The organism is Streptomyces sp. NPDC058326 (assembly GCF_042879855.1).
Taxonomy (GTDB): domain Bacteria; phylum Actinomycetota; class Actinomycetes; order Streptomycetales; family Streptomycetaceae; genus Streptomyces.
In genome coordinates this window covers 258,085-313,622 of the sequence record NZ_JBHVZO010000004.1, presented here as the reverse complement: position 1 = coordinate 313,622, position 55,538 = coordinate 258,085, and the positions used below count along the sequence as shown (strand labels likewise).

Genomic DNA, 55,538 nt, shown 5'->3' with positions numbered 1-55,538 from the left:
GAAGGACTCGCCGCCCGGATTCGACCCGACCGCCGCCGCCGACGCCTTTGGCGCCGATGACGACGTGGACGCCGGTTTCGTGGAGACCGAGCAGTACTGAGAACTCGGGCCTCACGGTCCGTACGTGGGTGCGGGTGCGCTGCGCTTGATCGCGCAGCTCCCCGCGTCCCCTCCGAGCGCCCCTTCGGGGCTGCTCGGATCTCCGACGGGTGACCGCCCGCTCGGACACTGACATCGGTACCTCATACGGCCGGTGCAGATCACAAGGAGAAACACCATGCCGCGTCCCGCGAAGGGTGCCCGCCTCGGCGGTTCCGCCGCGCACGAGAAGCTGCTCCTCGCCAACCTGGCGAAGTCGCTCTTCGAGCACGGCCGCATCACCACGACCGAGGCCAAGGCCCGTCGCCTGCGTCCGGTCGCCGAGCGCCTGATCACCAAGGCGAAGAAGGGCGACATCCACAACCGTCGCCTCGTGCTGCAGTCGATCACCGACAAGGGCATCGTCCACACGCTCTTCACCGAGATCGCGCCGCGCTACTCCGAGCGCCCGGGTGGCTACACCCGTATCACCAAGATCGGCAACCGTCGTGGCGACAACGCCCCGATGGCCGTGATCGAGCTGGTCGAGGGCGAGATCGCCAAGAAGGCGACCGTCGCCGAGGCCGAGGCCGCCACCGTGCGCGCCGTCAAGGAGGCCGACACGGCCGCCGAGGCTCCGGCTGAGTCCGCCGAGGACTCGGCCAAGTAAGAAACGTGAAGGACGCGTAAGCGTTTTCCGACGTTTTTCGTGTGCGGGCCCGTACCCCCTGGGGTGCGGGCCCGTTCCCGTGTGTTTGAGAGGATTCACCACGTGAGCGATGACGTGCAGGACGGGTTCGTACGGGTACGCCTCGACCTTTCGTACGACGGCAGGGACTTCTCCGGCTGGGCCAAGCAGAAGCAGGGGCAGCGGACCGTGCAGGGAGACATCGAGGCCGCCCTGCGGACCGTGACCCGGTCCCAGGAGACGTACGAGCTGACCGTGGCCGGCCGGACCGACTCCGGGGTGCACGCGCGCGGCCAGGTCGCCCATGTCGACCTGCCCGTCGAGCTGTGGGCCGAGCACCGCGACAAGCTGCTCCGGCGGCTCGCGGGGCGCCTCTCCCACGACGTACGGGTGTGGAGGGTGGAGGAGGCCCCGGCGGGCTTCAACGCCCGTTTCTCCGCGATCTGGCGCCGGTACGCCTACCGCGTCACCGACAACCCCGGCGGCGTCGACCCGCTGCTGCGCGGGCATGTCCTGTGGCACGACTGGCCCCTCGACATGGACGCCATGAACGAGGCCGCCGCCGCGCTCGTCGGCGAGCACGACTTCGCCGCGTACTGCAAGAGGCGCGAGGGCGCGACGACCATCCGCACCCTGCAGGAGCTGCGCTGGGAGCGGCGCCCCGGCGGTGTGATGGAAGCCACCGTGAAGGCCGACGCCTTCTGCCACAACATGGTCCGCTCGCTGGTCGGCGCCCTGCTGTTCGTCGGCGACGGACACCGGCCGGCGGACTGGCCGGGCAAGGTGCTCGCCGCCGGCGTCCGGGACTCGGCCGTGCACGTCGTACGGCCGCACGGCCTCACCCTCGAAGAGGTCGGCTACCCGGCCGACGAGCTCCTGGCCGCCCGCAATCTGGAGGCCAGGAACAAGCGGTCACTCCCCGGGAGCGTTGGCTGCTGCTGAGGCCTGGGCCTTGCCGCGGGCGTAGATCTGGTTGAAGGCGAAGGTGCCGAGGTCGTCGCTGGCCCGGAAGACCGGCTTGTCGGCGGTGGTGACCTTCTTGCCGTCGAGGAAGCCGGCCTGGGTGAAGTACGCGTACCGGCCGATCGCGTTCGAGCGGCGCAGACAGACCGTGGCGCGGCAGAACTCCTTCACGCCCGCTCCGGCCAGCGGGGCGATGCCGCCGGTGGCCTGGTCCTTCGCCTTGAGGGCCGCCGCCTCGGACGGGAAGACCGCCACGCCGACGGTGATCGCCACGCCGTCCTTCACGTACGTGGCGCGGAGCACCCGCTGGCAGCCGTTCTTCTTCAGGACGGCGCCGAGGCCGCCCTGGGTGACGGCCGCGCAGTTCGTCGTCGCGGAGGTCGCGCCCTTCCGGTACGGGCGCTTGTCCATCGTGAGCTTCTTGCCCGGGAAGAGGCCCTCGGCGCTGAGCGGCGCCTTGTCCTTCTTCGGGTCCGAGATGTAGTCCTTCGGGTTCGGCGGGGGCGGCGGCGCCACCGAGGAGAAGGTCGGCTCGGGGGTGGGGGAGCCCGTGGGGGAGGCCGTGGCGGTCGGTACCCCGCCGTTCTTGGCCTCGTCGTTCTTCTTGCCGCTGGCCACCACGGCCGTCGCCACGATCGCGCCGACCGCCAGCGCGGCCACGACCCCGCCGCCGATCATCAGCCAGCGCCTGCGCCGGTCACGGGAGGCCGAGGCCTCGGCCAGGGCGCCCCAGTCGGGGGTCGGCCCGCCGTCCTGGGCGCCCGGGAAGGGGTCCGGCTGCCCGCCGTAGCCGGGCTGCTGTCCGTATCCCTGCGGACCCTGGGGCTGCTGCCCGTACCCCTGCTGCGGCTGCTGCCCGTACCCCTGCTGTCCCTGCTGCTGCGGCTCGTGCGGCCACTGCGGTCCCCCAAAGCTCATGCCGCGCATCCTAAACCGGTTGGGCAGGGCCGACGCGGGCGGCGACAATGCACCGCATGGGACATGTCGAGGCCGCGCATCTTGAGTACTACCTTCCCGACGGGAGGGTCCTGCTCGGGGACGCCTCCTTCCGGGTCGGGGAGGGCGCCGTCGTCGCCCTCGTCGGGGCCAACGGCGCCGGCAAGACCACACTGCTCCGGCTGATCGCCGGAGAGCTCCAGCCGCACGGCGGCTCCGTCACCGTCAGCGGCGGACTCGGCGTGATGCCGCAGTTCGTCGGCTCCGTACGGGACGAGTCCACCGTCCGTGACCTGCTGGTATCGGTGGCCCAGCCCCGGATCCGGGAGGCCGCGAAGGCCGTCGACGAGGCCGAGCACCTGATCATGACGGTCGACGACGAGGCCGCGCAGATGGCCTACGCACAGGCCCTCAGCGACTGGGCCGAGGTCCAGGGGTACGAGGCCGAGACCGTCTGGGACATCTGCACGATGGCCGCGCTCGGCGTCCCGTACGAGAAGGCGCAGTTCCGGCAGGTCAGGACGCTCTCCGGCGGCGAGCAGAAGCGGCTGGTCCTGGAGTCGCTGCTGCGCGGGCCCGACGAGGTGCTGCTCCTCGACGAGCCGGACAACTATCTCGACGTGCCCGGCAAGCGGTGGCTGGAGGAGCGGCTGCGGGAGACCCGTAAGACCGTGCTCTTCATCTCGCACGACCGGGAGCTGCTGTCCCGGGGCGCGCAGAAGATCGTCGCTGTCGAGCCCGGCCCGGCCGGCTCCGACGTGTGGGTGCACGGTGGCGGCTTCGACACCTTCCACGAGGCGCGGCGGGAGCGGTTCGCCCGGTTCGAGGAGCTGAAGCGGCGCTGGGAGGAGAAGCACGCCCAGCTGAAGAAGCTCGTCGTCAACCTGCGGCAGGCGGCCTCGGTCAGCCACGACATGGCATCCCGGTACGCGGCTGCGCAGACCCGGCTGAGGAAGTTCGAGGAGGCGGGGCCGCCGCCGGAGCCGCCGCGCGAGCAGGACATCCGGATGCGGCTGCGCGGCGGCCGGACCGGGGTGCGGGCCGTGACCTGCGAGAACCTTGAGCTGACCGGTCTGATGAAGCCGTTCTCGCTTGAGATCTTCTACGGGGAGCGGGTCGCCGTCCTCGGTTCGAACGGGTCGGGCAAGTCACACTTCCTGCGGCTCCTCGCGGGGGACCCGTCGGTCGCCCACACCGGGGAGTGGAAGCTGGGCGCGCGTGTGGTGCCCGGGCACTTCGCGCAGACCCACGCCCATCCGGAGCTGACCGGGCGGCCGCTCGTCGACATCCTGTGGACGGAGCACGCCAAGGACCGGGGCGGGGCGATGTCGGTGCTGCGCCGGTACGAGCTGGAGCGCCAGGGCGACCAGCCCTTCGACAAGCTCTCGGGCGGCCAGCAGGCCCGCTTCCAGATCCTGCTCCTGGAACTCGCCGGTACGACGGCGCTGCTGCTCGACGAGCCCACGGACAACCTGGACCTGGAGTCGGCGGAGGCCCTCCAGGACGGGCTCGAGTCGTACGACGGGACGGTGCTCGCCGTCACGCACGACCGGTGGTTCGCGAAGTCGTTCGACCGGTACCTGGTCTTCGGGTCGGACGGGGTCGTACGGGAGACGAGTGAACCCGTGTGGGACGAGCGGCGGGTGGAGCGGGCGCGGTGACCTTGAGCGGTCGAGCGGCAGGTGGAGCGGGCGCGGTGGGGTCCGGCGCGTTTTGACCCGTCCGGGGTGTCGCGAGTACTGTTGCGGTTTGTTATGCGTATCGGCTTCGTCGTTCTCACGCGAAGGGCCCTTACGCAGGTTCCCTGGAGCAGTTACCAGTGGCTCGCATACGGGCGGTGTCCCGGCAGTGCAGGCCCCAGCTGCATGATCGCTTCAGGTGTGTCTGGACTCCATCCACTGAAGAAGCGAAGGCTACGAAGTGCGTACGTACAGCCCCAAGCCCGGCGATGTCACTCGCCAGTGGCACATCATCGACGCGCAGGACGTTGTCCTGGGCCGTCTGGCGACCACGGCTGCGAACCTCCTCCGAGGCAAGCACAAGCCGGTCTACGCCCCCCACATGGACATGGGCGACTTCGTCATCATCATCAACGCTGACAAGGTCCACCTGTCCGGCAACAAGAAGACCCAGAAGCTGGCGTACCGCCACTCCGGCTTCCCGGGTGGTCTGCGCTCCGTCCGTTACGACGAGCTGCTCGCCAAGAACCCCGAGAAGGCCGTCGAGAAGGCCATCAAGGGCATGATCCCCAAGAACACCCTGGGCCGTCAGATGCTCTCGAAGCTGAAGGTCTACGCGGGCGAGAACCACCCGCACGCTGCTCAGCAGCCGGTTCCGTTCGAGATCACCCAGGTCGCGCAGTAGTTCCGGCCACACCCCCTAAGAACGAAAGAAATCTGAGGAGAATCGTGGCCGAGACCACCCCCGAGACCCCCGTCGACGAGTTCGAGGGCGTCGAGGAGTACACCACCGAGACCGAGCTCGTCGAGGGTGAGTACACCTCCGAGTCGCTCGCGTCCCGCTTCGGCGACCCGCAGCCGGCCGCCGGCCTGGGCCGTCGCAAGAACGCCATCGCCCGCGTCCGGATCGTTCCGGGCACCGGCAAGTGGAAGATCAACGGTCGCACCCTTGAGGACTACTTCCCCAACAAGGTGCACCAGCAGGAAGTCAACGAGCCCTTCAAGGTGCTCGAGCTCGACAACCGCTACGACGTCATCGCCCGCATCGCGGGTGGCGGTGTCTCCGGCCAGGCCGGCGCCCTGCGCCTCGGTGTGGCCCGTGCGCTGAACGAGGCGGACGTCGAGAACAACCGCCCGGCGCTGAAGAAGGCCGGCTTCCTCTCCCGCGACGACCGTGCGGTCGAGCGCAAGAAGGCCGGTCTCAAGAAGGCCCGTAAGGCCCCGCAGTACAGCAAGCGTTAATCGCCTGCTCGGTCTGCTTTCGTACGCCCCGGCGGCACTGCCCGTGCCGTCGGGGCGTACGTTTTTTCATAACCTTTTGCACCTTCATCCTCATTTGATCTTCACCTTCATCTTTGATCAGTTCTTTCATCGGCTTGGGCACGCATTTTCGGAGGACAGCTGTGGGACGACTCTTCGGCACGGACGGCGTACGCGGTGTGGCCAACGCGGACCTGACGGCGGAGCTGGCGCTCGGCCTGTCGGTCGCGGCGGCGCACGTGCTCGCCGAGGCGGGCACCTTCGAGGGCCATCGGCCGGTCGCCGTGGTCGGACGTGACCCCCGCGCGTCCGGAGAGTTCCTGGAGGCGGCCGTCGTGGCGGGGCTCGCCAGCGCCGGAGTCGACGTGCTGCGCGTCGGCGTCCTGCCCACCCCGGCCGTGGCCCACCTCACCGGCGTCCTCGGTGCCGACCTCGGCGTGATGCTCTCCGCCAGCCACAACGCCATGCCCGACAACGGCATCAAGTTCTTCGCGCGCGGCGGACACAAGCTCGCCGACGAGCTCGAGGACAAGATCGAGGCCGTCTACGAGGAGCACCGCACCGGCGCCCCCTGGGAGCGCCCGACCGGTGCCGGCGTCGGCCGGGTCCGTGACTACGAGGAGGGCTTCGACACGTACGTCGCCCACCTCATCGCTGTCCTCCCGAACCGTCTCGACGGACTGAAGGTCGTCCTCGACGAGGCCCACGGCGCCGCCGCCCGCGTCTCGCCCGAGGCCTTCTCCCGGGCCGGCGCCGAGGTCATCACCATCGGTGCCGAGCCCGACGGCCTCAACATCAACGACGGCTGCGGCTCCACCCACCTGGGGCTGCTCCGGGCCGCCGTCGTCGAGCACGGCGCCGACCTGGGCATCGCCCACGACGGCGACGCCGACCGCTGCCTCGCCGTGGACGCCGCCGGCAACGAGGTCGACGGCGACCAGATCCTCGCGGTGCTCGCCCTCGCCATGCGCGAGGCCGGGACGCTGCGCGGCGACACCGTCGTCGCGACCGTCATGTCCAACCTGGGCTTCAAGCTCGCCATGGAGCGCGAGGGCCTGAGCCTCGTCCAGACGGCGGTCGGCGACCGCTACGTCCTGGAGGCCATGAAGGAGCACGGCTACGCGCTCGGTGGCGAGCAGTCCGGGCACGTCATCGTCCTCGACCACGCCACCACCGGCGACGGCACCCTCACCGGCCTCATGCTGGCCGCCCGGCTCGCCGCGACCGGCAAGTCGCTCGCGGACCTCGCCGGGGTGATGGAGCGGCTCCCGCAGATCCTCATCAACGTGAAGGACGTCGACAAGTCGCGCGTGACCACCTCCGCCGACCTGGCCGCAGCCGTCGTCGAGGCGGAGCGCGAGCTCGGCTCCACCGGCCGCGTGCTGCTCCGTTCCTCCGGCACCGAGCCGCTGGTCCGCGTCATGGTCGAGGCCGCGGACATCGAGCAGGCCCGCGCGGTGGCGCAGCGGCTGGCGGACGTCGTGAAGTCCGCGCTGGGCTAGGCTTTCTGAGGCACCGTCATGCGAGAAGGGCCCTCACCGGTGCGGTGGGGGCCCTTCGCCGTGGGGGGGGGCCTCGCGGAGCTTGGGACGTGTGAGGCCCTCGCCGCGCGGGCCGGGCGCTCGGGGCTTCGCCGCGCGGGGGCGCTCAGGGCTTCGGTGTGTGCGGGCCGGGTGCTCGGGACTTCGTACGGAGCCATTGGCCGCGCTGGGTGCGCCAGAGCAGTTTCTGGACGTACAGCGTCAGTACCCCGGCCAGCATGATCCCGAGGAGGTTGAGCAGCAGCTGTTCGACCGAGCCCCACATCTGGCCCAGCTCGCCGTAGCTGAGCGCCACCGCCGCGTTCGCCCCCGCCGGGACCGTCGTCACCGAGATCGCCACGCCCACGAGGGCTCCCGACTTGGCGGAGGTCAGCGAGAGCATGCCGGCCGCGCCCGCGAGCAGCGCCACGACGAACGAGAACGGGTCCGGCTGCCAGATGAAGGACGTGTTGGGGCGCTCCGCGTCCAGCCGCTCCCTGCTGAACAGGTCCAGCGCGTCCATCCCCAGGCTGAAGAGCGTCGTCGCCGCGATCGCCACCGCGAAGCCGACGAGCAGCGCCGTCAGCGACCGCGCCGCCAGCCTCGGGGCCCGCTGCACCACCGCCGTACAGGCTCCGGCGACCGGGCCGAACTCCGGGCCGACCGCCATCGCGCCCACGATCAGGATCGCGTTGTCCAGGACGACACCGCAGGCCGCGATCATCGTCGCCAGGACCATGAACGCGCCGTACGTGATCGACAGCGACGACTCCTCGTGGGTCGCCCCCGTCAGCTGCTCCCAGATCACCGCGTCCGCGGGCTCGCCGGGAGCCTCGTCCTCGGCCGCCTCCGCCCGCTTGGACAGGGAGAGGCCGATGTCGTCGACGGCGATCGACCCGTCCTGATCGATCCCCAGTTCGCACAGGCTCTTGAGGAGTTCATCGCCGGCCTCACGGGCCACGTCGCACATCAGGACGTCTCCCGCCGGGTCCCGCGCAGCGCCCGGAAGCACCACCAGGTGCGTGGTGCCGACCGTCGACTCGATGAGGTCGACCGTGGACCGGGTGCGTTCGGGCGGGACGATCATCCGGAGATGCAGCATCCTCAGAGCTTACGGAGACTCAGCCTCTGCACCTTGTGGTCGGGACCCTTGCGGACCACCAGGGTCGCCCGGCCGCGTGTCGGGGCCACGTTCTCGAGGAGGTTCACCTTGTTGATGGTCCGCCACATCGTGCGGGCGTAGTCGAGGGCCTCCTCCTCGGCGACCTGCGTATAGCGCTGGAAGTACGAGGACGGGTTCTGGAACGCGGTGTCGCGCAGCTTGCGGAAGCGGTTGAGGTACCAGCGCTCGATGTCCTCAGGACGCGCGTCCACGTACACCGAGAAGTCGAAGTAGTCGGCCAGACCGACCCGGGTCCTGCCGTCCTTGCCGGGCAGGGCGGGCTGGAGGACGTTCAGCCCCTCCACGATGAGGATGTCCGGGCGGCGGACGACCAGCCGCTCACCGGGCACGCGGTCGTAGATCAGGTGCGAGTAGACCGGGGCCGTGACCTCCTCCTTGCCCGCCTTGATGTCCGCGACGAACCGGGTCAGGGCCCGGCGGTCGTACGACTCCGGGAAACCCTTGCGGGACATGAGCCCGCGCGCCTTCAGCTCCTCCATCGGATAGAGGAAGGCGTCCGTGGTCACCAGCTCCACGCGCGGATGCTCCGGCCAGCGCGCGAGGAGCGCCTGAAGGAGACGGGAGACGGTCGACTTGCCGACGGCGACCGAGCCGGCGACCCCTATCACGAAGGGGGTGCCGCGCTGCTCCGCGCTCTCGCCGAGGAAGGTGTTGAGGGCGCCGCGCAGACCGCTGGTGGCCTGCACGTACAGATTGAGCAGCCGGGAGAGGGGGAGGTAGATGTCCCGTACCTCGTCGAGGTCGATGACGTCCCCGAGCCCGCGGAGCCGCTCGACCTCGTCGGCGCTGAGCGGCAGCGGCGTCTTCTCGCGCAGATCGCTCCACTCCGCCCGGGTGAGATCGACGTAGGGGGTCGCCTCTGAGGGGCGGCGGGGCCCGGAGCCGTTACGGGGGCCGTCTCCCTTGGCGGAGCCGTTCCCGTCGGGGCTTCGTGGCGGCGAAGTGATCACCCCGCCATTGTCGGGGGTCGGGCGGCTCCGTGGGCCGTGGGGTGGGTCACGCGACAAAAACCGTTGTCCGAGCCCTCCTCTAGGGTGATCATGCTGATGCCGCGTGGGCTCCTGTACTTCACGCGGGGGGAGCCGCCGCCGGCGGCACGAAGAGAGAACAGAGAGCCACACCCATGCGTACGCCCTTCAGGACCGCCTCCGTCGCCGTCACCGCCGTCTCGCTCGCCCTGCTCGTCACCGCCTGCGGCGGCGGGAAGAAGAGCGACGACCAGGGCAAGGACGGCAAGGACGCCGCGCCCAGCGCCTCCGCCACCACCAGCGCGCCCCCGGCCGAGGCGCTGTCCGCCGCCGAGCTGGAGAAGCTGATCGTCGAGCAGGCCGATCTCCCGGGCTACCAGGTGAAGAAGGCGCCGGCCGCGGAGATCGTCCCGTCCTCCGCGGTCGCGGCGGACAAGCCGTCCTGCAAGCCGTTCGCGGACGCCATGTCGTACATCGCGACCGGAAACCCGGCCGCGTCCGCGCACCGCAGGGCCATCGAGGTGCCGAAGACCGACGGTGCGACGGCGTCCCCCGAGGACATCATGGGGGCGCTGGGCGCACCGGCGACGGGCGTGACCCTCGGCTCGTACGACGGGAAGGGCGCCCAGGAGGCCTTCGCCTCGCTGAAGAAGGCCGGGGCCGAGTGCGGGGGCGGCTTCACGCTCATCGGCGGCGGCGAGAAGACGAAGATCACGAAGGTCGAGCCGGAGACGGTGTCCGCCGGTGACGAGGCGCTCGCCTGGACGGTGACCACCGACGTGGCCGGGCAGCCGTTCGTCACCAAGCTGGTCGCCTTCCGCAAGGGCGGCACGCTGGCCTCGTTCTCCACCCTCAGCTTCGGCGGCCCGGTCAAGTCTCTGCCGACGGCGATCATCACGGCGCAGGACAAGAAGCTCGGCTGACGCGCGCCCACCGACGCGCGCCCGTCGAACCCCGCCGACTCCGGGCCACCGGGCGCCTTCCCCCCTAGGCTTCCCACATGTGTGGAATCGTGGGATACGTCGGCGGGCAGTCGGCGCTTGATGTGGTGGTCGCGGGTCTGAAGAGGCTCGAATACCGGGGCTACGACTCGGCCGGTGTCGCGGTGCTCTCCGACGGAGGGCTCGCCGCGGCGAAGAAGGCGGGCAAGCTCGTCAATCTGGAGAAGGAGCTCGTGGACCGGCCGCTCGCCGGCGGGTCCGTGGGCATCGGGCACACCCGCTGGGCCACCCACGGCGGGCCGACCGACGCCAACGCGCACCCCCACCTGGACAACGCGGGGCGCGTCGCCGTCGTCCACAACGGCATCATCGAGAACTTCGCCGCCCTGCGCGAGGAGCTCGGCGAACGCGGCCACGACCTGGTCTCCGAGACGGACACCGAGGTCGTCGCCCACCTCCTCGCCGAGGAGTTCTCCTCCGCCTGCGATCTCGCCGAGGCCATGCGGCTCGTGTGCAGGCGGCTCGACGGGGCGTTCACCCTGGTCGCCGTGCACGCCGACCAGCCGGACGTCGTCGTCGGCGCCCGCCGGAACTCGCCGCTCGTCGTCGGCGTCGGCGAGGGCGAGAACTTCCTCGCCTCCGACGTCTCCGCCTTCATCGCCCACACCCGCTCGGCCATCGAACTCGGCCAGGACCAGGTCGTCGAGCTGACCAGGGACGGCGTCACCGTCACCGACTTCGAGGGGGCGCCCGCCGACGTACGGGCCTACCACGTGGACTGGGACGCCTCCGCCGCCGAGAAGGGCGGCTACGACTACTTCATGCTCAAGGAGATCGCCGAGCAGCCCAAGGCCGTCGCCGACACCCTCCTCGGCCGGATCGACGGCGCGGGCCGGCTCACCCTCGACGAGCTGCGCATCCCGGTCCACGTCCTCCGCGAGGCCGACAAGGTCGTCATCATCGCCTGCGGCACCGCCTTCCACGCCGGGCTCATCGCCAAGTACGCCATCGAGCACTGGACCCGGATCCCCTGCGAGGTCGAGCTCGCCAGCGAGTTCCGCTACCGGGACCCGATCCTCGACCGGCGGACCCTCGTCATCGCGATCTCCCAGTCCGGCGAGACCATGGACACCCTGATGGCGCTCCGGCACGCCCGTGAGCAGGGCGCGAAGGTCCTCGCCGTCTGCAACACCAACGGCTCGACGATCCCCCGCGAGTCGGACGCCGTGCTGTACACGCACGCCGGGCCCGAGGTCGCCGTCGCCTCCACCAAGGCCTTCCTCACCCAGCTCGTCGCCTGCTACCTGCTCGCCCTCTACCTGGGGCAGGTCCGCGGTACCAAGTGGGGCGACGAGATCCATGCCGTCGTCCGCGAACTAGCCCGGATGGGCGACGAGGTCGAGCGCGTCCTGGAGACCATGGAGCCGGTACGGGCCCTCGCCCGCTCCCTCGCCCACAAGAACACCGTCCTCTTCCTCGGCCGGCACGTGGGCTACCCCGTCGCCCTCGAAGGCGCCCTCAAGCTCAAGGAACTCGCCTACATGCACGCCGAGGGCTTCGCGGCGGGAGAGCTCAAGCACGGGCCGATCGCGCTCATCGAGGAGGACATGCCCGTCGTCGTCGTGGTGCCCTCGCCGAAGGGCCGGTCCGTCCTTCACGACAAGATCGTCTCCAACATCCAGGAGATCCGGGCGCGCGGGGCACGGACCATCGTGATCGCGGAGGAGGGCGACGAGGCCGTCGTCCCGTACGCCGACCACCTCGTCCGGATCCCGGCCACGCCTACGCTGCTCCAGCCGCTGGTCTCCACGGTGCCGCTCCAGGTCTTCGCCTGCGAGCTCGCCACCGCGCGGGGCAACGAGGTGGACCAGCCGCGCAACCTGGCCAAATCCGTGACCGTGGAGTGAGTGGGAAATGATCATTGGGGTGGGGATCGACGTGGCGGAGATCGACCGATTCGCCGCGTCCATCGAGCGGACACCGGGGCTGCTCCAGCGCCTCTTCGTCGAGCGGGAGCTGCTGCTGCCCAGCGGCGACCGGCGCGGGCCGGCCTCCCTGGCCGTGCGGTTCGCCGCGAAGGAGGCCCTCGCGAAGGCGCTCGGCGCGCCGGGCGGGCTGCACTGGACGGACGCGGAGGTGTACGTCGAGGGCACCGGCCAGCCGCGGCTGCGGGTGCGCGGGACGGTGGCGGCGCGGGCGGCGGAGCTGGGCGTGAAGCACTGGCACGTCTCGCTCAGCCATGACGCCGGAGTGGCCTCGGCGGTGGTGATCGCGGAGGCGTGAGGGGCCCTTCGTGTACGGGCAGGGCCTGGCCGTTCGGGAACGGCCAGGCCCTGCTGCTGTCCGGCGCGCGACTGCCAGGGCGGGCGCCGGTGGGAGCGCCGCGACTGCCGGGGAAGGCGCCGGTGGGAGTGCCGCGACTGCCACGGCGGGTGCCGGTGGGAGCTCCGCGCGCCTCCACGTCAACCCGTCGCTTCGCGCGGGGGCTTGAGGACTGCGGCAGACTGCTGACCATGCGTACCGCTCACCGTGTGGAGACCGTACGGGCCGCCGAGGCCGCCCTCATGGACCGGCTGCCCCCGGGCGCCCTCATGGCACGCGCCGCAGCGGGCCTCGCGGCCGCCTGCTTCTCCCTCCTCGGCAAGGGCCGGGTGTACGGGGCGAGAGTCGTCCTCCTCGTCGGCAGCGGCGACAACGGCGGCGACGCCCTGTACGCCGGCGTCCGGCTCGCCCGGCGCGGCGCCGCGGTCACCGCCGTCCTGCTCGGCAGCCGCGCCCACGAGGGCGGACTCGCGGCCTTCCGGGCGGCGGGAGGCCGGGTCGCCGACGACCCGTTCGCCCCCCTCGCCACCGCCGACCTCGTCCTCGACGGCATCACCGGCATCGGCGGCCACGGCGGGCTCCGGCCTCACGCGGTGCCCGTCGCCCGGGCCGCCCGCGGCTCCGACGCCGTCGTCGTCGCGGTCGACCTGCCCAGCGGCGTCGACGCGGACACCGGGGAGGTGACGGGGGAGGCACTGCGGGCGGATGTGACGGTGACCTTCGGGGCGTACAAGCCGGGGCTCCTCGTCGACCCCGCCCGGGAGTACGCGGGCGCGCTGCGGCTCGTCGACATCGGACTCGGCGGCGAACTGCCCGGCGTGCCCGACCTGGAGGCGCTCCAGCACGAGGACGTGGCGCGGCTGCTGCCCGTACCGGGCGCCGAGAGCGACAAGTACCGGCGCGGAGTCCTCGGCGTCGTCGCCGGATCCTCCCGCTACCCGGGAGCGGCCGTCCTCACCGTCGAGGGGGCGCTCCGGGGCGGGGCGGGAGCCGTGCGATACGTCGGGCCCGCCGCCGACGCGGTGATCGCCCGGCACCCCGAGACCCTCGTCCACGCGGGACCGCCCTCCGCGGCGGGACGCGTCCAGGCCTGGGTGATCGGGCCCGGGCTCGGCGACGAACCGGGCGTCGGGGACGTCCTCGCCTCGGACGTACCGGTCCTCGTGGACGCGGACGGACTCCGCGGCCTGGACCCGGCCCTCGTACGGGCCCGCAGGGCCCCGACGCTCCTCACCCCGCACGCGGGCGAGGCGGCGGCGCTGCTCGGCGTGGCCCGCGAGGAGGTGGAGGCGGGGCGGCTCGCGGCGGTACGCGAACTGGTGGGGCGGTTCGGGGCGACGGTGCTGCTCAAGGGCTCGACGACGCTGGTCCACGGGCCGGGCGGCGGCCCCGTACGGGTGAACCCCACCGGGACCGGCTGGCTGGCCACGGCCGGCAGCGGCGACGTCCTCTCCGGCCTGGCCGGCTCCCTCCTGGCGGCGGGCCTCCCGGCGGTCGACGCGGCGTCGTGCGCCGCGTACCTGCACGGCCTGGCGGCCCGACGGGCGTCGCAGGGCCGGGGGCCGGTGACGGCGGGAGAGGTGGCGGGGGCGCTGGGGGCGGCGTGGCGGGATGTGACGGCCGGCTCGTAGAGCGCCGCGCCTGGCCGGCGCGTGATCGATGGTGCGCCCCGGTGTCGGGACGTGGAGACCTCGGGGCCACCCGGTCGAAGAAGCGTCGGCCACCCACTCGGCGCCGATGTCCTGAGGCGGGAAGCCGCTCCGTTCCCGGGGCGGAGGATGTCACATCCGGGGAAAGCGGCTCCGGCAGCTGCCACCTGAGAGACTGGGCGCGATGACTGAGACACCGCCGCCCCGCAGAGCCCGCGCCGAGATCGACCTCGGCGCGCTGCGTGCGAACGTCCGCACGCTGCGCGCCCGCGTCGCCCCCCACGTCCGCGTCATGGCCGTGGTCAAGGCCGACGCGTACGGCCACGGCGCCGTCCGTTGTGCCCGCGCCGCCCTCGACGCGGGAGCCGACTGGCTCGGGACGGCCACGCCGCACGAGGCGCTCGCGCTGCGGGCCGCCGGGATCGTCGACGTGCCGGTCATGTGCTGGCTCTGGACGCCGGGGGACCCCTGGGACCAGGGCATCGAGGCCGGTCTCGACATGTCCGTCAGCGGGATGTGGGCCCTGGAGGAGGTGCGGGAGGCGGCCGGCAGGACCGGGCGGACCGCCCGTATCCAGCTCAAGGCCGACACCGGGCTCGGGCGCAACGGCTGCCAGCCCGCCGACTGGCCCGAGCTCGTGGAGGCGGCGCTGAAGGCGGAGGCCGACGGCCTCGTCGAGGTCACCGGGCTGTGGTCGCACTTCGCGTGCGCCGACGAACCCCACCATCCCTCCATCGCCGCCCAGCTCGACGTCTTCCGCTCGATGCTCGGCCACGCGGAGAAGGCCGGCGTCCGGCCCGAGGTCCGGCACATCGCCAACTCGCCCGCCACCCTCACCCTCCCCGAGGCCCACTTCGACCTCGTCCGGCCCGGCATCGCGATGTACGGCGTCTCGCCGAGCCCCGAGCTCGGCACCTCCGCCGAGCTGGGACTGCGGCCCGTCATGTCGCTGAAGGGGAGCGTCGCGCTCGTCAAGCGGGTGCCGGGCGGGCACGGGGTGAGCTACGGCCATCACTACGTCACCGAGGGCGAGACCACCCTCGGGCTCGTGCCCCTCGGGTACGCCGACGGAGTCCCCCGGCACGCCTCCGGCCGCGGGCCCGTCCTCGTCGACGGCACGGTCCGTACGGTCGCCGGGCGGGTCGCCATGGACCAGTTCGTCGTCGACCTCGGCGGGGACGAGCCCGCCCCCGGTACCGAGGCCGTGCTCTTCGGTTCCGGCGACCGGGGCGAGCCGACGGCCGAGGACTGGGCGGTGGCCGCCGACACCATCGCGTACGAGATCGTCACCCGGATCGGCGCGCGCGTCCCGCGCGTGTACCTGGGCGAGTAGGAGAGAGACGACGTGGGCGAGGCGGCCGGTACGGGTACCACCAGCTGGCGGCGTGCCGGGTTCGCCGGCGCCGCGATAGGCGTCCTCGCCGCGGGCGCGGCCGCCGGGGTCGCCGTCGAGCGGCTCACCGTCGGCCGTTCCGTGCGCCAGAAGGCGCGGCTCGCCCTCGACTCCACCGGCCCGTACGGCGGACTGCGCGGGACCCCCGGCCGGGCCCTCGCCGACGACTCGACCGTCCTGTACTACGAGGTCGACGAGGTGGAGGCGGCCGCCCCGCCCGCCCGTCGGCGGCGGCTCTTCGGGCGCAAGGAGCCCGCCCCCGTCACCGTCGTCTTCAGCCACGGCTACTGCCTCAACCAGGACTCCTGGCACTTCCAGCGGGCCGCGCTGCGCGGTCTCGTCCGCACCGTCCACTGGGACCAGCGCAGCCACGGCCGCTCCGGCCCCGGTCTCTCCCAGGCCGGTCCCGACGCGGTGCCCGTGACCATCGACCAGCTGGGCCGTGACCTGAAGGCCGTCCTCGACGTCGCCGCGCCCGAGGGCCCGCTCGTCCTCGTCGGGCACTCGATGGGCGGCATGACGATCATGGCGCTCGCCGACCGCTATCCGGAGTTCGTCCGCGACCGGGTCGTCGGCGCCGCCTTCGTCGGCACCTCGGCCGGGAAGCTGGCGGAGGTGTCGTACGGGCTGCCGATCGCCGGCGTCAACGCCGTCCGCAGGGTCCTGCCGGGGGTGCTGCGGGCGCTCGGCTCCCAGGCGGAGCTGGTCGAGCGGGGCCGCAGGGCGACCGCGGACCTGTTCGCGGGGCTGATCAAGAAGTACTCGTTCGCGTCGAGGGACGTGGACCCGGCGGTGGCCCGCTTCGCGGAGCGGATGATCGAGTCGACCCCCATCGACGTCGTCGCCGCCTTCTACCCGGCCTTCGCCGAGCACGACAAGGCCGCTGCCCTGCCCGTTCTCCGTGAGGTGCCGGTGCTCGCGCTCGCCGGGGACAACGACCTGGTGACGCCGAGTTCCCACACCGAGGCCATCGCCGATCTGCTGCCGGAGGCGGAACTCGTCATCGTCCCCGACGGCGGCCATCTGGTGATGCTGGAGCACCCGGAGGCGGTCACCGACCGCCTCGTCGACCTGCTGGTACGCGCGGGCGCCGGGCCGGAGACGGAGACGGCGGCGGCGACGGTCGCTGCGGAACCGGACACCCGCAACGGATAGGTTGGCGGGTATGGAAGCAGCGCACCCGCCCGTCTCCGGCGCCACCCTCTCCGTCGACTCCCCCCAGCAGATGCAGGAGCTCGGCCGCCGCCTCGCGAAGATCCTCCGCCCCGGTGACCTCGTCATGCTCACCGGCGAGCTCGGTGCCGGGAAGACCACCCTGACCCGGGGCCTCGGCGAAGGGCTCGGGGTGCGGGGGGCCGTCACCTCCCCGACCTTCGTCATCGCCCGCGTCCACCCGTCCCTGAGCGGCGGCCCCGCCCTGGTGCACGTGGACGCGTACCGCCTCGGCGGCGGTCTCGACGAGATGGAGGACCTCGACCTCGACGTCTCGCTGCCCGAGTCGGTCGTCGTCGTCGAATGGGGTGACGGCAAGGTCGAGGAGCTGACCGACGACCGGCTGCACCTGCTGATTCACCGGGTGACCGGCGACACCGACGACGACCGGCGCACGGTCGTGCTGCGCGGGATCGGCCCGCGCTGGGCCGGCGAGGACCTGGGCGTGCTCTGAACGGCCGGGTCATGGGTACGTAGATTCCGACAACGTGTCGGGAAGGTGTTGCGTCGTTCGTACGTGCCGTGGTGACATGGATGCACGAGCCTGGTTAGGTCTACCTAACCTACAGGAGGCATGCATGGCGACGCCGAAGCGCGCGGAACACACCCGGGACCACGTCTCGATGAGTGAGCTGCTGGCGTCCTGCGTGGCCGCCCACACGCTCTCGACCCCACCCCGGACCGGGCAGGAGCAGGACGGGGACGGGTCGGACGCGTGCCTCGGCGGGCTGCGGGACGTCCGGGACGAGGCCGCGTAGGCCCGTGGGCCGGGCAGGACACGCGCTCGGGCGACGACCTTCGCGCCGATCACCGCGAACGGCGACGCTCAGGCGACGACGACGACCTTCGCGCCGATCACCGCGAACATCCACAGCGCGTCACCGTCGGCCCGCTTCATACGGATGCCGCCCGTCTTCTTCGACGGGTCCGGGCTCGGTGTCGAGCCGTCGACCGCCGCGCTGAAGCCGATCGCCACGTCCTCGGCCGTCGCGAACCGCACCACGTGCTCGATCTGCACGCCGTCCGAACCGCGGACCGAGCCCGAACGGGAGGTCACGCTGTACGCCCCGGGCGCCGGGTGCACCGTGCTCGGCATCACCGTGAACGTACGCGTCGCCTTCCCCTTCCCGTCGACCAGCCACACCCGGCGGTCGGCGAGCGCGTACACGACCCGCTCACCGCTGCCCGAGTTCGCCGGGACGGCGAGGGGGTTCGCGGCCGGCTGCTTCGGGCCGCCGCTCGGCGAGACCGAGGGGACGGCGGTGCTCGGCGTCCGCGGCGGCTGCGTCAGATCGGCGGGGACGTTGGCCGAGGCCTGGTACGCGAGGAAGGCGACCGCGGCGACCGCCGCCGCCGTGAGCCCGGCCACGAATCCCGAGCTGCTCCGTGCCACCGTGCCCACCTCTCGTACGAACGTATCGAAGGGTGACGGTAGCAGCCGGGGGAGCGAGGGGCCGGGCACCGTGCCCGGGAGCCGTAGGCTGTTCGCGTGCTGTTGCTCGCCATGGATACCGCCACCCCCGCCGTCACCGTCGCCCTCCACGACGGCGAGGCCGTCGTCGCCTCGTCGAGCCAGGTCGACGCCCGCCGCCACGGGGAGCTGCTGCTGCCCGCCGTCGACCGGGTCCTCAAGGAGGCCGGGCTGACGCTCGACGCGGTCACCGGCCTCGTCGTCGGCGTCGGCCCCGGCCCCTACACGGGCCTCCGCGTCGGCCTCGTCACCGCCGCGGCCTTCTCCTCCGCCCTCGGAGTGCCGGTCCACGGACTCTGCACCCTCGACGGACTCGCGTACGCCTCCGGGATCGGCGAGCCCTTCGCCGTCGCCACGGACGCGCGGCGCAAGGAGGTCTACTGGGCGCGCTACGACGACTCCCGCACCCGCGTGACCGACGCGGCCGTCGACCGGCCCGCCGAGATCGCGGAGTCGCTCGCCGGCCTCCCGGTCGTCGGCGCGGGCGCCCGCCTCTACCCCGAGGCCTTCCCCGACGCCCGTGACCCCGAGCACCAGTCGGCGGCGGCGCTCGGCGCGCTCGCCGCGGAGAAACTGGCGGCCGGCGGGGACGGGTTCCTCGACCCGCTGCCGATGTACCTGCGCCGCCCCGACGCGCAGGTGCCGAAGAACTACAAGGTGGTCACACCCCAGTGACCGGCGCCGTCGAACTGCGCGAGATGCGCTGGTGGGACATCGCACCGGTCCTCGCCCTCGAGGACGAGCTGTTCCCCGAGGACGCCTGGTCGGCGGGGATGTTCTGGTCGGAGCTCGCACACGCGCGCGGACCGCGGGCCACCCGCCGCTACCTCGTCGCGGAGGACGGTGAAGGACGGCTCGTCGGGTACGCGGGGCTCGCCGCCGCCGGCGGACTCGGCGACGTCCAGACGATCGCCGTCGCCCGCGACCAGTGGGGCACCGGCCTCGGCGCCCGGCTCCTCACCGACCTGCTGCAGCACGCCACCGCCTTCGAGTGCGACGAGGTGCTCCTCGAAGTGCGCGTGGACAACACCCGGGCCCAGAAGCTCTACGAGCGCTTCGGCTTCGAGCCCATCGGCTTCCGGCGCGGCTACTACCAGCCCGGAAACATCGACGCGCTCGTGATGCGACTGACCGTCCAAGGAACCGAGACCGAGATCTGATGTCCGTACCGACCCATGGCTGGAATGACTGATGGCTGCTGACGAACCCCTCGTACTCGGCATCGAGACCTCCTGTGACGAGACCGGCGTCGGCATCGTCCACGGGACCACGCTCCTCGCCGACGCCGTCGCCTCCAGCGTCGACACCCACGCCCGCTTCGGCGGCGTCGTGCCCGAGATCGCCTCCCGCGCCCACCTGGAGGCGATGGTCCCGACGATCGAGCGCGCCCTGAAGACGGCCGGGATCTCCGCCAGGGACCTCGACGGCATCGCCGTCACCGCGGGCCCCGGTCTCGCGGGCGCCCTGCTCGTCGGCGTCTCCGCCGCCAAGGCCTACGCGTACGCCCTCGGCAAGCCGCTCTACGGCGTCAACCACCTCGCCTCGCACATCTGCGTCGACCAGCTGGAGCACGGCAAGCTGCCCGAACCGACGATGGCGCTGCTCGTCTCCGGCGGCCACTCCTCGCTGCTGCTCTCCGCCGACATCACCTCCGACGTGCGGCCGCTCGGCGCCACCATCGACGACGCGGCCGGCGAGGCCTTCGACAAGATCGCCCGCGTCCTCGACCTCGGCTTCCCCGGCGGACCGGTCATCGACCGGCTCGCCAGGGAGGGCGACCCGGCCGCCATCGCGTTCCCGCGCGGCCTGAGCGGCTCCCGGGACCCCGCGTACGACTTCTCCTTCTCCGGCCTCAAGACCGCCGTGGCCCGCTGGATCGAGGCCAAGCGGGCGGCGGGCGAGGACGTGCCGGTACGGGACGTCGCCGCGTCCTTCCAGGAGGCGGTCGTCGACGTGCTCACCCGCAAGGCCGTCCGGGCCTGCAAGGACGAGGGCGTCGACCATCTGATGATCGGCGGCGGCGTCGCCGCCAACTCACGCCTGCGGGCCCTCGCCGAGGAGCGCTGCGAGCGGGCCGGGATCCGGCTGCGGGTGCCGCGCCCGGGCCTGTGCACCGACAACGGCGCCATGGTCGCCGCCCTCGGCTCCGAGATGGTCGCCCGCAACCGGCCGGCCTCCGACCTGGAACTCTCCGCGGACTCCTCGCTTCCGGTGACGGACCCGCATGTGCCGGGGAACCACGGGCACACGCACGACCACGATCATGTGCACGAGGTCAGCAAGGAGAACCTGTACCCGTGACCACCGTGACGCTCATGTGGGAGGCGCGGGCCGCCCAGGACCGGGGCGCCGAGCTCCTGGAGTGGGCCAGGGCGCAGGTCCTCCCGTACGAGCCGCTGCGCCGGGAGATCCTCCGCGCTCCCCAGGACCGGGTCCTCGTCCTCACCTGGTGGGAGACGGCGTCGTTCGACGCGGAGCTGCCCGAGCTGCCGGAGCCGGACGCGGAGCTGATCGCCCGTCCGGTCCACCGCTGGCGCTTCGAATCGGTGGAATAGGCGAGGTTCGGGCAACCTTTCGAGCCGGGCGGGCATCCCACAACGCGTGAAGAAGACGATCGCGCTGTGGGCGGCCCTCACCGCCGCCGTACTCCTGGTGACCGGCTGCGCGGCGGAGAACCCCGCCGGGGGCCGTGCGGGCGACCGCGCGGGGAACGTCGGCGGCGGCCGGGCCGCTGACGGCGGCGGTGACCGGGCCGCGGACGGTGACGGCGGCGGTGACGGCGGCGGTGACCGGGCGGGGGACAAGGCGCCCGAGGCCCCCGCCGCACCCGGCGCCGCGGCCGCCGCCGCGTACCGCAAGTGGGGGCTCAAGCCCTTCGCGCCGCCGCCGGCCCCGCCCGCCGCCAAGCCGGTCGTCCGGCCGCCCGGCGGCCCGGTCCCCGTCATCAGCGACATCCCCACCACCGAGAAGATCGTCTTCATCACGATCGACGACGGGGCGGAGAAGGACCCCGAGTTCGTGACGATGATGAAGGACCTCAAGGTCCCGGTCACGATGTTCCTCACCGACGCGGCCATCCGCGGCGACTACGCCTACTTCGCGCCGCTCGTCGCCCAGGGCCACGGGCTCGCCAACCACACCCTCACCCACCCCAACCTGCGCACCCTCTCCCCGGACGCCCAGCGCCGTGAGATCTGCGGTCAGCAGACGAAGCTGAAGAATCGTTACGGTCAGGCCCCGCGGCTCTTCCGCCCGCCCTACGGCAACTGGAACGAGGCCACCCGCGCCGCGGCCGGGGAGTGCGGCGTCGACGCGATCGTGCTGTGGCGGGAGTCCATGCAGATCAAGAACATGCAGTACCAGCGCGGCGACCGGAAGCTGCGCCCCGGCGACATCATCCTGGCCCACTTCCGCGGCCCCTCCGAGCTCAAGGGCCGGACGATGACGGAGATGACCGCCACCATGCTGCGCCGCATCCAGGAACAGGGCTTCACCGTGGCCCGCCTGGAGGACTACGTCTAGGGCCCTGATCCACAAGACAGGCCCGGGTCCCAGGACGCCGGAAAACCTTCCGGGCGTGGTGTCGATGCGGGCGCGGCCCGTTCGACGTATGTGTGGAAGGCGGGGAACGGCCCCGCCGCCGCACCACCGAGGAGTCGTCATGCCCCGCTTCCTGTCCCTCGTCCGGATCGAGGAGAACACCATCGACATGGAGAGCGCCGACCCCGGCTTCGAGGAGCGCATGGGCGCGCTCTTCGAGGAGATCACCAAGGCCGGCGCCATGGTGGACACGGCCGGGCTCAGGCCGACCGCCGAGGCCACCCGGATCACCTGGTCGGACGGGAAGCTGTCGTACACCGACGGACCGTTCACCGAGACCAAGGAGGTCGTCGGCGGCTACGCCATGCTCCAGTGCAAGGACATGGCCGAGGCCGTCGAGTGGGGGAAGCGCTTCCTGGCCGTCCATCCGCCGCAGTGGAAGGTCGGCCTCGAGGTCCGCGAGGTCGAGGAGATGCCGGAAGGCTGACCCCGTCCGCGTTGTCGGTGCCGTGTGCTGTCATGGGAGATGTGACGGCACACGGCCCGGCCCCGGTGGAGAGCACCCTCGACACGGTCTTCCGCATGGAGTCCGCGCGGATCATCGCCACGGTGGCGCGGATCGTCAGGGACATCGGCATCGCCGAGGAGATCGCCCAGGACGCCCTCGTCGCCGCCCTGGAGCAGTGGCCGGGGGACGGGGTCCCGGAGCGGCCGGGGGCCTGGCTGACGGCCACCGCCAAGCACCGCGCCGTCGACCTCGTGCGCCGGCGCGAGACGTACGCCAGAAAGCTCGCGGAGGTGGGCAGGACGCTCACGGAGGAGTCGTACGACCCCGAGCCCCCCGGGCCGGGCGACATCGACGACGACGTGCTCCGGCTGATCTTCACCGCCTGCCATCCGGTGCTCTCCGCGGACGCGCGGGCCGCGCTGACCCTGCGGCTCGTCGGCGGGCTCCGCACGGACGAGATCGCCCGCGCCTTCCTCGTACCGGAGGCGACGGTGGCGGCGCGGATCACCCGCGCCAAACGGACGCTCGCGAAGGCGGGCGTCCGCTTCGAGGTGCCGTACGGGGAGGACCGGGCGGCCCGGCTCGGCTCCGTCCTCGAAGTGATCTACCTGATCTTCAACGAGGGGTACGCGGCGACCGCCGGCGACGACCTGCTGCGCCCCGGCCTGTGCGAGGACGCGCTGCGACTGGCCCGGGTCCTCGCCGCCCTCGCGCCGCAGGAGGGCGAAGCGCAGGGCCTGGCCGCTCTGTTGGAGCTCCAGGCCTCCCGGACGGCGGCCAGGACCGGGCCCGGCGGACAGCCGGTGCTGCTCGCCGCGCAGGACCGGCGGCGGTGGAACCGGCTGCTGATCCGGCGCGGGTTCGCCGCCCTCGCGCGCGCCGGGGACGGTCGCTCCTACGGGCCGTACGCGCTCCAGGCCGCCATCGCCGCCTGCCACGCGCGGGCCGCCTCGTACGAGGAGACCGACTGGGCGACCATCGCCGCCCTGTACGGGCAGCTGGGGCTCCTCGCCCCCTCCCCGGTCGTCGAACTGAACCGCGCGGTCGCCGTGTCGATGGCCGAGGGCCCGGCGGCGGCCCTCCCGCTCGTCGACGCCCTCGCCGCCGAACCGTCCCTGGCGCGCTACCACCTGCTGCCGAGCGTGCGGGGCGACCTGCTGGCCCGGCTCGGCCGGCCGGCGGAAGCCCGTACGGAATTCGAGCGGGCGGCCGCGCTCACCCGCAACGAGAGCGAGCGGGCACTGCTGCGGGGGAGGGCGCGGGAGTCGGGCGCGGAGGACTGAGGGCGGGGCGTCGGGGTGTCGGGGTCCGGGGGGCCGGCTGGGCGGGGTGGGCTTCCGGGGGGGTCCGGCCGGGCCAGTGGGGGCCCGGGGTGTCCGATCGAGCCGTGGGCCCCGGACTGCCGGGTCGGTGCGCGCGGCCGTACCCCGGGACGGGGGCGTCCCGCCGGCGTCCTGAGGCGCACCCTTAGGGTGCTTGGCATGTCCCCGCGCATTCCGCTGCCTCCGCCGCCCCCGCCCGCCGAACTCCGAAGCTGGCCCGACCGGGACGCACGGCTCGCGGACCGGGCCCTCGCGCTCGACGAGCTCAACAGGCGGCTGCTCGGCGGCGGGCGGCTCGCGCTGTTCCTGCTCTGGTTCTTCCTGCTCGAACTGGGCTGGGGACTGATCGGGGTCCTGCTCACCTCTCTCGGCAGGTCCGTGCCCGATCCGATCACGCTGCTCATCGGGCTCTTCACGGTGCTCATCGGCATCGGCGTCCTCGTCCCGGCCGTGTGGCTGACCGTCCGCAGTCTGCGGCGCGACCGGATCGTCCGCGAGCGTCTCGTCCTGTGGGCCGCCCTGGACCGGCACGGACCGACGGACGCCCGGCTGCGCGCCCCCGTCCTCAGCGTCTGCTGGCTGCTGCTGTCCTTCGCGATGTGCGGGCTCGGTCTCTGGCTGGGCTTCGCGGTCCCGGCGGGCACCGGCAGGGACGGCGGCTACGGCCTGGTCGCCTACGGCATGGGCGTCGCCCTGATCCTCTGGATCACCGGCCTGACCGGCCTGGTGAAGGCCGTCGGCCACTACCGGCTCGCGGTACGCCTGACGGGCAGCCGCCGCTGACGGTCACGCCGCCGTGGAACGCGAGCGCCCGCGGCCGTCGCCGGGGCCCGCCCACCGGTGCCGAGGCGTCACCGGCCGCCGCTGACGCTCGCCGGCCGGCCGATCAGCATCGTCGGAGCGCCCGCCACCCGGGTGAGCAGGACCGTCGCCGCGTTCGGGCCCTTCGGCTTCACCTTGCGGCGGATCTCCTCGGGCTCCACCGCCGAGCCGCGCTTCTTCACCGTCAGGTTGCCGACCTCGCGCTCCCGCAGCAGGGCCTTCAACTTCTTCAGGTTGAAGGGGAGTTCGTCGGTGATCTCATAGGCGGCGGCGTACGGCGTGGGGACCAGGGCGTCCGCCGTGACGTACGCGATCGTCGCGTCGATCAGGCCGCCGGCCACGTCCTCCGCCACCTCGGCGACCAGATGCGCCCGGATGACGGCGCCGTCCGGCTCGTAGAGGTAGCGGCCGACCGGCCGGACCGCCGGGTCGGGCAGGCCCCGGCCGGCGAGGACCGCGCCGGAGGGGAGCAGCGTGGCCCGGCGGAGGCCCGGCTCCGTACCGAACCAGAGGACCGCCTCCTTGACGTCCCCACCGTCCGAGATCCACTCGGCCTCGGCCTCGTCGGGCACCGCCTCGTGCGGGATGCCGGGGGCCACCTTCAGGGCCGCGTGCGGGGCTGTGCGGGCCGCCTCGACGGCCCAGGACAGCGGCGGGGAGTACGCCTCCGGGTCGAAGATCCGGCCCCGGCCGCCGCGCCGCGCCGGGTCGACGAAGACGGCGTCGTACGGGGTGGTGTCGATGTCGGTGACGTCCGCGCACCGCACCTCGATGAGCTCCGCGAGGCCGAGCGCCTCGGCGTTGGCGCGGGCCGCCTCCGCGGTCAGCGGGTCGCGGTCGACGGCGAGGACGGAGATCCCGGCGCGGGCCAGGGCGATCGCGTCGCCGCCGATGCCGGAGCAGAGGTCGGCGACGCTGCGGACGCCGAGCGCCTTCAGCCGGGCCGCCCGGTGGGCGCCGACCGAGGCGCGGGTCGACTGCTCGACGCCGTTCGGCGTGAAGTACATCCGGTACGCGTCCTCCGCGCCGAACTTCGCCACCGCCCGCTGCCGCAGCCGTGCCTGCCCGATGGCCGCCGTGACCAGCTCCGCGGGGTGGTCGCGGCGCAGCCGGGAGGCCACCGCCAGCTCCTGCGCGGGGTCGTACTCGCGCAGGGCGGTGAGGAGGGTCTGCCCCTCGGGGCCGAGGAGGGGGGCGAAGGAGGCGAGGTCGGTCACCCGTCCCATTGTGGGCCCTGTGATGCTGTGGGCCGGCCGGGGGACGTGGGTGCGGTACGGCGGTGTCGCGGCCGGGAACGGGCCGGCGCGCTGACAGGATGCGGCGCCATACGACTCATACGACAAAAGGAAAAAAAGATGGCAAAAGGTGTGCACCGTTCCTCCCGGGTGCTCGGAGCCACCCTCGTCGTCGCCGCCCTCGCCTCCGCCGCGACGGCCTGCTCAGGCGGCCCCGAGCCGGCCGCCGGCCCGCCCGCCCCCGCCGCCGGACAGCAGGCCCCGGCGCAGGGCGCGTCCGCCGCGCTCGCCAAGTACGTCGAGAAGGTCCGCGAGCAGCGCGCCGCCCGCGTGGCCGCCGCGAAGAAGTGGGGCCTCGCCAGGACGCCGCTCGACGCCCCCGCCCCGCCCGCCGTCAAGCCGAGGATCACCACCCGCAAGGGCTTCGAGACGGACGGCGAAGGCCTGCCGCCCGTCTTCACCACCGTGCCGACCAAGCAGAAGGTCGTCTTCCTGACGATCGACGACGGCGCGGAGAAGGACCCCGAGCTGCTGCGGATGATGAAGGAGCTCAAGATCCCGTACAGCGCCTTCATCAGCGACTACGTGGTCAAGGACGACTACGGCTACTTCGCCCGCATGCAGACGTCGCAGGAGGGCGGGGTGGCCCTGCACAACCACACCCTCAACCACCGCTATCTGCCGGGGCTCTCGTACAGCCGGCAGAAGCGCGAGATCTGCGGCATGCAGGACGTCATCGAGAAACGTTTCGGCAAGCGGCCGTCGCTCTTCCGCCCGCCCTACGGCAACTACAACGAGGACACCCTGCGCGCCGCCAAGTCCTGCGGGGTCAAGGCCGTCCCGCTGTGGGCGTCCGAGGCCTTCCCCGACCGCATGGAGTGGCGCGAGTGGGACCGGGACCTGCACCCCGGCGACATCGTGCTCACCCACTTCCGGGGCAAGGACGACTGGAAGGGCACCATGCCCGACATGATCCGCCGGGTGATGAACGTGATCACGGCCAAGGGGTACGCGGTCGCGAAGCTCGAGGACTACGTGTGAGCCGCTCCCCGGCGGCTCGGGCGGCGGCCGGAGCCGTCCTGGCCGCCGCACTCCTCGCCGTCTCCGGATGCGCCTCCGCCGTGGACCCGATCGAGCGGCTCGGGCGGAAGGCGGCGGAGCGGGTCGGGCCGGCGGAACCGCGGGAGTCGACGACGATCGCGGAGCGGACCGCCGCCGGGCCGTCACGAGGGGAGGACCGCTAGGGGGTCGTCATGGATCGAACCCCCGTACGGAATCGGGGGCCGGATGCGCCGTCGCCCGTACCCGTGCCGAATCGCCACACGGCACGGAATTGGCACTCCGCTTGACCGAGTGCTAATCGCGGTCATAGTCTCGGCTCTGGCACTCCCCACCGGAGAGTGCCAACACAGCGACGGGCAGGTCCGGCACCCGCGACGACGGATCCACCTGGTTCGCCACCTCAGACAGTCAACCCCGTGATCTCCGAAGGGGGAGGTCGGATCGTGACGACCACCAGCTCCAAGGTTGCCATCAAGCCGCTCGAGGACCGCATCGTGGTCCAGCCGCTCGACGCCGAGCAGACCACCGCCTCTGGCCTGGTCATCCCGGACACCGCCAAGGAGAAGCCCCAGGAGGGCGTCGTCCTGGCCGTCGGCCCGGGCCGCTTCGAGAACGGCGAGCGCCTGCCGCTCGACGTCCAGACCGGCGATGTCGTGCTCTACAGCAAGTACGGCGGCACCGAGGTGAAGTACAACGGCGAGGAGTACCTCGTCCTCTCGGCTCGCGACGTGCTCGCGATCGTCGAGAAGTAATTCACCGAAGTACGAAGTACCGAAGTACGAGCACTGAACCAGATGCTCAGAGCTGCGCCCCGAGGCCCCTTCCAGGCGCCCCGGGGCGCGGTTCGTTCCACCCGATTCCGAGAGGGCTGAACCGCTCCCATGGCGAAGATCCTGAAGTTCGACGAGGACGCCCGTCGCGCCCTTGAGCGCGGCGTCAACAAGCTTGCCGACACGGTGAAGGTGACGATCGGCCCCAAGGGCCGCAACGTCGTCATCGACAAGAAGTTCGGCGCCCCCACCATCACCAACGACGGTGTCACGATCGCCCGCGAGGTCGAGATCGAGGACCCGTACGAGAACCTCGGCGCCCAGCTGGTGAAGGAGGTGGCGACCAAGACCAACGACATCGCGGGTGACGGCACCACCACCGCCACCGTGCTCGCCCAGGCCCTGGTCCGCGAGGGTCTGCGCAACGTCGCCGCCGGTGCCTCCCCGGCCGCCCTGAAGAAGGGCATCGACGCCGCCGTCAAGGCCGTCTCCGAGGAGCTCCTCGCGACCGCCCGTCCGATCGAGGACAAGTCCGACATCGCTGCCGTGGCCGCGCTCTCCGCGCAGGACCAGCAGGTCGGCGAGCTCATCGCCGAGGCGATGGACAAGGTCGGCAAGGACGGTGTCATCACCGTCGAGGAGTCCAACACCTTCGGCCTGGAGCTCGACTTCACCGAGGGCATGGCCTTCGACAAGGGCTACCTGTCCCCGTACATGGTCACCGACCAGGAGCGTATGGAGGCCGTCCTCGACGACCCGTACATCCTGATCAACCAGGGCAAGATCTCCTCGATCCAGGACCTGCTGCCCATCCTGGAGAAGGTCATCCAGGCCGGCGCCAGCAAGCCGCTCCTGATCATCGCCGAGGACGTCGAGGGCGAGGCCCTGTCGACCCTGGTCGTCAACAAGATCCGTGGCACCTTCAACGCCGTGGCCGTCAAGGCCCCCGGCTTCGGTGACCGCCGCAAGGCGATGCTCGGCGACATGGCCACCCTCACCGGTGCCACCGTCATCGCCGAGGAGGTCGGCCTCAAGCTCGACCAGGCCGGCCTGGACGTGCTCGGCACCGCCCGCCGCGTCACCATCACCAAGGACGCCACCACCATCGTCGACGGTGGCGGCAACGCCGAGGACATCTCCGGTCGCGTCGGCCAGATCAAGGCCGAGATCGAGTCCACGGACTCCGACTGGGACCGCGAGAAGCTCCAGGAGCGCCTCGCGAAGCTGGCCGGCGGCGTGTGCGTGATCAAGGTCGGCGCCGCCACCGAGGTGGAGCTGAAGGAGAAGAAGCACCGTCTGGAGGACGCCATCTCCGCGACCCGCGCCGCGGTCGAGGAGGGCATCGTCTCCGGTGGTGGCTCCGCTCTGGTCCACGCCGTCAAGGTCCTGGAGGGCAACCTCGGCAAGACCGGCGACGAGGCCACGGGTGTCGCGGTCGTCCGCCGCGCCGCCGTCGAGCCGCTGCGCTGGATCGCCGAGAACGCCGGCCTCGAGGGCTACGTCATCACCTCGAAGGTGGCGGAGCTCGACAAGGGCCAGGGCTTCAACGCCGCCACCGGCGAGTACGGCGACCTGGTCAAGGCCGGCGTCATCGACCCGGTGAAGGTGACGCGCTCCGCCCTGGAGAACGCCGCCTCGATCGCCTCCCTCCTCCTCACCACCGAGACCCTCGTGGTGGAGAAGAAGGAAGAGGAGCCGGCGGACCACGGCCACGGCCACGGTCACGGCCACTCGCACTGAGGCTCGTTCACCGATCAGTGAGTACTGATCACCGAGCACCGGTCAGTGAGTACTGATCGCTGACCACAGAGGCCCGGTGCCCCCGTCGCGGGGGCACCGGGCCTCGGCGTCTTCTCCCCGGGATTCACGCCTCGACCGCGCCGAGCTGTCCCATCAGGCCGAGCATGTCGTACTGCCACCAGCCCTCCGCGATCTTCCCGTCGTCCCGGAATCGGTGGATGACCGTCCCGGTCATGGTCACCTCCATGCCGGTGGGCTGGAGTCCCATGAAGTCGCCGGTGTGGGAGCCCGTCCAGGTCCAGCGGGTGCAGACCCGGTCGCCCTCCGCGATCTGGTCGTCGACGGCGAAGGCGAAGTCGAAGCCCTGCCGCCACATCCGTACCTCGCGCCGGACCGCGTCCATGCCGATGACGTCCTGCTCGGCGTTGGTCGGATCGTGGTCGTGGTACCCCTCCGCGATCACCTCGTCGAGCAGCGCGAGCTCCGGCTCGCCGGCGAGCATCTCCAGGAGACGACGGGCGTTCGTCTTGTACAGCGCCTCGTCGCGCACCACGTCGAGGTCGGTGAAGGTCGGCATCTCGTCACAGAGCGCGACCATCTCCCGGAAGATCCGGTCGGTCTCCGGGAGCTGCGAGTTCCGCATGGCCACGTCGTAGGAGGGGAACTCGACGATCTCCACGACGTGGGAGGCGTCCGAGCGGTCCTTGCCGACGATGCTGTGGGTGGCGGTCCGCTTGCCCTCGGTCTGCTCGACCCACTGATCCATGAGGCGGTTCAGGTCGTCGACCCGACTGGTCCTGCAGTCGATGATTTGTACGAAGCTCATGGCGCCTCCCGACCCGGGTAAGGACCCTTCCAGTCTAGGTGGGGCGCACGGAGGGGGCAGGGGAGAGCGGCGCTACGCCGAACGCTGGAGGTCTGACGCCCGTACCTCCTCCGCGAAGGGTTCGCCGCGGACGTACCGCGCCACCTCCTCGATCGCCTGGTCCGCCATCCGGTGGAGTTCGTTGCCCAGGGAGCCGGCCACGTGCGGGGTGAGCAGGACGTTCGGGAGGGTGTAGAGGGGGGAGTCGGGGGGCGGGAGTTCCGGGTCCGTCACGTCCAGGGTGGCGTGGAGGCGGCCCGTGAGGAGGTGCGGGAGGAGGGCCGTCTCGTCGATCAGGGAGCCCCGGGAGGTGTTGATCAGCGTCGCTCCGTCCGGCATCGCCGCCAGTTGTGCCGCGCCGATCATGCGGTGGGTCGACGGGAGCTGGGGCGCGTGGACCGAGACGACCGTGCTGCGGGCGCACAGCTCGTCGAGGCCGGTGAGTTCCACGCCGGGCGGCGGAGCGTCGACGTACGGGTCGTACAGCAGGATGTCGATGTCGAAGGGGCGCAGCAGGTCGATGACCCGGCGGCCGATGCGTGAGGCGCCGACGATGCCGACCGTGCGGCGGTAGTTGCCCCAGGTCGCGGACTCGGTGAGCCATGCGTGGTCGGAACGGAGTTCGGCGTACCGCTGGGCGGAGCCGAGGACCTGTTTTCCGGCGAAGAGGATCGCGGCGAGCGTGTACTCGGCGACGGGCAGCGCGTTGGCGGCGGCGGCCGAGGTGACGCGGAGGCCGCGGTCCCAGCAGGCGTCGGTGATGTGGTGCTTGACCGAGCCGGCGGCGTGGACGACGGCCCGCAGGCGGGGCGCGCGGTCGAGGACCTCGGCGGTGAGCGGGGTCGCTCCCCAGCAGGTGAGGAGGATCTCGGCCTCGGCGAGCGCGGCTGCGGTGCGGGGGTGCGGGGTGGTGAGGTCGTGGGCGACCCGGTGCGGGTCGGTGTGGGTGAGCCGGGCGAGGCGGGTGCGGTGGGCGTCGGTGAGGAGGCGTTCGCCGACGCCTTCGCCCATCGCGAGGAGGAGGGAGGGGCGGTTGTCAGTGGTCGGGTGCATCGTGGTACCTGAGCTCCTCACTTGACGCTGCCGGCCGTCAGACCGGCCTTCCAGTGGCGCTGGAGGGAGACGAAGGCGACGACGAGGGGGACGACGGCGAGCAGGGATCCCGTGACGACGAGGGGGTAGAAGTCGGGTTCGGCGTGGGCGTTGCTGTTCCACGCGTACAGGCCGAGGCTCAGCGGGTAGAGCTTCTGGTCCGACAGCATCACCAGGGGGAGGAAGAAGTTGTTCCAGACGGCGGTGAACTGGAAGAGGAAGACGGTCACGAAGCCGGGCATCACCATGCGCAGACCGATGGACCAGAAGACGCGCAGTTCGCCGGCCCCGTCGATACGGGCGGCCTCCAGGGCCTCGTCGGGGATGTAGCCGGCGCAGAAGACCCGGGAGAGGTAGACCCCGAAGGGGTTCACCAGGACCGGGATCAGGACGGCCCAGTAGGTGTTGACGACGCCGACCTCGCTGGCCAGGAGGTACATCGGCAGGGCGAGCGCGGTGGTGGGGACGAGTACGCCGAGCAGGACGAGGCCGAAGAGCTTCTCCTTTCCCCTGAAGTCGTAGACGTGGAAGGCGTATCCGGCGGCGACGCTGACGAACGAGCAGGCGAGGGCGCCGAGTCCGGCGTAGAGGAGGCTGTTCAGGTACCAGTGGAAGTAGATGCCGTCGTTGTACTCGGCGAGCCGGGTGAGGTTGCCGCCCAGGTCGAAGCCCTCGAAGGAGAAGGCGTTTCCGGCGAGGAGGCCGCCGGCGTCCTTGGTGGCGGCGGTGAGCAGCCAGACGAGCGGGAAGAGCATGTAGACGACGGCGAGGAGGAGCGCGCCGTTGACGGCCGCCTTGGACAGCCAGACGGAGGGGGTGCGGGGCTTGCTCATGCCGTCCTCGCCTTCCGGCGGCCGGTGAACCTGGTCACGGCGAAGGAGAGCAGCGCCGCCGTCAGGGCGAGGAGTACGGAGGCGGCGGCGGCGAGCCCGTAGTCGTTGCGGTCGAAGGCCGCGGTGTAGGCGTACATGTTCGGCGTCCAGGTGGAGGTGACGGCGGAGCCCGTGCCCTTGTTGAGGATCAGCGGCTCGGTGAAGAGCTGGAGCGAGCCGATGACGGTGAAAAGGCCGACCATCGCGAGGGAGGCCTTGACGAGCGGGACCTTGACGGAGAAGGCGATGCGCCAGGCGCCGGCTCCGTCGACGGTGGCCGCTTCGAGGACGGAGCGGTCGATGGCCTGGAGGGCCGCGTAGAAGATGACCATGTTGTAGCCGAGCCATTCCCACAGGGCGATGTTGACCACGGAGGGCAGGGCGCCTTCGGGGGAGAAGAAGTCGAAGCCGATGCCTCCGGCCTCCATGGCCTCGACGACCGGGCTGAGCTGGGGCGTGTAGAGGTAGACCCAGATCAGGGCGGCGATGATGCCGGGCACGGCGTGTGGCAGGAAGAGCGCGAGCTGGAAGAAGCGGCGGGCGCGGGCGAGTGCCGAGTCGAGCAGGAGGGCGAGGCCGAGGGCTCCGGCGAGCAGCAGCGGGATGTAGAGCAGGCAGTATCCGAGCAGGACGCCGAAGCCCTCGCGGAAGGCCCGGTCACCCAGCGCCGCGGTGTAGTTGTCGAGGCCGGTGAAGACGGTCTCGGTGCCGCCGAAGCCCAGTCCGGACTGTTTCTCGGTGAAGAGGCTGAGCCAGACCGCGTATCCGATCGGCACCACCATCACCGCGGTGAACAGCAGGAAGAAGGGGGTCAGCAGGACCGTGGCGGCGCGGGTGCGGGCCTTCATGCGGTCAGCCCTCGACCTTCAGGCCGCGCTTGGTGAGCTCGGCGACGGTGGCGTCGTGACCGGCCTTGACGGCGTCGGCGATGCCGGGGCCGCCCTGGGTGATCTTGCCGAAGTGGTCCTTGATGGTGGTGTTGGTGGTTCCGGTGGTGGGGCCCCAGGCCCAGTCGGGGCTGATGGAGGCGCCGGAGGCCTCGAAGAGGGCGTAGATGTCCTGGCCGCCGTAGTAGCTCGCGTCGAAGGCCTTCTTGGCGACGGGGCGCAGTGCGGTGGCGGCCGGGAAGGCGGAGGAGGTGCCGGAGGCGATCCGGGCCTTGACGCCGTCCTCGGTGGTCGACATCCACTCCGCGAAGGTGACGGCGGCGGCCTTCTGCCTGCTGTCCTTGGTCACGGCGAAGGAGGTGCCGCCGAGCATGCCGCTGGCGGGCTTGCCGTCCCAGCTGGGCATGGGGGCGACGGCCCACTTGCCGTCCTGTTCGGGCAGGGTTCCCTTGAGGACGCCGGCGCCCCAGGAGGCGCCGAGGTAGCCGATGGTGGTGCCGTTCTTGAGGGAGCCGGTCCACTCGGGGCTGAAGGAGGCGTTCTTGTGGACGAGTCCGGCGTCGAGGAGGCCCTGCCAGTAGGTGGTGACCCTGGTGGTGGCCGCGTCGGTGGTGTTGATCTTCCAGGTCTCGTTCTCGGCCTTGAACCACTGGGCGCCGGCCTGCCAGGCCATGGCCTCGAAGGTGGTCGGGTCGTCCGGGAAGAAGGTGGCGATACGGGCCTTGGCGTCGGCCTTCTTGACCTGCTCGGCGGCCTTCCTGAACGCGTCCCAGGTGGCGGGGACCTCGACCTTGTACTTCGCGAAGAGGTCCTTGCGGTAGAAGAAGGCCTGCGGGGCCGCGTCGAAGGGGACGGCCCAGGACTTGCCGCCGAGGGTGGTGAGTTCGACGGTCTGCGGGAGCAGTTTGGCGCGGTCGGCCTCGGTGAACTCGCCGCCGATGTCCTGGAGGGCGCCGGAGCTGACGAATTCGGGCAGCGAGGAGTACTCGATGGAGACGAGGTCGGGGGCGTTGCCGGCCTTCACGGCGTTGGAGATCTTGGCGTAGCCGCCGGCGGTGCCGGAGGGGATCTCCTCGAACTTCACCTGGATGTCGGTGTGGGAGGCGTTGAAGGCGTCGACGACGTCCTTGGAGCCCTTGGCCCAGCCCCAGAAGGTGATGGTCACGGGCTCGTTCGGCTTGTTCGCGGTGTCGTCACCGCCGCCGCCGCAGGCCGTGAGAATGGCGAGGGCGGTGGCGGTGCCGGCTATGACACGGGACGTTCTGCTCCAACTACGGGTCACGGCACGGCTCCTGAAGGCGGGCGGCTGGGAGGTTGTGGCCGTGATCCTGTGACCGTTCATGACCGAAGTCAAGAGCGAAAGATTGATTGATCGAAAAAAGATCAGATGGAGGTCGTTCAGGGAGAGACGGGGTGCGCCCCGCACGAGGCTCGCACCCGCAGTCTCGGCAGCAGCCCCAGATGGCGCCGGGCCGCGTCCTCGTCGGAGCCCGCGCCCCGCTCGGCGAGCCGTTCCACAAGGAGTTCGGTCGCGTGCCGCCCCACCTGCCGCTTGGGCGGGGCGACCGCCGTCAGCGGGGTGTCGGCGAGCGCGGCGACCTCGTCGTCGTACGCGATCAGGGCCAGGTCCTGCGGCACCCGTACGCCCAGCTCGGCGAGGCGCTGCACGATCTCGATCGCGTCCACGTCGTTGTGGACGAGGGCCGCGCTCGCCAGGCCCGAGCCGACCGCCTCGTGCAGGGCGCGGACCGCCCGCTCGAAGCCGTCCGGGTCCGCCTCCGCAGGCACCGAGTCGATGACAGGGCGCGGCTCCCCGAGACCGAGCGTCTCCAGGGCCTCGGCATAGCCGGCGCGCACCGCGAGCGCGGTCGGGGAGTCCCGGCGCGCCACGAGCAGCGGAGTCGCGTGGCCGAGGGCGAGCAGATGGCGCAGGGCGAGCAGGACGCCGTGGCCGTGGTCGGACGCGACCCGGTCCAGGCCGTCCAGCGGGCTGCCCGGCTCCGCCCGGCGCTCCAGGAGCACGGCGGGCACGGGAAGTTCGGCCAGCCAGTCCCCGTACGCGAGCCGGTCCTCGGGGCCGCGCCAGCCCGGTGCGACGAGCACGCCCTCGGCGCCCGCCGCGAGCAGCCCCTCGGTGCGGGCCCGGTCCTCCTCGGGCCGGTAGTCCGAGACGCGGAGCACCAGCCGGGCGCCGGCGCGGGCTGCCGCCTCGTGCGCACCCCGGATGACCTCGGCGAAGTAGTACGTGGCCGAAGGGGCGAGCAGGCCGATGACCAGACCCTCGCCGGGGCGCGCGCCGGCCGGGCCGCTCCGCCGCTCGGGCCAGGACACCTGGCCGTGCACCCGGTCCAGCAGGCCCCGGCCCGAAAGGACTTCGACATCACGGCGGGCGGTGACGGGGGAGACCCCGAGCCGTTCGGCCAGGTCGGCGACGCGGGCGGTGCCGCGCTCGCGGACCAGGGCCAGCAGTCGGTCGTGTCGTTCGGCAGCACTCTCGCGCACGGCGCAGTTCCCCCTCGCGGTGGTGGTGGTTCCCCGACCTTAGTTCACCCACGGCCCCGAATGATCGAACGGTAGAAATTTCGATCATTCGCTCCGATTCCCTTGACGTTCGATCGGAGCCTGTCCAGGATTCCCGGCGACGCGGACGTCACCGCAGGGAGCCACAGGGAGCATCATGCCCACGCCGCCCGAGAACCGTGAGCTCAGCCCGTACACCGGCTGGACCCGTGCCCACTGGGAGGCCACGGCCGACCGGCTCCTCCTGGCCGTCCGCCCCTTCGCCTCGCCGCGCCACGGGCTCGTCGAGCTGCCCGGTCCCCGCCCCAGCTGGTCCGGAGCCCGCTCCGACGGTCTGGAGGGCTGGGCCCGCACCTTCCTCCTCGCCGCGCTCCGCGTCGCGGGCGCCGGGGGAGCCGACCCGCACGGTCACCTCGACCGGTACGCGGCGGGGCTCGCCGCCGGCACGGCCGTCGACGACCCCGACGGCCCCGACTCCTGGCCCCACCCCACAGAAACCCGCCAGGCGATCGTCGAAGCCGCCTCGATCGCCCTCGGCCTCCGGCTCACCCGCCCCTGGCTCTGGGACCGGCTCGACGACGGCACCCGCGAGCAGGTCGTCGACTGGCTCCGCCCCGCACTCGGCCCGTCCCCCGTCGACAACAACTGGTGGCTCTTCGGCCTCACCGTCGCCGGTTTCCTCCAGGACGCCGGCGCCGACACCGACCGGGCCGCCGCCACGATCGACCGCTCCCTCGCCCGTGTCGAGGACTGGTATCTCGGCGACGGCTGGTACAGCGACGGCGACAACCGCGCCTTCGACCACTACAACGCCTGGGCCCTGCACTTCTACCCCGTGCTCCACGCCCACCTCGCCGGCGACCGGACGCTCCTCGACCGGTACGGACCGCGCCTCCGCGCCCACCTCGACGACTACGTCCACCTCTTCGACGCGAACGGCTCCCCCCTCCCGTACGGGAGGTCCCTGATCTACCGCTTCGCCGCGGCCGCCGCACCCTGGCTCGGCATGCTCACCGGGCACACCGCGCTCACCGCCGGGGCCACGCGCCGCCTCGCCTCCGGAACCCTGCGGTACTTCCTCGACCGCGGCGCCACCGACCCGGACGGGCTCCTCACCCTCGGCTGGCACGGCCCGTACCCGCCGCTCGTCCAGGAGTACTCGGGCCCCGGCTCCCCCTACTGGGCGTCCAAGGGCTTCCTCGGCCTGCTCCTGCCCGCCGACCATCCCGCCTGGACCGCCCCCGAGGAACCCCTGCCCGCCGAACGCGCCGACACCGTCCGCCCCTTCGGGCCGTCCGGGCTGCTCGTCCAGACCACCGCGGCCGACGGACTCGTACGCCTCCACAACCACGGCAGCAACCATGTGCACAGCGCCGATTCGGACGAGGACGACCCCGGCTACGCCCGTCACGCCTACGCGACCCGCACGGGGCCCAGTACGGGAACCGCGCCCGCCGACAACCACTTCGCCCTGCTCACGGACGGCGGCCGGGCCACCGCCCGGGGACCCGCCACCCCGCTCGGCACCGGCCCCGACTGGGCCGCCTCCGTCCACCGTCCGCTGCCCGGCGCCCGGGTGGTCTCCGCGACGCTCGCCCACGGCCGCGCCGAGGTCCGCGCCCACCTCGTGCTCGGCGCCCCGGAGGGGATCCCCGTACGGCAGACGGGCTGGGCCACCACCCCCGACGGGCCGCGCGCCGAACTCCACGCGCTCCACGGCTACCGGCCCGGGACGACCGAACTGCCCACCGGGGAAACCCTTCAGGGTCCCGGCAGCCGTACCCTCGCCCTCCACGGGACCACGAGCGGCCCGGCGACCCTCTTCGTCGCCCTCGCCTCGCTCACCGCCGAACCGGACCCGATTCCGGTCACCCAGCTCGCGGACGTCCGGATCGAAGGCTTCCGTACGACCGTGACCTGGCCGGACGGCAGCGTCACCCGACTGGACCTCGCCGCCCTCGACACGGCGGGTCCTTGACCGCACGGGCGATACGGGCGACTACTTCGGCCCGTACTTGCGTCCCGCCTTCGAGGAGACCCCGCCCAGCAGGCTGCGCGGCGCCAGCTTCACCACACCCATCAGGGCCTTGTAACGGGGATCGGGGATCGACAGCGTCTTCCCCCGCTCCAGGTCCGAGAGCGCCGCCGTCACCAGCTTGTCCGCGTCGAGCCACATCCAGCCGGGGATGTTGTCCGTCCCCATCCCGGCCCGCTCGTGGAACTCGGTCCGTACGAAGCCGGGGCAGAGCGCCATCAGACGAACCCCACTGCCCGCCAGGTCACGGGCCGCGCCCTGGGTGAACTGCACGACCCAGGCCTTCGACGCCCCGTACGTGCCACGGGGTACGAAGGCGGCCACCGAGGCGACGTTCACCACCCCGCCCCGCCCCCGCGCCCTCATCGAGGCGGTGGCGGCCGAGGTCAGCCGCAACACCGCCTCGCAGTGCACCTTGAGCATCGTCAACTCGTCGGCCATGGACACTTCGAGGAAGCGTCCCTTGTTGCCGAAGCCCGCGTTGTTCACGAGCAGGTCCACCGGCTGCTTGGGATCCGAGAGCCGGGCCTCGACGGCGGCGATGCCCTTCTCCTCGGAGAGGTCCGCCGCGAGCACCTCCGCCTCGACGCCGTGCCGGTCGTGCAGCTCGGTCGCCTGCTCGCGGAGCCGCTTCACGTCCCGTGCCACGAGCACGACGTCGTGACCGTCCGCCGCGAGTCTCCGTGCGAAGGCGGCGCCGATGCCCGCGGTGGCGCCCGTAATCAGTGCAGTCGTCATACGGGCACGGTAGTGCCCCCCTACGGCGCCTCCGCCCGGGCGTACTTGTCCGCGTACTGGCGTGCGAGCGCGAGGAGTCCGGACTCCATCCATGCGGCGGCGGCCAAGGTGCGGGGCAGCAGCGCGCGTTCGGTGGTCGCGGCGCGGTGGAGCAGGGCGACGGTGATGTCGTGATCGGGCCGGTGGACGACCGTGATCGGGTCGCCGGCCCGGATCTCGCCCGGCACGATCACCCGCAGCAGCGCGCCGGGGCCCGCCTCGGACTGCGTGAACCGCCGGACCCAGCCCTTCTCCTCCACGAAGCCCGCGAACGTACGGCAGGGGATGCGGCCGCCGGTGACTTCGAGGACCACTTCCCTGCCGTTCTCGCCGATCCGCCAGCGCTCGCCGATCAGGGCTCCGTTCACGTCGAGGCCTTGGGTGGTGAGGTTCTCGCCGAACGAGCCGTTGGCGAGCTCGCGGCCGAGCTCCCGCTCCCACAGGTCCATGTCCTCGCGGGCGAAGGCGTAGGCGGCCCGGTCGTTCCCGCCGTGGAAGCGCAGGTCGCAGACCGTGTCCCCGGCGAGCCCGCTCCTGCCGACGCCGGGCGCCCCGGGCGCCTCGATCCGTACGAGTCCTTCGACAGGGCGCTTGTCGATGGCGGTGAGGCCGGAGGCGGCTTCGGTGTAGTCCACGGCCTTGGCGCGGCCCACATTCACACTCAGCAAGGTCATGCGGGCACTTTACGGGCAGAGATCTCAAAGGCACGGGCGAATACATGCGGCTTCACCCAAGTTCCGCTTATGATGGAACGCATGATCGAGGCACGCCATCTCCGCGTCCTGCGCGCCGTCGCCGCAACCGGCTCCTTCTCCGCCGCAGCGCGTGAACTCGGCTGCACCCAGCCCGCCGTCAGTCAGCAGATGAAGGCCCTCGAAGCCTCCGCGGGCACCCCGCTGCTGATCAGGACCGGCCGCGAGATGCGGCTCACCCAGGCCGGTGAGGTCCTCGTCCGCCACGCCTCCGGCATCCTCGCCGGCCTCACCGCCGCCGAGGAGGAGGTCGCCGCCATCGCCGGTCTCCGGGCGGGCCGGGTCCGCCTGGTCTCCTTCCCCAGCGGCAGCTCCACCCTCGTCCCCACCGCGCTCGCCGCCCTCCGGGCCGCGCACCCCGGCACCCGCGTCTCGCTGGTCGAGGCCGAACCGCCGCGCTCGATCGAGATGCTCCGCGACGGCGACTGCGACGTGGCCCTCGCCTTCCGGTACGGGGCCGGGCGGGCCGAATGGGACGACCTGGTGGTACGGCCGATCCTCGCCGACCGCCTGGTGGGCCTGGTCCCCGAGGGGCACCGGCTCGCGGGGGCCGGGGCGGTGGGCATCGCGGAGCTCGCGGAGGAGTCGTGGATCGCGGGCTGCCCGCGCTGCCGCCGTCAGCTCGTGGACGTCTGCGAGGAGGCGGGGTTCACCCCGCGCATCGACTTCGCGACCGACGACTATCCGGCCGTCGTGGGCCTGGTGGGCGCGGGTCTCGGCGTGGCCGTCCTGCCGGAGCTCGCCATCGAGTCCGTACGGCCCAGGGGGGCGCGGACCGTGGCAGTGGAGCCCGCGGTGGAGCGGGAGATCGTGGCCCTGACGCTGCCCGACCTCGCCCAGGTCCCGGCCGTCGCCGCCACGCTGGACGAACTGAGCCGCGCCGCCACGCGCGCGTAGGGACGCGCCACACGCGCGTGGGCGCGGTCCTGCCGACTGCTCGCTCCGACGGCACGCTTACTTGAAAAAACGTTCCTTCACATGTGCTCCACAGCAGGCCGGCCGGCCGCCGATGTCGTCATGGATGTCACGGAGGTCGCGGACGCGCCCGACGACGCCGTCGGCGCCGCCGCGATCAGGCGATTGCGCGCGCGTCCCATGAGCTCTTCGCGTTCGTCCTCGGTGAGGCCGCCCCATACGCCGTAGGGCTCCCGTACGGCGAGTGCGTGTGCCGCGCACTCCGCGCGCACCGGGCACCGCATGCAGACCTCTTTCGCCGAGTTCTCACGCGCACTCCGTGCCGCGCCGCGCTCTCCCTCGGGGTGGAAGAACAGGGAGCTGTCGACCCCGCGGCAGGCCGCGAGCAGTTGCCAGTCCCACAGATCGGCGTTGGGTCCGGGAAGGCGGGAGAAATCTGCCATTGCGCTTGTCCCCTTGAAACCGTGTCGAACGGATAGGTGGGCGGGTGGATGGCTGATGGCCGGGGCTCCTCGGGGCCCCGCCGGGTCCGGGTCGGTACACCTACTGTCTAAGTAGATGTAAATATGACTCATTGCGAATCTAGCCACAGACACCGCGAAAAGGGAAGAAAACCCGCTAAATGGGGCAGTACCTTTCGATGGCGGACAGAAGGCTCGCGTCGCTCTCCTCCGCGCACGGCCCCTCACGTAGAGTGCCGAACGCTGCCCTCCGACCCGTAACTCTTTCGAGTGACCGTCGTTGAGCGTGCGGAGGCGGTTGAAGGAAGAAGCGATCGGGCAGGTGTCCGAGAGCGTCAATCGCACAGGTGACGATTACGTACAGCCCTGGAGGCTCAAGGTGACGCGCTACAGCTGCGAGAGCCGCGGAGGTCACGCATGACATCCGTCCTCGTCTGCGACGACTCCCCGCTTGCCCGAGAGGCGCTCCGCCGCGCGGTCGCGACCGTGCCCGGTGTGGAGCGCGTGACCACCGCGGCCAACGGCGAGGAAGTCCTCCGCCGCTGGGGCGCGGACCGCTCGGACCTCATTCTGATGGACGTACGCATGCCCGGTCTGGGCGGCGTGGAGACCGTCCGCCGGCTGCTCTCCGCGGACCCCGGCGCCCGCATCATCATGCTCACGGTCGCCGAGGACCTCGACGGCGTCGCCCTCGCGGTCGCCGCCGGCGCCCGCGGCTATCTGCACAAGGACGCCTCGCGCGCCGAACTGCGGGCCACCGTCACCCAGGCGCTGGCCGACCCGACCTGGCGGCTCGCCCCGCGCCGGCTCCGTTCGGCCGAGATGGGCGCCGCGCCCACCCTCACCGCGCGCGAGATCCAGGTCCTCGAAGGCATGAGCCACGGCCGGTCCAACGCGGAGATCGGGCGCGAGCTCTTCCTCTCCGAGGACACCGTCAAGACCCACGCCCGGCGGCTCTTCAAGAAGCTGGGCGCCTCGGACCGGGCGCACGCCGTCGCACTCGGATTCCGCTGGGGCCTGGTCCGCTGAACCGCAGGTCACCCGCCGCATCCCCGTCCTCGTCCGCGTCCTTCGCGGGGTGGACGGGGTGGGCTTGTGTCACTTCCCCGCCGTATGCCGCATCCTTGAGATGTGGAGTTCCTCGGGGACGAGTCGATCGAGCGGGAGGGGAGGGCGCGGGAGATGAGTTCCGGCGCACCTGCTCATAACGCTTCGGTGCACAACTACGGACGCGGTGCCACGAACGCGGAAGCGTCGGGGCACCATGGAGCGATGCGCGACGACGAGACCGTGGGTTCACCCATGCCTGCCGGGCACGGGGAGATCGGCGCGCTCGTCCACCTCGCGGTCGAGGGAGACGCGCAGGCCACGCACGACCTGCTCGCACGGGTGCACCCGCTCGCCCTCCGCTACTGCCGCACCCGCCTCAACCGGCTTCCGGGCGACGCCCGGCACTTCGTCGAGGACCTGGCCCAGGAGGTCTGCGTCGCCGTCCTGATGGCGCTGCCGCGCTACAAGGACACGGGCAGGCCCTTCGAGGCCTTCGTCTTCGCCATCGCCGGACACAAGGTCGCCGACCTCCAGCGGGCCGCCATGCGGCACCCGGGGTCCACGGCCGTGCCCTCCGACGAGATGCCCGAGCGGCCCGACGACTCCCTCGGTCCCGAGGAGCGCGCGCTGCTCAGCGACGACGCCGAGTGGGCGAAGAAGCTGCTCGCCAACCTCCCCGAGAACCAGCGCGAACTGCTCGTGCTCCGCGTCGCCGTCGGACTGACCGCCGAGGAGACCGGGCAGATGCTCGGCATGTCCCCCGGCGCCGTCCGGGTCGCGCAGCACCGCGCGCTCAGCCGGCTCAGGGCGCTGGCCGAGCAGTAAGAGTCACCGGGGCTTGTCGTCCCTTTCGTACACGTGGGAACGTCCAAAGCTCTCCGCTGATCTTGATCGTGGAATGAGACACCGCTTCGGCCCGTTAGCATGGACATCCCGCACCGATCAAGGCCATTTGGGAAGGTGTCATGACTGCCAACGTCGACGGAGTGCCCGAGAAATTCGCGACACTCGGGCTGACCTACGACGACGTGCTGCTGCTGCCGGGCGCGTCCGAGGTCCTCCCGAACGCGGTCGACACCTCGTCCCGCATCTCCCGCAACGTGCGCGTGAACATTCCGCTGCTGTCCGCGGCGATGGACAAGGTCACCGAGTCCCGCATGGCTATCGCCATGGCGCGACAGGGCGGCGTGGGCGTGCTGCACCGCAACCTGTCGATCGAGGACCAGGTCAACCAGGTCGACCTCGTGAAGCGCTCCGAGTCCGGCATGGTGACCGACCCGATCACCGTGCACCCGGACGCCACGCTGGCGGAGGCCGACGCGCTGTGCGCCAAGTTCCGCATCAGCGGCGTCCCGGTCACCGACCAGGCCGGCAAGCTGCTCGGCATCGTCACCAACCGCGACATGGCCTTCGAGTCGGACCGCAGCCGCCAGGTGCGCGAGGTCATGACCCCGATGCCGCTGGTCACCGGCAAGGTCGGCATCTCCGGCGTGGACGCCATGGAGCTGCTCCGCCGCCACAAGATCGAGAAGCTGCCGCTGGTCGACGACTCCGGCATCCTCAAGGGCCTCATCACGGTCAAGGACTTCGTCAAGGCGGAGAAGTACCCGCACGCGGCCAAGGACGCCGAGGGCCGGCTGCTCGTCGGCGCGGCCGTCGGCGCCAGCCCCGAGGCGCTGGAGCGCGCCCAGGGCCTCGCCGCCGCGGGCGTCGACTTCCTGATCGTCGACACGTCGCACGGTCACAACAGCAACGCCCTGAACTGGATGGCGAAGATCAAGTCCAGCGTCGGCGTCGACGTCATCGGCGGCAACGTCGCGACGCGTGACGGCGCGCAGGCCCTGATCGACGCCGGCGTCGACGGCGTCAAGGTCGGCGTGGGCCCCGGCTCCATCTGCACCACCCGCGTGGTCGCCGGCATCGGCGTCCCGCAGGTCACCGCCATCTACGAGGCGGCGCTCGCCGCCCGCGCGGCCGGCGTCCCGGTCATCGGCGACGGCGGCCTGCAGTACTCCGGCGACATCGGCAAGGCGCTCGCCGCCGGCGCCGACACGGTGATGCTGGGCAGCCTCCTCGCCGGCTGCGAGGAGTCCCCGGGCGAGCTGCAGTTCATCAACGGCAAGCAGTTCAAGTCGTACCGCGGCATGGGCTCGCTCGGCGCCATGCAGTCCCGCGGCCAGGGCCGGTCCTACTCCAAGGACCGCTACTTCCAGGCCGAGGTCGCCTCGGACGACAAGCTCGTCCCCGAGGGCATCGAGGGCCAGGTGCCCTACCGCGGCCCGCTGGCCAACGTCCTGCACCAGCTCGTCGGCGGCCTGCGCCAGACCATGGGCTATGTGGGCGCGGCCACCATCGAGGAGATGGAGTCCAAGGGCCGGTTCGTCCGGATCACCTCGGCGGGCCTCAAGGAGAGCCACCCGCACGACATCCAGATGACGGTCGAGGCACCGAACTACAGCAGGAAGTAACACAGCGCGACGCGTGGGGGCGGTTCCGGCATGTGGCCGGAGCCGCCCCCCGCGCTTGTGTCGGGGATACTGGTAGGCGCAGACGTAGAGGGAAAGGCCACACATCGTGACTGAGATCGAGATCGGGCGCGGCAAGCGCGGCCGCAGGGCGTACGCGTTCGACGACATCGCCGTCGTCCCGAGCCGGCGCACCCGGGACCCGAAGGAGGTCTCGATCGCCTGGCAGATCGACGCCTACCGGTTCGAGCTGCCGTTCCTGGCCGCGCCGATGGACTCGGTCGTGTCACCGCAGACCGCCATCCGCATCGGCGAGCTGGGCGGCCTGGGCGTCCTCAACCTGGAGGGTCTCTGGACCCGGTACGAGGACCCGCAGCCGCTGCTCGACGAGATCGCCGAGATGGACGAGGCGACCGCGACCCGCCGCCTGCAGGAGATCTACGCGGCCCCGATCAAGGAAGAGCTGATCGGGCAGCGCATCAAGGAGGTGCGCGACTCCGGTGTCGTCACCGCCGCCGCGCTCTCCCCGCAGCGCACGGCGCAGTTCTCCAAGGCCGTCGTCGACGCCGGCGTGGACATCTTCGTCATCCGCGGTACGACGGTCTCCGCCGAGCACGTCTCGGGCGCCTCCGAGCCGCTGAACCTGAAGCAGTTCATCTACGAGCTCGACGTTCCGGTCATCGTCGGCGGCTGCGCCACGTACACGGCGGCCCTGCACCTGATGCGCACCGGCGCGGCCGGTGTCCTCGTCGGCTTCGGCGGCGGTGCCGCGCACACCACCCGTAACGTGCTGGGCATCCAGGTCCCGATGGCGACCGCGGTCGCCGACGTGGCCGCGGCCCGCCGTGACTACATGGACGAGTCCGGCGGCCGGTACGTGCACGTCATCGCCGACGGCGGTGTCGGCTGGTCCGGCGACCTGCCGAAGGCCATCGCCTGCGGCGCCGACTCGGTCATGATCGGCTCCCCGCTGGCCCGCGCCACGGACGCGCCCGGCAAGGGCCACCACTGGGGCATGGAGGCCGTCCACGAGGACGTGCCGCGCGGCAAGCTGGTCGACCTGGGCATCGTCGGCACCACCGAGGAGATCCTCGCGGGCCCGTCGCACTCCCCGGACGGCTCGATGAACTTCTTCGGCGCCCTGCGCCGCGCGATGGCCACGACCGGCTACAGCGAGCTCAAGGAGTTCCAGCGCGTCGAGGTCACGGTCGCGGACGCCCAGCACAAGCGCTGACGACCGTTCTGTACGCGCAGGGGCCCCGCACCGGATGGTGCGGGGCCCCTGCGCGTGTGCCGGAGGGTTACGCGGCGGCCTTCTTGGCGCCGGAGAACGCGGCGAAGGCGGCGAGGGCGAAGAACAGGAACGTCATCGCGTCCTTGCCCTCGCTCCACGCCTCCGTCAGGAGACCGAACTCCTCGAGGAAGACGTCCGTGGCGGAGACGTTCAGCTGCTTGGCGACCATGACCGCGATGCCCACGAGCTGGCCGAGGTAGACGGCTCCGAGGGACAGCGCCGCACTGGCGATCGGCAGGACGGGGTTGCGGCCGCCGACCTTGCCCGCGGCGAGACCGACGAGGAAGCCGACGCCGATGGCGGCCCAGCCGATCTCGCGCTCGATGCCGCCCATGACGGCCCCGTACACGCCGCCCGCGACGAGCGCCGCGACCAGGGCGGCGACCAGTCCGAGCGCCACGTTGTCACGGGCGGGGGCGGGCGGCGGCGCCATCGGATAGGGCTGCGGCGCGGCGCCGTCGGCGAACGGGTTGCCGGACGGCGGCGGAACGGGCTGGCTCATGCTGTGGATCTCCCCCAGGGGCGCGAGTCGCACGGACGTGTGTGCGAGAAGCCCGGAGGCTAGCAGCAGGGAGTGACACCGCGACAGAGGATTCGGCCGGTGGCCGTGCGGGTCAGAGCCGGTGGGCGGTGCCCGTCGGGGTGGCGCCGCGGGTGTCGAGGAGGAGTTGGGCCTTGACGGCGAGACCCTGCAGGTCGTAGGTGCGGTGGTGCTGGAGCAGGACCGTCAGGTCGGCGTGGGCGGCGGCCTCGTAGAGGGAGTCCGCGCGGGGGACGGGGAGTTCACGGACGCGCCAGTCGGGGACGTGCGGGTCGTGGTAGCTGACGGCCGCGCCCAGGTCCATGAGACGGCGGGCGATCTCGTCGGCGGGGGAGCCCTGACGGTCGGGCAGGTCCGGCTTGTACGTGATGCCCAGGAGGAGGATCCGGGCGCCACGGGCCGACTTGCCGTGCTCGTTGAGGAGGGTGGCGGCGCGCTGGACGACGTACCGCGGCATGCGTTCGTTGACCTGGCCGGCGAGTTCGACGAGGCGGAGCGGGCGGTGGGCGCCGACGGTGTCGACGGGGGTGCCGTGCCCGCCCACGCCGGGGCCCGGGCGGAAGGCCTGGAAGCCGAAGGGCTTGGTCTCGGCGCAGCGGATGACGTCCCACAGGTCGACGCCGAGTTCGTGGCAGAGGACCGCCATCTCGTTGACGAGGGCGATGTTGACGTGCCGGAAGTTGGTCTCCAGGAGCTTGACCGTCTCCGCCTCGCGGGGGCCACGCGCGCGTACCACCTTGTCGCTGAGCCGGCCGTAGAAGGCGGCCGCCGCTTCCGTGCAGGCCGGGGTGAGGCCGCCGATGACCTTGGGGGTGCCGGCGAAGCCGTGGGTACGGCTGCCGGGGTCGAGGCGGCCGGGCGAGTACGCGAGGTGGAAGTCGCGTCCGGCCCGCAGGCCCGAGCCCGTTTCGAGGAGGTCCCGGAGCAGGCCCTCGGTGGTGCCCGGGGGGACGGGGGATTCGAGGAGCACGGTGGTGTGGGGGCGCAGCCGGGCGGCGAGCACGCGCGCGGTGTCGGTGACGGCGCCGAGGTCGAGGGCGCGGTCGGGGCCGAGGGGGGTGGGGGCGCAGAGGACGGCGGTGCGGACCCGGCCGAGTTCGGCCGGGTCGGCGGTGGGACGGAAGCCCCCCGCGAGCATCCGGCGGATCTCGGGGACGGTGAGCGAGCCGTCGACGGGGGAGCGGCCGGCGGCGAGTTCGGCGACGGGGCGGGGGTCGGTGTCGTAGCCGATGGTGTCGATGCCTGCGGCGGTGGCGGCCTGGGCGAGGGGGAGTCCGTGGTGGCCGAGGCCGATGACGGCGAGATCAGCGGGCATGGGGGTGGGCCGTCCTTCCCAGTAGCCGGAGGGGACGCGAGGCGCAAGCCCGGTGGACAGAACGGGTCGAGCGCAATGTCAGACTAGGCGTAAATATGACCGATATGCGGGATTGTGTGGCCGCAGGTCGCCGAGTGTTATCCACAGGTCGGTGGCGAGGCGGTGGCTGAAGTAGCGGGGGCGGGCCAGAATCGAGATGTGAGCCGGACCACACGGGCCCGGTTCGCGGCACGTGTACGCGGGGCTCGTGTGCGTACGACGCGTGCGGACAGACGGGGGACGACGGAAGGCGGCAGCGTGAGGACAGCGACACTGGGACCCGCCGAGCGCGCCGAAGCGCTCGCGGCCATGGCGGAGCGCGAACTGGACGTGCTGGTCGTCGGCGCCGGAGTGGTCGGCGCCGGAACCGCCCTCGACGCCGTCACGAGAGGGCTCTCCACCGGCATCGTCGAGGCGCGCGACTGGGCGTCAGGGACGTCCAGCCGGTCCAGCAAGCTCATCCATGGCGGCCTGCGCTACCTGGAGATGCTCGACTTCGCCCTGGTCAGGGAAGCCCTCAAGGAGCGCGGACTGCTCCTGGAGCGTCTCGCCCCCCACCTGGTGAAGCCCGTCCCCTTCCTGTATCCGCTCCAGCACAAGGGCTGGGAGCGGTTCTACGCGGGCTCGGGCGTCGCGCTGTACGACGCGATGTCACTCTCCTCGGGTCACGGCCGCGGCCTCCCCGTCCACCGGCACCTCTCCCGGCGCCGTGCCCTGCGCGTCGCCCCCTGCCTCAAGAAGGACGCCCTGGTCGGCGCCCTCCAGTACTACGACGCCCAGATGGACGACGCCCGCTTCGTCACCACCCTCGTGCGCACCGCCGCCTCCTACGGCGCCATGGCCGCGAGCCGGGCCCGTGTCACCGGCTTCCTGCGCGAGGGCGAGCGGGTCGTCGGCGCCCGCGTCCAGGACGTCGAGGCCGGCGTGTCGTACGAGATCCGTGCCCGGCAGATCGTCAACGCCACCGGCGTGTGGACCGACGACACCCAAGCCCTCATCGGTGAGCGCGGCCAGTTCCACGTCCGCGCCTCCAAGGGCATCCATCTCGTCGTCCCCAAGGACCGCATCCACTCCACGACCGGGCTCATCCTGCGCACGGAGAAGTCCGTGCTCTTCGTCATCCCCTGGGGGCGCCACTGGATCGTCGGCACCACCGACACCGAGTGGGACCTCGACAAGGCCCACCCCGCCGCTTCCAGCGCCGACATCGACTACCTGCTGGAGCATGTGAACACGGTGCTCGGCACCCCGCTCACCCGCGACGACGTCGAGGGCGTCTACGCGGGCCTGCGGCCCCTGCTCGCCGGCGAGTCCGACGCCACGAGCAAGCTCTCGCGCGAACACACCGTCGCCCACCCGGTCCCCGGCCTCGTCGTGGTGGCCGGCGGCAAGTACACGACGTACCGCGTCATGGCGAAGGACGCCGTCGACGAGGCGGTGCACGGCCTCGACCAGCGCGTCGCCCCCTGCGTCACCGAGGACACCCCGCTCCTCGGCGCCGAGGGGTACCGGGCCCTGTGGAACGCGCGGGCGAGGATCGCCGCGAGGACCGGCCTCCACGTCGTCCGGGTCGAGCATCTCCTCAACCGCTACGGCTCCCTGACGGAGGAGATCCTCGACCTCGTCGCGGAGGACCCCTCGCTCGGCGAACCGCTCGCGGCGGCCGACGACTACCTGCGCGCCGAGATCGTCTACGCCGCCTCGCACGAGGGCGCCCGCCACCTCGACGACGTCCTCACCCGGCGGACCAGGATCTCCATCGAGACCTTCGACCGGGGCACGCTCAGCGCCCGCGCATGCGCGGAACTCATGGCGCCGGTCCTCGGCTGGGACGACCGCCAGATCGAGAAGGAGGTCGAGCACTACGAGAAGCGGGTCGAGGCGGAGCGCGAGTCGCAGCGGCAGCCCGACGACCTGACGGCGGACGCCGCGCGGCTCGGCGCGCCGGACATCGTGCCGATCTGACAGGACCTCCGGGGTGCGTGTGTCCGGTGGGAACCTGGGGGCGTGCGGGGGCGTCGTCATTCCGGAGTACGGACCCGGGGGCGCCACCCGTCCCGAGGTGAGAGACAATGGCCTCTCTTCCAGGGCGGGTTACCGCATCGCGCGGGAAGCGGCAGACGCGGCGAAGATCAGGGATCGCAGAGGGGACGCATGTCGGAGGCGGAGCAGTCGCGGGACACGGCGAAGGACCCCGGGCGGGACGCCGCCGCGGGGGCCGCGACCGACGGCGACCGAGGAGTGGTCCCGGCAGCGCGTGAGCCGGAGCGGGACACCAAGGACACGCAGGTCAAACGGGGTGCGGACCTGGCCGGCGCGCCGGTCGACGCGGACGACGCACGGGATGCGCGAGGCCCGGCGGACACCGGGGAGCCCGCGGGTCCCGACGGCTCGGGCGGCGTGGGCGGAACGGGCGCGTCGTCCAGCGGGGCGGCGGGGCCGGAGGGGAGCCGTGGCGAGGACGTCGCCGGGGCCGGGCGGCTGCGCGGGACCGAGCCCTCGACCGGCCGGGCCGGGTTCGGCGCGGGCGACGGCGACGGCGAGAGCGATCGCAGGCCCGCGCCGGGCGCCGCACGCGGTACCGGCGGCGACAGACCGCGCAAGACTCCGGCCGGAGAAGGGCGCCTGCTCGCGGGTCGCTACCGGCTCGGCGTGGTCCTCGGCCGCGGCGGCATGGGCACCGTCTGGCGCGCGGTCGACGAGACCCTCGGCCGTACCGTCGCCGTCAAGGAACTCCGCTTCCCCACCAGTATCGACGAGGACGAGAAGCGGCGCCTCATCACCCGGACCCTGCGCGAGGCGAAGGCCATCGCCCGGATCCGCAACAACGGCGCCGTGACCGTGTACGACGTCGTCGACGAGGACGACCGCCCGTGGATCGTCATGGAGCTCATCGAGGGCAAGTCCCTCGCGGACGCCGTGCGCGAGGACGGCACGCTCACGCCCCGGCGCGCCGCCGAGGTGGGCCTCGCGATCCTCGACGTGCTGCGGTCGGCCCACCGCGAGGGCATCCTGCACCGTGACGTGAAGCCGTCCAACGTGCTGATCGCCGAGGACGGCCGGGCCGTCCTCACCGACTTCGGCATCGCCCAGGTGGAGGGCGACCCCTCGATCACCTCCACCGGCATGCTCGTCGGCGCCCCCTCGTACATCTCGCCGGAGCGCGCCCGTGGTCACAAGCCCGGCCCGGCCGCCGACATGTGGTCGCTCGGCGGACTTCTGTACGCGGCGGTCGAAGGCAGCCCGCCGTACGACAAGGGTTCCGCCATCGCCACCCTCACCGCGGTGATGACCGAGCCGGTCGACCCGCCGAAGAACGCCGGTCCCGAGCTCGAGAAGGTCATCTACGGACTCCTCGCCAAGGACCCGGCCCAGCGGCTCGACGACGCCGGCGCCCGCGTCCTGCTGCGGGCCGTGCTCGACGCGCCCGAGGTGGCGCCCCCGCCCTCCCCCGAGGCGACGATGGTCGTACCGCTGCCGCCGCGCCCCGAGCGGACCCCGGTGACCCCTGCCGCCGACCGGGACAAGACGCCCGACCCGGCCGCCGACCGGGTGCGGGGCGCCCTCAAGTCCGTACGCAACGCGGCGGCATCCGTGAAGGCCGAGCCCAAGGCGCGTCCGCGGACGGCCTCGGGAGCCGGCGTGCACGCGGGCGCGGGTTCCACGGTGTCGCGGGGCCCGGGCCGGCAGTCCCCGGCCCGTGCGCCGCTGACCGATGTCGTACCGCGCCGCACGCTGGTGATCATCGCAGCCGTCGTCGTGCTCGCCCTGCTCGGGACGATCTTCGCGGTCTCCCTCAGCGGAGGCGGGGGCGAGGGCAACCAGGGCAAGGAGAGCGGCGGGACCACGGCCTCGGCCGGTGCCTCGGCCGGCGGTGACGGTGGCGGAAGTTCCGAAGGGTCCGGCGGGGACAAGGGCCAGACGGGCGGCCCCGGCCAGCAGGGCGGCGCCCAGCCCGGGGACAACGGCTCCACGGGTTCGACGGGCGCCGACGGCGCGACGGGCTCCACCGGCGCGTCGAACGGCAACGACGTCACGCCCTCCGGCTCGCCCGGCGGCGACGCGGCCGCGAAGCTGCCCGCCGGCTACACCCTCGTCACGAACGAGCGCTTCCACTTCTCCATGGCGATGCCCTCGAACTTCCGGATGCGCTCGATACCGGGATACAGCGGCGGCGGGGTCTTCAGCGAGAGCGGCGGCTTCCCGCGCATCCAGGTCGACTTCAACGCCAGCCCGAAGGACGACGCGGCGGCCGCCTGGGAGCTGGGCAAGACCGTCACGGCAGCCACCAGCAAGGGCTACAAGCACTTCGGCATCAGGACCGTCTCGTACAACGGCTACCCGACCGTCGCCGACTGGGAGTTCGAGCGCGTCCAGCAGGGCATGCGCGTGCACGTGCTCAACCGCGGCTTCAAGGTGGACGCCAAGCACGGCTACTCCATCATGATCAGCTGCAAGGCCGAGGAGTGGAACGGCGCGGAGTGCCGGACGCTGCGGAAGACGGCGTTCGCCACGTTCAGCCCCAAGGACTGACCCGCGCCACGTATCGTGAGAGTTCGAGGACCGTACACAGTCGAACAGTGCCGATAACTGCACGGTGCCGAACCGGAACTGACGGACTCGCGTGATCCCGCACGATCCCGAGGGATCCGCGGGTCACGGGGGACAGCGTGCGCGCGTGGGGAGGCGTCGTGGACGACTACGCGGGAAGGGTGCTGGCGGACCGCTACCGCCTGCCGCTGCCGCCGGCGGACGCGGACGCCCTGGCCGAGACGCGCGCCTTCGACACGTACAGCGGCCAGGAGGTCCTGGTCCGTCAGGTGCCGCTGCCGGAGTTCGTCGACGCCGAGGTGCTCGACGACGAGGGCGGCCGGGCAGGTCCTCACGGCGGCGCGGGGCGGGCGACCCGCCGCCCGGCCGAACCCGTCGTCCGCCGCGCGATCGAGGCGGCACAGGCCGCCGCGCAGATCCCCGACCATCCCCTCCTCGACCAGGTCTTCGACGTCTTCGCGGAGGCCGGCTCGCTGTGGATAGTGAGCGAACGCGTGGCGGCCCGGCCGCTGGCCGCGCTCCTTGCCGAGCGCCCGCTGAACCCGTACCGGGCGGCCGAGATAGGCGCCGACGTCCTCACCGCCCTGCGCGCGCTCCACGCCCATGGCTGGGTGCACCGGAACATCACCTCCAGGACCGTGCTCGTCTGTGACGACGGCCGGGTGGTCCTCACGGGTCTCGCGGTGGGCGCCGCGGAGGAGGCCCTCTGCGGGTACGCGCCCGTACCGGAGCAGGAGCAGGAGCCGCACGAGGCCGCGTGGCGCCCGCCGGCGGAGGAGTACGGCGAGGAAGAGTACGGAACGGAGGCGTACGGCGAGGAGAGGGACGGGTCGGACGAGTACGACCCGGACGCCGTCCAGGAGGGGTACGTCCAGGAGGGGTACGCCCGGGACCTGTACGCATCCGGGGCGTACGGCCCGGACGGGTACGGCTCCGGGGCATACGGGCCCGAGCTCCACGAGGCGGAGGTCTACGAGGAGGCGGACGAGCAGACCCCGTACGGGGTGGAGGCGGTCGAGGAACCGGCCGAGGGGGACCAGGACGGGGACGCCGAGCCGTACGAGGCCGACGGGTACGCCGCCCACACCTCCGAGCTGTACGAGGCCGACGGGTACGCCGCCCGCACCGCCGAGCCGTACGACGCCGACGGGTACGCCGCCCACACCTCCGAGCCGTACGGCTCCGACGCCTACGGCCCCGCCCCGGGGCCCGACGACGACCCCGGCTCCCGTGGCCCCGACTCCCCCTACGGGCCCGGCCCCGAGGCGTATGGCGCCGACCCCTACGGCCGTTCCGGCCCGCCCGCCGCCGAGACGCGGCCCGCCGCCGCGCCGCCCACCGCCGACGTGCGGGCCGCGCGGGCCGGGGCCATCGCCGCCTACCGGGCCGGGGCCCGCGCGGCCGCCCGGCTCGGCGAGACCGGGGCGCTGCCCGTCCAGCGCCCCGCGCCGAAGGACCCGCCCGAGCCGCCCCCGGCGCCGACGGCGCAGGCGGCGGGCGCTCCCGAGCCCCAGTGGTGGGCACGCGTCGCGGACGAGGACGACGACGAGGACGACGGCGACGAGCCGTACGGCGGCGGCCCGCAGGCCGGTCCGCCACCACGCGTGATGCTGGCCGGCAGCTGGAGCGACGGCCCCCACGCCTCACGGGACAGCTCCGCACCGATCCCCGCCGGTGGCGGCCCCGTGCTGCCGGGTTCGGGGCGCCCGGCCCTGCCCGCCGGGTACACGGCCGCGACCCCGGATCCCGCGCGGCTCCCGGTCCCCACCGGTGCGCGGGACGAGCCGCCGGTCGTCATTCCCGCGCAGGCCGACCGCGGCCCCACCACCCGGCTCGCGGCCGAGCGGGCCCGGCAGACCCGTATCGCGGTCGTCGGCGCCGTCACCGAACGCTGGGCACCAGAACAGGCCGGCCCCGTCCACGAGAACTGGCGGCTTGCCCCGCCCATCGGCCCCGCCACCGATCTCTGGGCGCTCGGGGCGCTCCTTTACCGGGCCGTCCAGGGGCACGCCCCCTACCCGGAGGACAGCGCCGCCGAGCTCGTCCAGCTGGTCTGCTCCGAGCCGCCCGCCTTCGCCGAGGAGTGCGGTCCGCTCCGACCGGTCGTCGAGTCCCTGCTGCGCCAGGACCCCACCGAGCGGCCCGACTTCGAGGAGCTGCGCGGCTGGCTGCGTTCCCTCGTGCGCTCCGCCCCGGAGCCGGAGTTCGGTGCCGGAACCGTACCCCTGCTGTCCTTCGACGAGAAACGGCTGCCGATCGTGCGGCGGCGGGGCGAGCTGGTGCGCCGTTGGCGCGGGGGAGCGGGCGCGGGCCGCCACCGCCACAAGCGCGGCAAGGAGCCGCGCCCCACGGCCCGCCGCGAGGACGCGCACCCGCGTGGGCCGGAGCCCGTAGAGGTGGGCGGTCGCGGGGAGTTCGGCGAACCGTACCGGCAGCGTGAGCCGTACCAGGAGTCGTTCCAGGAGCCGTTCCACGAGGAGATCCCGCAGCGCGCCCCCCGGCCGCCCCGCACACCTCGCCCGTCGTCCTCCCGGCCCCCGGGCTCCCCGCGCGCCCTCGGCCGTACGCTCCTGATCCTCGTCCTCCTCCTGCTCGGCGGAGCCGTCGCGTACGCCGTCCTCTTCATGCCCGGCGAGGGCGGGACGCCCACCGGGAAGCCCACCGGGCCGGCCTCGCCCACCGCCGCCGAGAGCCCGCGCACCACCCCGCCTCCGCCCGGGAGCCGTCCGTCCGCGAGCACGCCCCCCGCCGCGCCGCGCACCACTCCGCCCGCCGCGGACCCCTCGGCTCCCGCACTCGCCGCCGGGTACGCGCTGCGCCAGGACCCGGAGGGCTTCCGGATCGGAGTGCCGAACGGGTGGCGACGCAGCCCGATCAACGACGCCGGACAAGTCCGGTACACGGGCGGGGACTTCACGATGATCGTCGTCCCCGGCCGGGACAGCGTCCGTGACCACGGCTCCGACCCCCTGGAATACCAGAGCGTCAAGGAGCGCGAGCTGGAGCCGTGGCGGTCGTCGAGCTGGTCGAAGGTGGAGAAGGCCCGCCGGGTGGACATCGGCAGGACGCCGACGGCCGAGGGTCACTACGTCTGGCTGGACAGCACGGGCCGTGAGGTGTTCGTGCGCAATCTCGCCATGATCGACGGCGGCAGGTACCACGTCGTCCTCGTCATCGGTCCCGAGGGCGAGCGCGACAAGGTCTCCGAGATCTACGGCGAGGCCACGAAGGCGTTCCGCCCGGGGCGCTGAACCGGGCGGGGCGTCCGTGGAGCCCGGCCGGAGCGCCGGAGTCCGGAGCCGGGCCCGAGCGCCGGGGTGTCCGTGGGGCCCGGCCGGAGCGCCGGAGCGTCATCAGCCCCCGGTCACAGTGCTGTTCCTATGACCGCCCCGAGGTTCCGTCGTCCGTACCCCCCTCCGTAACCTGGCATCCGAAGGAACGGGCGGGGGCTAGTGGAACATTCTCAGAGCACAGGGGCGGGGCTGTTGCTCGCCGGTCGCTACCGGCTGGGCGAGTCCATCGGACGCGGCGGCATGGGCAAGGTCTGGCGCGCGCACGACGAGGTGCTGCACCGCGTGGTGGCGGTCAAGGAGCTGACGGCGGGCCGGTTCGTGGCCGAGGCAGACCGCCTCGTGCTGCACGCCCGTACGCAGAAGGAGGCGCGGGCCGCCGCGCGGATCACGCACCCGGGTGTGGTGACCGTCCATGACGTCCTGGAGCACGACGACCGGCCGTGGATCGTCATGCAGTACGTCGACGGGCCCTCGCTCGCCGACGCCGCCAAGGAGAGGGGCGCGATCGAGCCTCGGGAGGCGGCCAGGATCGGGCTGCACGTGCTCGGCGCG

General features: G+C 72.2%; 53 protein-coding genes (2 of these 53 only partly in view). 37 read left to right on the top strand and 16 right to left on the bottom strand.

The genetic code is table 11. The features are described 5' to 3' along the window. The 3 genes from ACFVYX_RS10070 to truA form a co-directional block, all read left to right on the top strand. Positions 1-100: the final stretch of a DNA-directed RNA polymerase subunit alpha gene (locus ACFVYX_RS10070; RefSeq protein WP_280878448.1), read on the top strand. Its footprint begins 923 nt before the window's first position; the window shows 100 of its 1,023 coding nt (coding positions 924-1,023); its start codon lies beyond the left edge, outside the window; the stop codon is at positions 98-100. A gap of 177 nt (positions 101-277) precedes the next feature. Further along, positions 278-748 (top strand): 50S ribosomal protein L17, encoded by a 471-nt coding sequence (gene rplQ / locus ACFVYX_RS10065; protein WP_389680875.1) that lies wholly within the window; start codon positions 278-280, stop codon positions 746-748. A 102-nt stretch (positions 749-850) separates the two neighbouring features. Further along, on the top strand, positions 851-1,708 hold the full coding sequence (truA, locus tag ACFVYX_RS10060) for a tRNA pseudouridine(38-40) synthase TruA (RefSeq protein WP_389680874.1): 858 nt from the start codon (positions 851-853) through the stop codon (positions 1,706-1,708). On the opposite strand, the gene ACFVYX_RS10055 is transcribed toward truA, so the two are convergent. Beyond that, positions 1,679-2,647 (bottom strand): hypothetical protein, encoded by a 969-nt coding sequence (locus ACFVYX_RS10055; protein ID WP_389680873.1) that lies wholly within the window; start codon positions 2,645-2,647, stop codon positions 1,679-1,681. The two genes, truA and ACFVYX_RS10055, sit on opposite strands and share 30 nt — an antisense overlap. 56 nt (positions 2,648-2,703) lie before the next feature. Between ACFVYX_RS10055 and ACFVYX_RS10050 the strand changes: the two genes are divergently transcribed. The 4 genes from ACFVYX_RS10050 (at position 2,704) to glmM (ending at position 7,106) form a co-directional block, all read left to right on the top strand. Then, positions 2,704-4,326: an ABC-F family ATP-binding cassette domain-containing protein gene (locus ACFVYX_RS10050; RefSeq protein ID WP_389680872.1), complete on the top strand. Its 1,623-nt coding sequence runs from the start codon at positions 2,704-2,706 to the stop codon at positions 4,324-4,326. 259 nt (positions 4,327-4,585) lie between these two features. Further along, positions 4,586-5,029, top strand: a complete 444-nt coding sequence (gene rplM / locus ACFVYX_RS10045; protein ID WP_361596283.1) for a 50S ribosomal protein L13 — start codon at positions 4,586-4,588, stop codon at positions 5,027-5,029. 44 nt (positions 5,030-5,073) lie between these two features. Beyond that, complete coding sequence (gene rpsI, locus ACFVYX_RS10040) at positions 5,074-5,586, top strand: 30S ribosomal protein S9 (RefSeq protein ID WP_015035601.1); 513 nt, start codon at positions 5,074-5,076, stop codon at positions 5,584-5,586. 161 nt (positions 5,587-5,747) lie between these two features. Next, the gene (gene glmM, locus ACFVYX_RS10035) at positions 5,748-7,106 is read left to right on the top strand and encodes a phosphoglucosamine mutase (protein WP_389680871.1); all 1,359 of its coding nucleotides are present in this window, start codon (positions 5,748-5,750) and stop codon (positions 7,104-7,106) included. Between the two features lie 145 nt (positions 7,107-7,251). Here the strand turns inward: glmM and ACFVYX_RS10030 are convergent, their stop codons facing one another. After that, a complete protein-coding gene (locus ACFVYX_RS10030; protein ID WP_389680870.1) occupies positions 7,252-8,226 on the bottom strand; it encodes a DUF389 domain-containing protein in 975 nt (324 codons plus the stop codon). A gap of 2 nt (positions 8,227-8,228) precedes the next feature. Further along, positions 8,229-9,257, bottom strand: coding sequence for a type I pantothenate kinase (gene coaA, locus ACFVYX_RS10025; RefSeq protein WP_389680869.1), 1,029 nt, complete (start codon positions 9,255-9,257; stop codon positions 8,229-8,231). A gap of 173 nt (positions 9,258-9,430) precedes the next feature. Between coaA and ACFVYX_RS10020 the strand changes: the two genes are divergently transcribed. The 8 genes from ACFVYX_RS10020 (at position 9,431) to ACFVYX_RS09985 (ending at position 17,550) form a co-directional block, all read left to right on the top strand. After that, positions 9,431-10,198, top strand: coding sequence for a hypothetical protein (locus ACFVYX_RS10020; RefSeq protein ID WP_389680868.1), 768 nt, complete (start codon positions 9,431-9,433; stop codon positions 10,196-10,198). Positions 10,199-10,275: 77 nt separating this feature from the next. Further along, positions 10,276-12,123, top strand: a complete 1,848-nt coding sequence (gene glmS, locus ACFVYX_RS10015) for a glutamine--fructose-6-phosphate transaminase (isomerizing) (protein WP_389680867.1) — start codon at positions 10,276-10,278, stop codon at positions 12,121-12,123. 7 nt (positions 12,124-12,130) lie between these two features. Further along, positions 12,131-12,499: a holo-ACP synthase gene (locus ACFVYX_RS10010; RefSeq protein ID WP_389680866.1), complete on the top strand. Its 369-nt coding sequence runs from the start codon at positions 12,131-12,133 to the stop codon at positions 12,497-12,499. Positions 12,500-12,729: 230 nt separating this feature from the next. Next, positions 12,730-14,169 carry an NAD(P)H-hydrate dehydratase gene (locus ACFVYX_RS10005; protein ID WP_389680865.1) on the top strand — a complete coding sequence of 480 codons (1,440 nt, stop codon included), beginning with the start codon at positions 12,730-12,732 and terminating at the stop codon, positions 14,167-14,169. A gap of 202 nt (positions 14,170-14,371) precedes the next feature. Next, complete coding sequence (gene alr, locus ACFVYX_RS10000; protein WP_389680864.1) at positions 14,372-15,520, top strand: alanine racemase; 1,149 nt, start codon at positions 14,372-14,374, stop codon at positions 15,518-15,520. A gap of 12 nt (positions 15,521-15,532) precedes the next feature. Further along, positions 15,533-16,735, top strand: a complete 1,203-nt coding sequence (locus ACFVYX_RS09995) for an alpha/beta fold hydrolase (protein ID WP_389680863.1) — start codon at positions 15,533-15,535, stop codon at positions 16,733-16,735. A gap of 10 nt (positions 16,736-16,745) precedes the next feature. Then, positions 16,746-17,246, top strand: coding sequence for a tRNA (adenosine(37)-N6)-threonylcarbamoyltransferase complex ATPase subunit type 1 TsaE (gene tsaE, locus ACFVYX_RS09990; RefSeq protein ID WP_389680862.1), 501 nt, complete (start codon positions 16,746-16,748; stop codon positions 17,244-17,246). Positions 17,247-17,370: 124 nt separating this feature from the next. After that, positions 17,371-17,550, top strand: a complete 180-nt coding sequence (locus ACFVYX_RS09985; RefSeq protein WP_389680861.1) for a hypothetical protein — start codon at positions 17,371-17,373, stop codon at positions 17,548-17,550. 68 nt (positions 17,551-17,618) lie between these two features. Here the strand turns inward: ACFVYX_RS09985 and ACFVYX_RS09980 are convergent, their stop codons facing one another. After that, positions 17,619-18,185 (bottom strand): hypothetical protein, encoded by a 567-nt coding sequence (locus tag ACFVYX_RS09980; RefSeq protein ID WP_389680860.1) that lies wholly within the window; start codon positions 18,183-18,185, stop codon positions 17,619-17,621. A 96-nt stretch (positions 18,186-18,281) separates the two neighbouring features. Between ACFVYX_RS09980 and tsaB the strand changes: the two genes are divergently transcribed. From tsaB to ACFVYX_RS09940, 8 genes are all read left to right on the top strand, one after another. Further along, positions 18,282-18,938, top strand: a complete 657-nt coding sequence (gene tsaB / locus ACFVYX_RS09975) for a tRNA (adenosine(37)-N6)-threonylcarbamoyltransferase complex dimerization subunit type 1 TsaB (RefSeq protein WP_389680859.1) — start codon at positions 18,282-18,284, stop codon at positions 18,936-18,938. Positions 18,939-18,961: 23 nt separating this feature from the next. Continuing rightward, positions 18,962-19,423 (top strand): ribosomal protein S18-alanine N-acetyltransferase, encoded by a 462-nt coding sequence (gene rimI, locus ACFVYX_RS09970; RefSeq protein WP_389681119.1) that lies wholly within the window; start codon positions 18,962-18,964, stop codon positions 19,421-19,423. A 31-nt stretch (positions 19,424-19,454) separates the two neighbouring features. Next, positions 19,455-20,564, top strand: a complete 1,110-nt coding sequence (gene tsaD / locus ACFVYX_RS09965; RefSeq protein WP_389680858.1) for a tRNA (adenosine(37)-N6)-threonylcarbamoyltransferase complex transferase subunit TsaD — start codon at positions 19,455-19,457, stop codon at positions 20,562-20,564. 14 nt (positions 20,565-20,578) lie between these two features. Beyond that, a complete protein-coding gene (locus ACFVYX_RS09960) occupies positions 20,579-20,818 on the top strand; it encodes a hypothetical protein (protein WP_389681118.1) in 240 nt (79 codons plus the stop codon). Positions 20,819-20,864: 46 nt separating this feature from the next. Further along, positions 20,865-21,785: a polysaccharide deacetylase family protein gene (locus ACFVYX_RS09955; protein WP_389680857.1), complete on the top strand. Its 921-nt coding sequence runs from the start codon at positions 20,865-20,867 to the stop codon at positions 21,783-21,785. A gap of 139 nt (positions 21,786-21,924) precedes the next feature. Beyond that, on the top strand, positions 21,925-22,290 hold the full coding sequence (locus tag ACFVYX_RS09950; RefSeq protein WP_073810095.1) for a YciI family protein: 366 nt from the start codon (positions 21,925-21,927) through the stop codon (positions 22,288-22,290). 32 nt (positions 22,291-22,322) lie between these two features. Then, entirely contained in the window at positions 22,323-23,594 is a 1,272-nt protein-coding gene (locus ACFVYX_RS09945) for an RNA polymerase sigma factor (RefSeq protein ID WP_389680856.1), read from the top strand. A 198-nt stretch (positions 23,595-23,792) separates the two neighbouring features. Continuing rightward, on the top strand, positions 23,793-24,416 hold the full coding sequence (locus tag ACFVYX_RS09940; protein WP_389680855.1) for a hypothetical protein: 624 nt from the start codon (positions 23,793-23,795) through the stop codon (positions 24,414-24,416). Between the two features lie 68 nt (positions 24,417-24,484). On the opposite strand, the gene ACFVYX_RS09935 is transcribed toward ACFVYX_RS09940, so the two are convergent. After that, positions 24,485-25,681 carry a methyltransferase domain-containing protein gene (locus ACFVYX_RS09935; protein ID WP_389680854.1) on the bottom strand — a complete coding sequence of 399 codons (1,197 nt, stop codon included), beginning with the start codon at positions 25,679-25,681 and terminating at the stop codon, positions 24,485-24,487. Between the two features lie 129 nt (positions 25,682-25,810). Between ACFVYX_RS09935 and ACFVYX_RS09930 the strand changes: the two genes are divergently transcribed. The 4 genes from ACFVYX_RS09930 (at position 25,811) to groL (ending at position 29,262) form a co-directional block, all read left to right on the top strand. Beyond that, positions 25,811-26,731: a polysaccharide deacetylase family protein gene (locus tag ACFVYX_RS09930; RefSeq protein ID WP_389680853.1), complete on the top strand. Its 921-nt coding sequence runs from the start codon at positions 25,811-25,813 to the stop codon at positions 26,729-26,731. After that, positions 26,728-26,934 (top strand): hypothetical protein, encoded by a 207-nt coding sequence (locus ACFVYX_RS09925; RefSeq protein ID WP_389680852.1) that lies wholly within the window; start codon positions 26,728-26,730, stop codon positions 26,932-26,934. Before ACFVYX_RS09930 ends, ACFVYX_RS09925 begins: the two co-directional genes overlap by 4 nt. A 261-nt stretch (positions 26,935-27,195) precedes the next feature. Beyond that, positions 27,196-27,504, top strand: a complete 309-nt coding sequence (gene groES / locus ACFVYX_RS09920; RefSeq protein WP_384108098.1) for a co-chaperone GroES — start codon at positions 27,196-27,198, stop codon at positions 27,502-27,504. Between the two features lie 129 nt (positions 27,505-27,633). Continuing rightward, positions 27,634-29,262 (top strand): chaperonin GroEL, encoded by a 1,629-nt coding sequence (gene groL / locus ACFVYX_RS09915; protein ID WP_073810085.1) that lies wholly within the window; start codon positions 27,634-27,636, stop codon positions 29,260-29,262. A 124-nt stretch (positions 29,263-29,386) separates the two neighbouring features. On the opposite strand, the gene ACFVYX_RS09910 is transcribed toward groL, so the two are convergent. From ACFVYX_RS09910 to ACFVYX_RS09885, 6 genes are all read right to left on the bottom strand, one after another. Continuing rightward, positions 29,387-30,088 (bottom strand): ester cyclase, encoded by a 702-nt coding sequence (locus tag ACFVYX_RS09910; RefSeq protein ID WP_389680851.1) that lies wholly within the window; start codon positions 30,086-30,088, stop codon positions 29,387-29,389. A gap of 72 nt (positions 30,089-30,160) precedes the next feature. Continuing rightward, positions 30,161-31,180, bottom strand: a complete 1,020-nt coding sequence (locus ACFVYX_RS09905) for a hydroxyacid dehydrogenase (RefSeq protein ID WP_389680850.1) — start codon at positions 31,178-31,180, stop codon at positions 30,161-30,163. Positions 31,181-31,197: 17 nt separating this feature from the next. Continuing rightward, positions 31,198-32,052 carry a carbohydrate ABC transporter permease gene (locus ACFVYX_RS09900; protein WP_389680849.1) on the bottom strand — a complete coding sequence of 285 codons (855 nt, stop codon included), beginning with the start codon at positions 32,050-32,052 and terminating at the stop codon, positions 31,198-31,200. Further along, positions 32,049-32,939, bottom strand: coding sequence for a carbohydrate ABC transporter permease (locus ACFVYX_RS09895; protein ID WP_389680848.1), 891 nt, complete (start codon positions 32,937-32,939; stop codon positions 32,049-32,051). Before ACFVYX_RS09895 ends, ACFVYX_RS09900 begins: the two co-directional genes overlap by 4 nt. 4 nt (positions 32,940-32,943) lie before the next feature. Beyond that, positions 32,944-34,260: an ABC transporter substrate-binding protein gene (locus tag ACFVYX_RS09890; protein ID WP_389680847.1), complete on the bottom strand. Its 1,317-nt coding sequence runs from the start codon at positions 34,258-34,260 to the stop codon at positions 32,944-32,946. 116 nt (positions 34,261-34,376) lie between these two features. Beyond that, complete coding sequence (locus tag ACFVYX_RS09885; protein ID WP_389680846.1) at positions 34,377-35,480, bottom strand: substrate-binding domain-containing protein; 1,104 nt, start codon at positions 35,478-35,480, stop codon at positions 34,377-34,379. A gap of 175 nt (positions 35,481-35,655) precedes the next feature. Here ACFVYX_RS09885 and ACFVYX_RS09880 point away from each other — a divergent pair, with 175 nt between their 5' ends. Further along, on the top strand, positions 35,656-37,476 hold the full coding sequence (locus tag ACFVYX_RS09880; protein WP_389680845.1) for a DUF2264 domain-containing protein: 1,821 nt from the start codon (positions 35,656-35,658) through the stop codon (positions 37,474-37,476). 21 nt (positions 37,477-37,497) lie between these two features. Here the strand turns inward: ACFVYX_RS09880 and ACFVYX_RS09875 are convergent, their stop codons facing one another. Continuing rightward, a complete protein-coding gene (locus ACFVYX_RS09875; protein WP_389680844.1) occupies positions 37,498-38,271 on the bottom strand; it encodes an SDR family NAD(P)-dependent oxidoreductase in 774 nt (257 codons plus the stop codon). A gap of 20 nt (positions 38,272-38,291) precedes the next feature. Beyond that, complete coding sequence (locus ACFVYX_RS09870) at positions 38,292-38,984, bottom strand: MOSC domain-containing protein (RefSeq protein ID WP_389680843.1); 693 nt, start codon at positions 38,982-38,984, stop codon at positions 38,292-38,294. Between the two features lie 81 nt (positions 38,985-39,065). On the opposite strand from ACFVYX_RS09870, the gene ACFVYX_RS09865 reads away from it, so the two are divergent. Further along, a complete protein-coding gene (locus ACFVYX_RS09865) occupies positions 39,066-39,959 on the top strand; it encodes a LysR family transcriptional regulator (RefSeq protein WP_389680842.1) in 894 nt (297 codons plus the stop codon). Between the two features lie 77 nt (positions 39,960-40,036). Here the strand turns inward: ACFVYX_RS09865 and ACFVYX_RS09860 are convergent, their stop codons facing one another. Next, entirely contained in the window at positions 40,037-40,420 is a 384-nt protein-coding gene (locus ACFVYX_RS09860; protein WP_389680841.1) for a WhiB family transcriptional regulator, read from the bottom strand. Positions 40,421-40,855: 435 nt separating this feature from the next. On the opposite strand from ACFVYX_RS09860, the gene ACFVYX_RS09855 reads away from it, so the two are divergent. The 4 genes from ACFVYX_RS09855 (at position 40,856) to ACFVYX_RS09840 (ending at position 45,187) form a co-directional block, all read left to right on the top strand. Continuing rightward, positions 40,856-41,467, top strand: a complete 612-nt coding sequence (locus ACFVYX_RS09855) for a response regulator transcription factor (RefSeq protein ID WP_003948568.1) — start codon at positions 40,856-40,858, stop codon at positions 41,465-41,467. A gap of 243 nt (positions 41,468-41,710) precedes the next feature. Next, positions 41,711-42,313, top strand: coding sequence for a sigma-70 family RNA polymerase sigma factor (locus ACFVYX_RS09850; protein ID WP_384108127.1), 603 nt, complete (start codon positions 41,711-41,713; stop codon positions 42,311-42,313). Between the two features lie 140 nt (positions 42,314-42,453). After that, entirely contained in the window at positions 42,454-43,956 is a 1,503-nt protein-coding gene (gene guaB, locus ACFVYX_RS09845; RefSeq protein WP_030211427.1) for an IMP dehydrogenase, read from the top strand. Positions 43,957-44,062: 106 nt separating this feature from the next. After that, on the top strand, positions 44,063-45,187 hold the full coding sequence (locus ACFVYX_RS09840; protein ID WP_384108131.1) for a GuaB3 family IMP dehydrogenase-related protein: 1,125 nt from the start codon (positions 44,063-44,065) through the stop codon (positions 45,185-45,187). Positions 45,188-45,254: 67 nt separating this feature from the next. Here the strand turns inward: ACFVYX_RS09840 and ACFVYX_RS09835 are convergent, their stop codons facing one another. After that, a complete protein-coding gene (locus tag ACFVYX_RS09835; protein WP_389680840.1) occupies positions 45,255-45,749 on the bottom strand; it encodes a hypothetical protein in 495 nt (164 codons plus the stop codon). Positions 45,750-45,861: 112 nt separating this feature from the next. Beyond that, positions 45,862-47,103, bottom strand: a complete 1,242-nt coding sequence (locus ACFVYX_RS09830) for a nucleotide sugar dehydrogenase (protein WP_389680839.1) — start codon at positions 47,101-47,103, stop codon at positions 45,862-45,864. Positions 47,104-47,400: 297 nt separating this feature from the next. On the opposite strand from ACFVYX_RS09830, the gene ACFVYX_RS09825 reads away from it, so the two are divergent. From ACFVYX_RS09825 to ACFVYX_RS09810, 4 genes are all read left to right on the top strand, one after another. After that, a complete protein-coding gene (locus ACFVYX_RS09825) occupies positions 47,401-49,107 on the top strand; it encodes a glycerol-3-phosphate dehydrogenase/oxidase (protein ID WP_389680838.1) in 1,707 nt (568 codons plus the stop codon). A 189-nt stretch (positions 49,108-49,296) separates the two neighbouring features. Then, complete coding sequence (locus ACFVYX_RS09820) at positions 49,297-51,675, top strand: protein kinase (protein WP_389680837.1); 2,379 nt, start codon at positions 49,297-49,299, stop codon at positions 51,673-51,675. Between the two features lie 158 nt (positions 51,676-51,833). Continuing rightward, on the top strand, positions 51,834-54,944 hold the full coding sequence (locus ACFVYX_RS09815) for a protein kinase (RefSeq protein ID WP_389680836.1): 3,111 nt from the start codon (positions 51,834-51,836) through the stop codon (positions 54,942-54,944). A gap of 201 nt (positions 54,945-55,145) precedes the next feature. Further along, positions 55,146-55,538, top strand: partial view of a serine/threonine-protein kinase gene (locus ACFVYX_RS09810; RefSeq protein WP_389680835.1) — the 5' portion only. 1,398 nt of this gene lie beyond the right edge of the window; the window shows 393 of its 1,791 coding nt (coding positions 1-393); it begins with the start codon at positions 55,146-55,148; its stop codon lies off the right edge, out of view.

What these genes read in the sequence shown, in the direction of transcription:
- ACFVYX_RS10020 (WP_389680868.1), top strand. Translation starts at nt 9,431, where the DNA reads ATGCGTACGCCCTTCAGGACCGCCTCCGTCGCCGTCACCGCCGTCTCG.
- ACFVYX_RS10055 (WP_389680873.1), bottom strand. Translation starts at nt 2,647, where the DNA reads ATGAGCTTTGGGGGACCGCAGTGGCCGCACGAGCCGCAGCAGCAGGGA.
- ACFVYX_RS09830 (WP_389680839.1), bottom strand. Translation starts at nt 47,103, where the DNA reads ATGCCCGCTGATCTCGCCGTCATCGGCCTCGGCCACCACGGACTCCCC.
- tsaE (WP_389680862.1), top strand. Translation starts at nt 16,746, where the DNA reads ATGGAAGCAGCGCACCCGCCCGTCTCCGGCGCCACCCTCTCCGTCGAC.
- ACFVYX_RS10005 (WP_389680865.1), top strand. Translation starts at nt 12,730, where the DNA reads ATGCGTACCGCTCACCGTGTGGAGACCGTACGGGCCGCCGAGGCCGCC.
- ACFVYX_RS09905 (WP_389680850.1), bottom strand. Translation starts at nt 31,180, where the DNA reads ATGCACCCGACCACTGACAACCGCCCCTCCCTCCTCCTCGCGATGGGC.
- rplQ (WP_389680875.1), top strand. Translation starts at nt 278, where the DNA reads ATGCCGCGTCCCGCGAAGGGTGCCCGCCTCGGCGGTTCCGCCGCGCAC.
- ACFVYX_RS09900 (WP_389680849.1), bottom strand. Translation starts at nt 32,052, where the DNA reads ATGAGCAAGCCCCGCACCCCCTCCGTCTGGCTGTCCAAGGCGGCCGTC.
- ACFVYX_RS09895 (WP_389680848.1), bottom strand. Translation starts at nt 32,939, where the DNA reads ATGAAGGCCCGCACCCGCGCCGCCACGGTCCTGCTGACCCCCTTCTTC.
- ACFVYX_RS09855 (WP_003948568.1), top strand. Translation starts at nt 40,856, where the DNA reads ATGACATCCGTCCTCGTCTGCGACGACTCCCCGCTTGCCCGAGAGGCG.
- ACFVYX_RS09960 (WP_389681118.1), top strand. Translation starts at nt 20,579, where the DNA reads ATGTGGGAGGCGCGGGCCGCCCAGGACCGGGGCGCCGAGCTCCTGGAG.
- ACFVYX_RS09860 (WP_389680841.1), bottom strand. Translation starts at nt 40,420, where the DNA reads ATGGCAGATTTCTCCCGCCTTCCCGGACCCAACGCCGATCTGTGGGAC.
- ACFVYX_RS09940 (WP_389680855.1), top strand. Translation starts at nt 23,793, where the DNA reads ATGTCCCCGCGCATTCCGCTGCCTCCGCCGCCCCCGCCCGCCGAACTC.
- guaB (WP_030211427.1), top strand. Translation starts at nt 42,454, where the DNA reads ATGACTGCCAACGTCGACGGAGTGCCCGAGAAATTCGCGACACTCGGG.
- ACFVYX_RS09865 (WP_389680842.1), top strand. Translation starts at nt 39,066, where the DNA reads ATGATCGAGGCACGCCATCTCCGCGTCCTGCGCGCCGTCGCCGCAACC.
- ACFVYX_RS10050 (WP_389680872.1), top strand. Translation starts at nt 2,704, where the DNA reads ATGGGACATGTCGAGGCCGCGCATCTTGAGTACTACCTTCCCGACGGG.
- alr (WP_389680864.1), top strand. Translation starts at nt 14,372, where the DNA reads ATGACTGAGACACCGCCGCCCCGCAGAGCCCGCGCCGAGATCGACCTC.
- ACFVYX_RS09875 (WP_389680844.1), bottom strand. Translation starts at nt 38,271, where the DNA reads ATGACGACTGCACTGATTACGGGCGCCACCGCGGGCATCGGCGCCGCC.
- tsaD (WP_389680858.1), top strand. Translation starts at nt 19,455, where the DNA reads ATGGCTGCTGACGAACCCCTCGTACTCGGCATCGAGACCTCCTGTGAC.
- ACFVYX_RS09930 (WP_389680853.1), top strand. Translation starts at nt 25,811, where the DNA reads ATGGCAAAAGGTGTGCACCGTTCCTCCCGGGTGCTCGGAGCCACCCTC.
- ACFVYX_RS09945 (WP_389680856.1), top strand. Translation starts at nt 22,323, where the DNA reads ATGGGAGATGTGACGGCACACGGCCCGGCCCCGGTGGAGAGCACCCTC.
- ACFVYX_RS09950 (WP_073810095.1), top strand. Translation starts at nt 21,925, where the DNA reads ATGCCCCGCTTCCTGTCCCTCGTCCGGATCGAGGAGAACACCATCGAC.
- ACFVYX_RS09850 (WP_384108127.1), top strand. Translation starts at nt 41,711, where the DNA reads ATGCGCGACGACGAGACCGTGGGTTCACCCATGCCTGCCGGGCACGGG.
- rimI (WP_389681119.1), top strand. Translation starts at nt 18,962, where the DNA reads ATGCGCTGGTGGGACATCGCACCGGTCCTCGCCCTCGAGGACGAGCTG.
- ACFVYX_RS09870 (WP_389680843.1), bottom strand. Translation starts at nt 38,984, where the DNA reads ATGACCTTGCTGAGTGTGAATGTGGGCCGCGCCAAGGCCGTGGACTAC.
- ACFVYX_RS09935 (WP_389680854.1), bottom strand. Translation starts at nt 25,681, where the DNA reads ATGGGACGGGTGACCGACCTCGCCTCCTTCGCCCCCCTCCTCGGCCCC.
- ACFVYX_RS09820 (WP_389680837.1), top strand. Translation starts at nt 49,297, where the DNA reads ATGTCGGAGGCGGAGCAGTCGCGGGACACGGCGAAGGACCCCGGGCGG.
- ACFVYX_RS09985 (WP_389680861.1), top strand. Translation starts at nt 17,371, where the DNA reads ATGGCGACGCCGAAGCGCGCGGAACACACCCGGGACCACGTCTCGATG.
- ACFVYX_RS10010 (WP_389680866.1), top strand. Translation starts at nt 12,131, where the DNA reads ATGATCATTGGGGTGGGGATCGACGTGGCGGAGATCGACCGATTCGCC.
- ACFVYX_RS09880 (WP_389680845.1), top strand. Translation starts at nt 35,656, where the DNA reads ATGCCCACGCCGCCCGAGAACCGTGAGCTCAGCCCGTACACCGGCTGG.
- ACFVYX_RS09910 (WP_389680851.1), bottom strand. Translation starts at nt 30,088, where the DNA reads ATGAGCTTCGTACAAATCATCGACTGCAGGACCAGTCGGGTCGACGAC.
- ACFVYX_RS10030 (WP_389680870.1), bottom strand. Translation starts at nt 8,226, where the DNA reads ATGCTGCATCTCCGGATGATCGTCCCGCCCGAACGCACCCGGTCCACG.
- groL (WP_073810085.1), top strand. Translation starts at nt 27,634, where the DNA reads ATGGCGAAGATCCTGAAGTTCGACGAGGACGCCCGTCGCGCCCTTGAG.
- ACFVYX_RS09835 (WP_389680840.1), bottom strand. Translation starts at nt 45,749, where the DNA reads ATGAGCCAGCCCGTTCCGCCGCCGTCCGGCAACCCGTTCGCCGACGGC.
- glmS (WP_389680867.1), top strand. Translation starts at nt 10,276, where the DNA reads ATGTGTGGAATCGTGGGATACGTCGGCGGGCAGTCGGCGCTTGATGTG.